Origin of the sequence: Xylanibacter caecicola, assembly GCF_013166515.1 — a bacterium.
Taxonomy (GTDB): Bacteria; Bacteroidota; Bacteroidia; order Bacteroidales; family Bacteroidaceae; genus Prevotella; species Prevotella caecicola.
Genome location: NZ_JABKKJ010000012.1, coordinates 1 through 57,671 on the forward strand (window position 1 = coordinate 1; position 57,671 = coordinate 57,671).

The window sequence follows — 57,671 nt, forward strand, 5'->3', positions numbered from 1 at the left end:
ATAAAACGCCTCTTCGAGACCTCTTTGACAAAACTAAATTTCAAAATGACAAAGAACGATTTGGACCTGATGGACCAAGTTTATTTGATTTTTAACAACGTCCCAATTTTAATGGGACACTAGTGATTATCTGTTGTGTCCCAACTCCACGGACATGTTTATAATAAAAGAAGTAATAAATGAGTTGGCACAGGCATACAAAAAAGGCGTGGAGTTGACTATCTATTATTCTTTATTCAAAGGTTCTGGACTACCCAATCAACAGAATACAGTCAAGCCCACACCTGAGGGGTGCGGGCGTTATGACCTCTTGCTCTTTGTTGATTTAGAATTGTCCAGATTCTTGAATAAAAAGAACAAAAGCTAACGCTCTTATTTTAAATATGTCTTTTCGCGCTCGGCGATAAGTTTTATGTCATAGGCATCAATGTTTTAAGTTTGCGGCAAAGTTACAATAAAAAATATTATTTGCAAAATGCCTACTTTATTTATAATTGTTTATCTATAAAAATATCAAGTAATGTTATCTATCCCTAACATTGTAAGCGGTAGAACCTTACATATCAATCAATACTGAAATAGCTTTCCAATTCCTTATTCACCGCTCTATTCCTATTGTCAAGATCTTTTATTATCACGCCATGCTCAAGCAGAGCGATGCGTGTGGAGATGTCCTCGGTGTGTGCAAGGTTGTGGCTACTTATAATGATAGTTGCTCCTGTTTCTTCGTTATATCTCACAAGAAGTTTCTTAAGATAGTTCTGACTTGAGGGGTCTAGGAAGTTGAACGGCTCGTCGAGTATTATCAGTTGGGGGCGGTGCAGCATTGTTGATATGATACCCACTTTCTGCTTGTTGCCGGCAGAAAGGTTGCGGATGAGCTTCTTTTGTCCGAGTATTTCGCCACCCATAAACTGGCTGAATTCTTCAAGACGGCTGTCCGTCTCTTCTTTGCTAATACCGTTAACCTTACCAATAAAGTGGAAATATTCTTCGGGCGTGAGGAAGTCTATAAGAAAACCGTCGTCTATGTATGCACCGGTAAACTTCTTCCATTCTTCGGACTGTGCCGGATTTATTGCAGGTTCATTACCTTCGTGTTCGTTCTCTGTTTGAGGACACATGGCGATTTCTCCGCTGTCGCATTTAATAAGGTCAAGTAAGGAACGGAACAATGTGGTTTTTCCTGCACCGTTGTTGCCGACAAGTCCTACAATCTCGCCGTTGCCTATATTAAAACTATGTATATCAAGTACGGTTTTGTCACCGAAGACTTTTGTAAGGTTGCTTATTTCAAGGAGCATGAGTTTTGAATTACGAGTTTTGAGTTATGAATTACGAATTGTTCTCGCTATGCTGCGATTACGAATTATGAATTAGGAGTTATGAATTGTTCTCGCTGCGCTGCGATTAAGAGTTTTTGAATCACGAATGCACCGGGGTATAGATTACGAATGCCGGGGTACGAAAAAATGTTGAGTTACAAATTTACAAATTGTTAATTCATCATCGCAGCGAAGCAAGAACAATTCGTAACTCATAACTCAACATTCGTAATTCGTAAACTATTTATTAAACAATTCCTTTGCCGTGGCAGTTCTTGAATTTCTTGCCACTGCCACACGGACACAGGTCGTTACGTCCCGGCATTTTGTCCTTGCGTATCGGCATCTGGCGCTGTGGAGCGGCGCTTTCGCGCGTGTCATGACTTGCCGCTGCTTTCTGTCCCGGGTCGGTAAGGTCGTCTTTCTGTTCGTTGTAACGCTGTGTGCGCTGTTCTGGAGCAGCCTCCTGAACCTCATTCTGCTGTATCTCCGGTATCTGACCGCGCATAAGTATGCCAACGATGCGGTTGTTCATCTGGTCTACCATGTCGTCGAACAGCTTGACACTTTCCAGTTTGAATATTACAAGCGGGTCTTTCTGCTCGTATGATGCGTTCTGAACACTGTGCTTAAGCTCGTCGAGCGAACGGAGGTTCTCTTTCCAACAATCGTCGATGATATGCAGCAGTATTGTTTTCTCGAACTGCTTCACAACGCTCTTGCCCTCAGTCTCATAAGCCTCTTTAAGGTCGCATGGTATGTTGTATACGCGCTTACCGTCCGTGATAGGAACCATAATACGCTCGTACATGCTGCCTTGGTTTTCATAAACCTGCTTTATTACGGGATATCCAACAGACTGTATGCGGTCGGTCTTGCGCTTGAAATCTGCCATTGCCATCTGGAAAGACTTCTCTGCAATGGTGTCCTTGCTCTCGTTTACAAACTCCTCGTTGCTGAACGGACATTCCATTGCGAGTACTTTCATGAACTCGTCCTGGCACCCTTCGTAGTCGTTCTTTTCTATAATGCTTACAACACGGTCCCAAATGATGTTGGTAATGTCCATGCCGATACGCTCGCCCATAAGTGCGTGTTTGCGTTTCTCGTACACAACGGTACGTTGCTTGTTCATCACATCGTCATATTCGAGAAGACGCTTACGTATACCGAAGTTGTTTTCCTCGACCTTCTTCTGTGCATGCTCTATGCTTCGCGAAATCATCGGGCTTTCAATACGGTCGCCTTCCTTAAATCCGAGTTTGTCCATTACGCGTGCTATGCGTTCGCTTGCAAACAGACGCATGAGCTTGTCTTCAAGGGAAACATAGAAAACAGAGCTTCCCGGGTCGCCCTGACGACCGGCACGACCGCGCAACTGTCTGTCCACACGACGGCTCTCGTGACGCTCGGTACCGATAATGGCAAGACCACCGGCAGCCTTGACTTCCTGAGAGAGCTTGATGTCGGTACCACGACCCGCCATGTTGGTGGCAATGGTTACCGCTCCGAGCAGTCTTTCCTCTTCATGTGTATTTCCATTTTCGTCCTTTATTGTCACCATTCCCGGACGGCTCTGACCGGCAAGTGCAACGATGTCTGCCTCCTTCTGGTGGAGCTTGGCGTTCAGCACTTGGTGAGGAATCTTGCGCATGTTGAGCATTTTCGACAACAGTTCGGATATTTCAACCGATGTTGTACCTACAAGTGTCGGTCTTCCGGAGTTGCGCATCTCGATGATTTCATCTATCACGGCATTGTACTTCTCACGTGAAGTCTTATAGATGCGGTCGTCCATGTCATTACGGGCAATGGGCTTGTTGGTCGGAATCTCCACAACATCCAACTTGTATATATCCCAGAACTCGCCTGCCTCTGTACTTGCAGTACCTGTCATACCCGACAGTTTGTGGTACATACGGAAGTAGTTCTGCAATGTAATCGTTGCGAATGTCTGTGTTGCTTCCTTAACCTTTACATGTTCCTTTGCCTCTATTGCCTGATGCAATCCGTCGCTCCACTGACGTCCTTCCATGATACGACCGGTCTGCTCGTCAACAATCTTGACTTCACCGTCCATAACAACGTATTCATCGTCCTTGTTGAACATCGTGTATGCTTTGAGAAGCTGCTGTATGGTGTGTACACGCTCGCTCTGTACGGCATAGTGGTTGAGCAGTTCATCCTTCTTGTCGAGACGCTGCTGCGCATCGAGTTCTTTTTCGTTTTCAAGATTTGACAGTTCAGTTGTGATGTCGGGCAGTACAAACAACTCTTTATCATTTACCTGTTTTGCCAGCCATTCTGTTCCCTTATCGGTAAGGTCTGCGGAATTAAGTTTCTCATCAACCACAAAATATAACGGTTCAACAGCCTCCGGCATGCGGCGGTTGTTGTTTTCCATGTATATCTCTTCGGTCTTCAACATTCCCGCTTTTATTCCTTCCTCAGAAAGATACTTGATAAGAGGCTTGTTCTTCGGGAGCGACTTGTGAGAACGGTATAAGCTTAGGAAACCTTCATCCATAAGTTTCTGATCGTTCTTTTCTCTTCCCTCCGCAATCTTCTGCTTTGCATCGGCAAGATACTGTGTGGCAAGTTTGCGCTGAACATCAACAAGACGCTCGACAAGCGGCTGATATTCTTCGAACATCTGGTCGTCACCGTTGGGAACCGGACCGGAAATAATAAGCGGTGTACGTGCATCATCGATAAGAACAGAGTCTACCTCATCGACAATCGCATAGTTATGAGCGCGCTGTACGAGGTCGGCAGGCGAAATTGCCATGTTGTCGCGCAGATAGTCAAAACCGAATTCATTGTTTGTACCGAATGTGATGTCTGCCTGATAAGCCTTGCGGCGTTCTGGAGAGTTGGGGCGGTGCTTGTCAATGCAGTCTACGGACAGACCGTTGAACTCGTAAAGCGGTCCCATCCACTCTGAGTCACGCTTGGCAAGATAGTCGTTAACTGTAACGACATGCACACCGTTGCCTGTAAGCGCATTGAGAAATACCGGCAATGTGGCAACAAGAGTCTTTCCTTCACCTGTTGCCATTTCTGCGATTTTACCTTGATGAAGCACGGCACCGCCGAACAGCTGCACATCATAGTGCACCATGTCCCACTTCATGTCGTTGCCGCCGGCAATCCAATGATTGCTGTATATGGCGTTCTCGCCCTCAATGCGTACAAAATCTTTTGTTATTGCCAACTCCCGGTCGAAGTCGTTTGCAGTAACGACAATCTCTTCGTTTTCCGCAAACCTACGTGCCGTTTCTTTTACAATGCTGAAAGCAAAGGGCATAACCTCGTTAAGAGCCTTTTCGTATTCTTCAAGAACCTCTTTCTCAAGTTTGTCTATTTGATTGAATATTTCTTCACGCTCGTCAATTGGAGTATCTTCTATCTTTGCTTTAAGTTCGTTTATCTGAGCCTTCTGTTCCTTTGCCGAGTCCTGTACGTACATCTTTATCTCTTCTGTACGTGCTCGGAGGGCGTTGTTGTCGAGTGCTTTTATTTCAGGATATGCTACTTTAACTTTTTCAACTAAAGGCTGAATAAGTTTCATGTCACGTGTCGATTTGTCACCGAACAATGATTTTAAAAAACTATTAAAACCCATTTTTTATGTTTATTATTATTTATACAACTTATAAAACCGTGCAAATTTACAAATTTTATTTGTTAAAGAGCACGAACAATATGATTATTTGACGTTCTATAGACCTTATTATAAGGCATTTTCATTAAAACAGCGGTAAAGATGAGCATGCGTTAGGCGCCCTTATTTGAATTGCTCTGGCAACAGAAGGTGCAATTCGGTCTATTGTCACCGGCTCATCTATATGTTGCGGAACTTTTCCCGAACCGTAGAATATTATGGGAAAAGGTGTGTAACTCATATTTGATACAGTTTCCTGCTTATTGTCTTCATTAATCAGTTTCCACCCCGGAGCCGTCTCTATGATGATGTCTCCGCAGTTGAAAATATTGTATCCGTTACGTATCTTCTCGCTCCCCGATTTTTCTTCCGTCAGAAGGTTCTCGTTGGTGTATACATTCTGTACACCCGAGTTCTGCATAAGAAATATCTGAGAACGGTTCAGTATCTCGCTTATATTAAGACGTTTCTGGTCTATCAGCTTTACATTAAGATAAATCTGGTTGTAAAAACATCCGTCAATATATTGGTCGCGTCCGTATATAGCACTCAGATACATGTTTAACAGGTTTGAAGTCCTGTTTATATAGAATGTTCCTGAAGGGACTTTATATTTGGAATAATCCGTACACGGTTCTTCGTTGTATCCTGTTCCGGATATGACAAACAAAACGTTTTCCGTGCCTATCGATTTTTCGATATTGGATATCAGCCTGCCTAAGGTGTAGTCAAGCTGTGTGTATGTTTTCTGTATATTCAGTTCTTTCGTTTCTTTATTGTCGATACCTGTGGCATCGTAAGAAACAAACAGCATGTCCGTTATATCATCCCTGCCCATGGAATTGAAATTCATGCACTTTAATGCCATTTCCGTGACACGGTCGTTTGTGCTGTTTATTGCAGAATTGTATGTTTTATTATATGTATCCAGCCATTGCGGCAGTTTCTTGTTATAATATTTCGACGAGCACCAAAGATTGTCGTTATCAATCCAGTATGCACCGTCTGCCGCATGTCCGGCAGATAATATCGCTGCATCTGGTTTCCGGGCAATGCCGTACACAATGGCATTACCATTGGTCGCTATTTTCAGTTCGTCGCCAATTGTAGACGTCGCAATGTTTGCCGGAGAATAACAGTCGTATTGCTCGTTGCTTATACAATATGTAGGCTTAAGCGTGTTACGGTTCAACCACTCGATGCCAACAATACTATTATAATAAGGTGATGTTCCCGTAGATATGGATGCAATGGCAGATGCCCGGTCTACAGGATGAAAAGGAATCTGTGCAGATGTATAGACCGTACCTTTTTCCAACAGTTGTTTAAAGCCATATTCTCCGTATAAATGTGCAAATTTCTCCAGATAATCCGTACGCAACTGCTCTATTGCAATACTTACCACAAGTTTGGGAGGCTGTTTTACAGCAAGTGCCTGCATGTTTATTACCTGCATGGCAACCAGTAGTGTTATTCCTATATACTTGTGTTTCATACAATTTGCTTATTATATATATGACTTAAACATCTTGCCAGTAATGCAAGTGCCAACACACACATACCCTCTGCATAACATTGTATGAAACTTCCCAAAAGAAAGACAATAATACAGACCAATGCATACATCCAGTATTTATCCTTTATTTTCCTTCTTGAATGTTTGGTGGTTCTATATACAAAGAATAAAGTTATGGGATTTAACAAGAGTATCTGCAAGTTTAATGTTGTAGTAGGATGCTGCGAGAACAACATAACGAAGATTATAATACCAGCCAGACCTGTTGTCAACATAAAGAACAAGTCAAGTCCCCACATCGTTTTTCTTGTTTTTATCTCAATGATTACAGACATTACAGATATTATAAGTATAGCTAAAGCACAATGTATGGGTCGTATCATAAAGCTGTCGCCTACGTTTTTTTCAAACGGACCGATTATCCACCCTGATGTTTTGACAAGTGGAATTCCACTCTTTTTGTCATCACCGACAACTGTTGCCTTTTGAAAATCATCTTTCAGATTTTCCGGAAGAAACTGTTTCTGCCGGTTGTCAATAGGTCTGTCTGCTTTTAATCCAAGCAGCAGATCATTGCCCAATCGTGCCCAAGGGTGATTTTCATTATACAAATGTATAAAGTCACGATACGACATACTTTTCTGTTCAGACGTTTCTTTAACGAATGTTATTTGCCTGCTACCGCCTACAGATTGTTCTATAATGTCTCTTGCACGTGTCGTACAGTTGTCATAAAAGTAATTGTATCTGTATGTTCTGTTTTCGGGAAGATAATTCTTTTCTACGGCTGCTATAAATCTTTCTTTGTCTTCCGGAGAAAGGTTCAGTTCCTGTTCAAAGACACCTCTTCTGGTAAAGCCGTATTCCTGCATAAACCTGTCAAAAGGAATAATCCCCATTTCATAGTCGGTCAGCCCCAATATGAACCTTATTATGAAATAAGGCTTGTCAAAAGAAAACATTCCATAGTTTATCGCAATGTCTATGTCATTCTCGGAATCCTGATATCTTATGGCCGTATGACCGTATAGAGAATACACTTCATCCCCCGGCTGACATGTCAGCAGACTTATGCGTTTTGTGGAGTCGTTATTCTCATTAAGAACAACATTATCGTTGTTTGCAAAAGCCAATCCACGACATAATGTCAATAAAGTCAGTACTATATATATTCTCTTGATTTTTTCCACGATGCAAAAATAACTTATATTTTCCACTTACCGTGCTGTCGTTTCTTTTTTTTTTAATAATTTTGCACCCCGTAAGCTAATTTAGTTACGTGAATATAATAATAGATATAGGCAATACTTGTGTAAAGATGGTATGCTTCGACGGCGACAACGTTGTTGAGGAGGTACGTGCAGATAAAAATGAAAGCACATGTTTGCTTGATTTCTGTAGCAAGTATAGGTTTGAAAAGGGCATCTATTCCAATGTTTCGGATTTGGATACAGAGTTTTGCGATGCAATTAATTCATTGCCTTTTCCCATGTTACATTTTGTCAGCGATGAAACTCCTATACCTATTATTAATAGATATGCCACTCCAAAAACTTTAGGTACAGACCGACTTGCCGCTGCCGTAGGTGCCAATTACCTGCGACCGGATAATGATGTGCTCATCATTGACATTGGAACATGTGTTACTTTTGACATGGTTTCATCTAAAAGAGAGTATCTTGGCGGAAACATTTCCCCCGGACTTTCAATGCGTCTGAAAGCGTTGAATGCCTATACAGACCGTCTGCCCTTGGTAGACAGGAAAGGAAACATGAGCCTTATCGGCGATACAACAGAAACAGCAATACGTAATGGAGTTGTTAATGGCGTTAAATATGAAATAGAGGGTTATATCAATCATTTTATGAAAGAATATCCAGAACTTTTCGTTTATTTAACGGGAGGCGTGCATCTAAATTTGCATTTTTCAGAAAAAATGCCCATATTTGCAGATAATTTTATAGTCCCCAAGGGGCTTAACCGTATATTGGAGTATAATAATGGTTTGTTATAGAAAATTTTTAAGCTTGTTGTCAGTTGCATTTGCAGCTATGTCCGTTTTTGCCCAAAGTGGCACAAATTCACCTTATAGTCAATATGGATTAGGAGTATTAAGTGACCAGACGAGTGGTTTCAACAGAGGTATGAACGGATTGGGATTAGGTTTCCGCGAAAGCAATCAAGTGAACTTCATTAATCCTGCATCATATTCCTCTATGGATTCATTGATGTTTCTTTTCGATGCAGGACTATCCGGACAAATAACAAGCTTCACTGAAAACGAAAAGACACTAAATGCAAACAATGCTGATTTTGAATATGTGGTCGCCGGTTTCAGGGCTTTTAAGCATGTAGGTGTGAGTTTCGGTATCTTACCATATACAAATATAGGATATAACTATTCTGTGAGCGACTATCTTGACGGAGATCGCAACATGGTTTATACAAACTCTTATTCCGGTAGTGGCGGTATTCATCAGGTTTATTTCGGATTGGGCTGGGAATTTCTAAAAGGAATGTCCGTAGGTGCCAACGTTTCCTATTTATGGGGTGACTATGAGCGTGCCGTTATCAACAGCTATAGCGACAGTTGGGCTAAGACTCTGTCAAAGTATTATACGGCAACAGTGAACAGTTATAAGATAGATTTGGGTGCTCAATATGTACATGCATTCGACAAGAACAATGAATTAACTTTAGGCGTGACTTACGGTCTCGGTCATAAGTTGAATGCAACACCACGATGCGATGTAGTATCCACGGATCCTTCTACGTCTACTCCCGACACAACATCATATTCTGTCAAGAAAGGATTAGCCATACCTACAACGTTAGGCGTGGGCTTGATGTGGAAACACAAAAATCAATGGAAATTAGGTATAGACTATAATTATCAGAAATGGGGCAGCATTGAATATCCTGTTTATACAACTGTCGGAAATACTCCCGTTTATCAGTTGTCCGATGATTATTATGACGACCGTCATAAAATCACAGTCGGCGGTGAATTCTGCAAGAACGCTTACAGCCGCAACTTCTTTAACAGAGTCCGTTTCCGTGCCGGTGCTTCTTACGCCACACCTTATTATAAGGTAAACGGACAGGATGGTCCGAAAGAGATAAGTGTAAGTGCCGGTTTCGGTATACCTATAATGAACGGGTATAACAACCGGTCTATATTGAACATATCCGGTCAATGGGTTCGTTCAGAAGCAACGGGACTTATTAAAGAAAACACTTTCCGTATCAACATCGGACTGACATTCAATGAACGCTGGTTTATGAAATGGAAAGTCGAATGACATGCGCTCCGATTTGTAAAACCTCATTTTGCGAAAATCGTTGAAATATTTACTGTATATATTGTTATTATGTTTGTGTTCCTTTGCTTGTACAGAGGAAAAGGAACACATAGCCCCTGCCATATATCCACGTGATTCAGTGGCAATGATGACATCCTACGGAGTAAATACGCTTATATCAGACTCGGGAGTTATAAAATACCGTATCGTAACAGAACGTTGGGAGGTAAATCAGGCGCGTAACCCGTCGCGTTGGATTTTCGACAAAGGGCTTTTTATGGAACAGTTTGATGAGAAATTCCATGTAGAAGCATATATACAATGTGATACCGCTTACTATTTCGACCAGAAGAAATTGTGGGAACTGCGTGGAAGAGTACGTGTACGTACGACCGACGGTCTGCGGTTTTCCAGCGAAGAACTGTATTGGGATCAAAGTTCACACGAGTTGTACAGTAATAAGTTTTCACGTCTCGTGACTCCTGAGCGCGAGATGCAAGGCAGTTATTTTGTCAGCGATGAGCGTATGACACGTTATTCTATAAGTAATTCCAAAGGTTCTTTTGTTAAAGGCGGTATGGGAAACAGCGAAAAGGACAGTATTTTAACTGCCCCTGATACGACAAAGGCAAAGAAACGCTTACCGGTTTCTCCGTCTGCAAGAACTTCACCATTATAATTTTATGGAACAAGTCAGTCTATCCCTTATATCGGGTATAATTATAACAATGTGCTTTTCTGCATTCTTTTCAGGAATGGAGATAGCATTTGTTTCAAGTAACCGCATGCTGGCAGAAATGGATCGCGACAAGACGGGAGTGTCCAGCAGTTTGTTGGCAAAGTTCTACCGTCATCCTAATAATTTCGTCAGCACAATGCTCGTCGGAAATAATATAGCACTTGTTGTATACGGCATACTTATAGCATCGTTCTTCGACAATACTATATTTGCCGGTTTGGATGCAGGCTTTACGGTTCCGGCTGATACAATCCTATCAACAATCATCGTTTTATTTACCGGAGAATTTCTTCCCAAGACATTGTTCAAAAGCAATCCCAACCGCCTGCTCACAATTTTTGCCATACCGGCATATCTATGTTACATTATCTTATGGCCCATTTCGCGGTTCACGACGATGGTGTCGCGTATGTTGCTGCGCATGTTGGGCATGAACATAGAACAGGACGGCAATGACGAAGGTTTCTCCCGCGTTGACCTTGATTACCTGGTTCAGACAAGCATAGACAATGCCCGTGACAACAAGATCGATGATGAGGTGCGTATATTTCAGAACGCCCTTGATTTTTCTGATACAAAAGTGCGCGACTGCATGGTACCTCGTACGGAGATGTGTGCAGTGGAATGCGGCAGTTCCATAAACGACCTTCGGAATATGTTCATCGAAAGCGGCAAGTCTAAGATTATCGTATATAAAGAGGATATAGACCATATTGTGGGATATATACATTCGCTTGAACTGTTCCGCAATCCGGATGACTGGCAGGAGCATATACATTCAATGCTGTTTGTGCCGGAGACTATGACTGCCCATAAACTGATGCAGATGTTCTTACAGCAGAAAAAGAGCATCGGGGTTGTAGTGGATGAATTCGGCGGTACGAGCGGACTTGTTTCTTTGGAAGACATTGTAGAAGAGATATTCGGTGAGATAGAAGACGAACATGACAATTCTAATTATACTGCCGTAAAGACTTCGGACGGCGATTATCTGCTGTCCGCTCGTCTTGAAATAGATAATGTGAACGAACAGTTCGGACTCGACTTGCCCGAAAGTGAAGACTATAAGACATTGGGAGGACTTATCCTGCACGAATATCAAAGTTTCCCGAAATTAAACGAAATAATAAAGATAGGTAACTTTGAATTTAAAATATTGCGGAAAACAATGACAAAAATAGAGTTGGTCAAGCTAAAAGTCATGGAATAGCATAACTTTTTATTTGAAACATACCGTTTTGTATTATCTTTTTTGTAATTTTGTGCGCTAAATATACATATTATAACACGAATAATAATTAAAAACAAACAAATAATAAATGGCAGCTTTAGGAAAAATCAGAAGTAGGGGCGTAATTCTTATCACTGTGATAGGTTTTGCCCTTTTTGCTTTTATTGCAGAAGAGATGTTCCGCTCTTGCGATTCCATGCGCAATGAAAGCAGACAGCAGGTAGGTGAAGTCTTTGGAGAGAAAGTCAATGTACAGGATTTCCAAAAATTAGTAGACGAGTACACTAATGTCATGAAAGTTACACAAGGACGTGAAAATCTTACAGACAGAGAACTGAACCAGATAAAGGACGTTGTGTGGAACACTTACGTACAGAACAAACTTATAGAGAAAGAAGCCAAAGAGCTTGGTCTCACTGTAACAGCCAAGGAGTTGCAGAACGTTCTTACAGAAGGTACAAACCCCATGCTGATGCAGACACCCTTTGTCAACCAGCAGACCGGACGCTTTGATGTAAACGCATTGCAGAAGTTCCTTGCCGAATACAAACAGGCACAGACTGTAAACCCGCAGATGGCAGAACAGTATCGCAGCATTTACAATTTCTGGATTTTCGTAGAAAAGTCTCTCCGTCAGCAGATACTTGCACAGAAATATCAGACTTTGTTTGCCGGATGCATTCTGTCAAACCCGGTTTCTGCAAAGATTGCATATAATGATGAAAATCAGGAAAGCAACATACAGTTGGCAGCATATCCTTATACTTCTGTAAAAGACGACGACGTTAAGGTTTCAGACAGCGACCTTAAGGCAAAATACGATGAGTTGAAACCACGTTTCAAGCAATATGAAGAGAGCCGTGACGTCAAGTATGTCGAGTTGCAGGTTCTTCCGTCACAGGCAGACCGCGCAGCTTTGGACAAGACATTCAAGTCTTATGCACAGGACTTGCAGAGTGCCGAAGACCCTTCAGAGGTTGTACGTAAGAGCGCTTCATACGTGGCTTATTTAGGAATACCGCAGACAAAGAATGCGTTCCCGTCTGACATCGCAGCACGTCTTGATTCAATAGCAGTTGGTTCTATGGTAGGACCGTTTGAGAATAAGGCAGATAATACGCTTAATATTGTACGCCTCATGTCAAAGACTCAATTGCCCGACTCTGTACAGTTCCGCGCAATACAGGTTGGCGGTGCCACACCTGAGGCTGCACGCAAGACAGCAGACAGCATATACACGGCTCTTCAGGGCGGTGCCGACTTTGAAGCACTTGCAAAGAAATACGGTCAGACAGGCGAAAAGACTTGGATAACATCTGCCCAGTATCAGAATGCTCCTTCAATGGATAAGGATACCAAGGCTTATATCTCGGCATTGAACACATCGGCTGTCAATGAAACAAAGAACTTGCAGATGGCACAGTTCAACCTTATTCTTCAGGTTACAGACCGTAAGGCAATGACAGACAAGTATACGGTAGCTGTAGTAAAGAAGCCTATAGAGTTTTCTAAAGACACTTACTCTGCTGCATATAACAAGTTCAGCCAGTTCGTAAGTGAAAACCAGTCGTTGGAAGCAATGGAGAAAAATGCAGCCAAGTACGGTCTGAAAGTTCAGGAGCGCAACGACATACGCAACTCTGAGCACTATGTCGTAGGCATAAACGGCACACGCGATGCCATGAAGTGGATATTCGAGGCAGAGGAAGGTGAGATTTCTCCTTTGTATGAGTGCGGTGAAAACGACCATTTGCTTGTTCTTGCCATGACAAAGGTTCACAAGACAGGATATCGTCCGCTCGATGACACTAATGTAAAAGACTATATCAAGCAGGAAGTGATGAACGACAAGAAAGCAGAGTTGCTCATCGGCAAGCTGAACGGTGTCAAGAACATGGCAGAGGCAAAGGCAAAGGGTGGAAAGATTGCAACTGTAGAACAGGTTACTTTTGCTGCTCCCGTATTTGTTCAGGCAACCGGAGCAAGCGAACCCGCTCTTAGCGGTGCCGTTGCAGCAACAGCACAGGGCAAGTTCTCTTCACATGCCGTTAAGGGAAATGCCGGTGTATACCTCTTCCAAGTTAACAGCAAGAAGATGCGTCCCGTTAAATTTGATGCAAAAGAATACGAGCAGCGTCTGAAACAGAAAGCCCTGCAGTATGCAGGCAACTTCATGTCAGAGTTGTATGCAAAGGCAAATGTAAAGGACAACCGCTATCTGTTCTTCTAATCTTCTAAGGAAATATTTGAACTTTATAAAAAAATGCAGCCCGGCTTGATTGTCGGGCTGCATTTTTTTATAAGGTTAGAGGTGGAAGGTTATAAGGTGATATGTTTAAGGTATCAGGTCTTGAGGTTAAGAATGTTGGATTGCTAATTTAGCGTGAGCTTGTCGAATTCATATACCTTATTATATAACACCTATTATGAATGTATCAAAATTCAATATTTGTTGCGTGCAACAAATATCTATAGTCATTCAAACTAACATTATAAATCAGCCGGCATAAAAGGGAGTGATGTCAGACCGAAAGAAAAAGGAAAAATAGAGGGAGACAGGAGAAGCAAGGAAGATAAAAGACGTTGCATCGGTGCTCGGTACAAACCCATTGTCTTTTATCGTTCGTGGCATCAGCCACACAGCTTCTACTGTCTCCCCTCTATAAATCGTAGCGGAAATTACTTGTTAACAACAAACTTCCATGTCTTGCCGTCCTGTCTTATAATAACGATGCCACGGCTTGTGATACTGCTTATACGGCATCCGGCAGTTGTATACATCTCATAAGGACGTGTAAAGTCGGGCTTTGACGGAGACGATACCGACGGCAGTGCAACATCAGTAGGTATCTTCTTTCCTCTTACACTCATGGTCTTTATCTCCCATGTAGAAGCCTCAGCCGCTGTACTTGTATAATGGAATGCAATCTTTATCTTCTTTCCGACAAAGTCATCAAGCGGAATATCACCCGAATCATTAAATGTCCAAGATGTTCCCTTAGGCCACTTTATACCCTGAAGCACCGTTGTCCGGTCGTCACAAACAACTTCTACAGCCAAAACATCTGACGGTTGGGCGGTCGTACAGAAGTTCACGGCATGACTGAACGACAATATTGCCGTACTGTATCCGTTCAAGTCAATCTCAGGTGTGTACAACGTCGCATCTGCCTTATTAGCACCGCCTTTAAATGCCGTACCCTTCCAGCCATACAAAGGGTCGCTCTGCCATACGATGAAGCCTGAATTGGGTACATCCGTATTAACCACCGTACAGTTTCCTTCATTGTTTCCCGTAAAATCTTCCTTGTATATATCCTCTTCATCACCAGGATAAGTACCTCCGCCTCCGACATAGTCCGACGATTTCTCGGTCTTATCCGGATCGAAAGCTATATCCGTACTGTCGCCCCATACATATTCCATGAGGTTTGGAAAGTCTACATACGGGTTACGGTTGCCCTGTATCTTGCAAACCGCATCGTTACGTCTCACCTCCATCTCATCCACTTTATCAACCCTTGCCCACTCTATATAGAGCGTATATGCCCATGGTTTCAACGTGGGATAATCGCCCTGCTGCAATATCTGCAACGCCTGCGTACCGCTCCACGTGAAGTTCTGATAAGCCGTTGCCATATACATGTATCCGCGTGCAAAGTCACCCTTCCACTTGTCCGCCGGTTCCCACAGCTGATATCCGTTTATACCTGTTCCAATCTTGGTGCATCCGTTGTCTGTTCTAACGTCTGTCACCTTACCCATAGGATAATTGGATTTAGAAGAGTTTATCTTCTGCTCGCTCGGCATAAGGTTATACAAGTCCTTGTATGCCTGATTTTGCGAGCCTCCCCACCAGCTTTTCGGAAAAGAATGCTCTATGTTCATACCGCCCACCGACGAACCCTTACTGCCAAAATAGCGTTCATCGTTGCTGTAACGGTCTATCACCATATTGTCGTCCGTACGGTCGGTGGAATAAAAGCCCTCCCATGTACTTCCACGTCCCGAGCCATAGTCCAGCACTGTTGCATCCTTTATGATGTTATGCACGGCTGTTTTCAGTTCCGCACCTTTCTTTCCTTTAAGCGACGTATAATACCCGTCGGGTATCTGCGCCACAGCCGCCTGTGCCATCAAGAGCATCAGCAGCATGATGTCTGTTCTTAAGAATATCTTTTTCATAGTTTTAATAAGTTTTACCAACAAATATAGTATTTATAAATAATATTGCAAAATCAATTCATATTATTTGAAATCATATCGATCCGCGCCCCATAGGAAAGATCCGCCGGAACATCACAAACCGGAAAACTTCCTTATACCTTTTATATAATACTTCCGGAGAATTGAATAGTCAAAGCGTTCCGGAATATCCCACAACAAACGGGACGACTGTATTGCCGCCCTATCCGCTGCAAAATCATTGCGCCACCGCCTGAAGTCGCGCCTTGCACGGAACACGGCCTTGAAATCGCCTATGCTGCGGTTGGCAACAAGCATCTGAAATGCCGCCACATAATCAAGAAACCACCGCACCGTCATCACACGACGAAGCTCTTTGCCGTCAAGGTTCTTATAAAGCATGGTGAGATTGTTGCGGAAGTTAAGGTATGTCTTCATCGGATTGCCTTTAGGCAGTGTGCCGCCACCGACATGGTACACCACGCTGTCCGGTATGCAATATATCTTGCGCGCCATGATACGCAGGCGCCAGCAAAGGTCTATCTCCTCATTATGTGCAAAGAAGCGGGCGTCAAAACCGCCTGCCCTGCGGTAGTCTTCCGAACGTATCATGAGACAGGCGCCTGTCGCCCACAGTATTTCGGCATTATAATCATACTGTCCGTTATCCTCCTCCACCGTGCCGAATATGCGTCCGCGGCAGAAAGGATAGCCGTAACGGTCGATATATCCGCCACAAGCACCGGCATATTCAAAGAAATCACGGTCTGACACCGACAGCAGTTTAGGCTGACATGCCGCCGCTTCCGGATGATAATCCATAAATTCCGTCAGCGGATCGAGCCAATGATGCGTCACTTCCACATCCGAATTCAAAATGACATAATACTCCGCCTCCACAGATGCCAACGCTCTGTTGTAGCCTTCGGCAAAGCCATAGTTGCGGTCGAGCCTTATTATGCGCACCTCGGGGAAATGCACGGCAAGCATCTGCAACGAGTCATCTTCGGAAGCGTTGTCAGCAACATAAACAACTGCATCGCCACGCGAATATTCAAGAACGGAGGGAAGATAGGTCTTCAGCATCTTACTGCCGTTCCAGTTCAGTATTACAATCGCTATCTTGTCCATCACAACGTTATTTTAAGTGCCGACCTGTCACTGTTGAAGTCTCCGAGACGCACGGTTACAATCTGATTGTCGAGTGCCTCATCAGCCTGCGACGACGGCAGTTCCACACGTATATAATTCCTTGTAAAGCCGTGCATCGCCTTTCCGCGAGCAGCTTTCTCCAGCAGAACCTCTGCCGTGGTGCCAATATGCCTTGCATAAAAAGCCTCGGTCTTTTCTTCCGAAAGGCTCAAAAGCCGCTTGCTGCGCAGCTTCTTCTCCCGGTCTGAAACAATATACGGTATCTTCAGGGCTGCCGTACCGGGACGTTCAGAATAAGGGAACACATGCAGATGTGCAACGTCCAGCGACTCAAGGAAACGGTATGTCTCCTCAAAATATTCAGGCAGCTCGCCGCGAGTACCCACCATCACGTCCACACCAATGAAGGCATCGGGCATTTTCTCTTTTATCAGTCTTATCTTATGCGCAAACAATGCCGTGTCATAACGGCGGTGCATGAGCTTAAGTACCGCATCCGACCCGCTCTGCAACGGTATGTGGAAGTGAGGCATGAAAGCACGGCTCGACGCACAGTAGTCTATCAGCTCATCGGTAAGCAGGTTCGGTTCGATGCTGCTTATCCTGTAACGCTTCACACCGCCCACCTTATCAAGCTCTTTCACAAGCTCCACGAATGTCTCACCGGTGGAAACGCCGAAGTCTCCGATGTTTACTCCCGTCAGTACAATCTCCTTTCCGCCCTCGGCAACAGCCTGTTCCGCCTGCCTTACCAGCGAGTCTATCGTCGGGTTGCGGCTGAAACCGCGTGCATACGGTATGGTACAGTATGTACAGAAATAGTTGCAGCCGTCCTGAACCTTCAGGAAATAGCGCGTGCGGTTGCCGCGCGAGCACGACGGCGCAAAGTCCTTTATATCTTTTGTCGCCACAGAAAAATGCCTGTGCAGCCCGTTCTCTTCGTCCGTCTTATCCGTCCATGCCTCTGAAAGATATTGTATAAGACGTGCCTTCTCATTGGCACCGAGAACCAGATCCACACCTTCCATCCTGCTTATCGTTTCCGGTTCGAGCTGGGCATAACATCCCGTAACGACAACAAATGCCCCCTTGTTCTCACGTACCATACGGTGAATCGCCTGCCTGCACTTGTGGTCCGCCATGTCTGTCACCGAACATGTGTTTATTATACATATATCTGCCGGCTCGCCCTTGGCAGCCGTAACAACTCCCATTTCGCCCAGCAAGCGCCCTATAGTGGATGTTTCCGAAAAGTTGAGTTTACATCCGAGAGTAAAATATGCTGCTTTCTTGCCCTGAAACGCCGATGAGTTTATCATTATATCTTATCATTTTAAGTGCGGAACATCCGCACACATTATTATATATAGTACAAAGATAATGCAAGCCGAACGCAATCAAGCTCGCTTGAAATTGCTGAGGCGAAGCTTATCTTATGCAAAGATAATGCAAGCCGAACGCAATCAAGCCCGCTTGAAATTGCTGAGGCGAAGCTTATCTTATGCAAAGATAATGCAAGCCGAACGCAATCAAGCCCGCTTGAAATTGCTGAGGCGAAGCTTATCTTATGCAAAGGTAAGAAAAAAACAAATAAGAACGATAAAGTGATACCCTGATTATATCCCCACCCACCCTATCGCATAAGTCTTACTTAATATTTATTTACACGCCCGAAAACTTTAACAGTTATTAAGCCATTGTAATATATTGCAGTTCAAGTACTTACAAAAAAGTTACAAAAATACACTAAAAAAAACTCTAAAAAGAGAACAACGTATCGAAAAAATACTTACCTTTGCAACGTTTTAATAAACGAAATGATTGTTTTACAGAAAATTTAAAAAGCAAAGAAAATGAAAAAATTGGTTTTAATGTTCGTAGCTATGGCAGCTATCTCTTTCGCATCTTGTGGTGACAAAACAGCTAAGACAGAGGCTGCTGACACAACAACAGTTGACACAACTGTAGTTGACACAACTGTAGTTGACACTACAGCTGCTGACACAGCTAAATAATTTAGCTCGAACAGTAAAAAGAGAACAGGACCGTCGGACTTTAAAAGTCCGACGGTCTTTGCTTTATATATCCTCCAACCGGCACCATTGCCCGTAACAACCATTATGTTACGTTTTACGCCATATCCCTGTCAACTTGCTTTTCCATAACCCTTAAATACGCAGGGGTTTACAAAAATAAATCTCAACGGACGCAAATACGACAAGGAAACGTGTGCAGGCGTAACACTCAATATATCAACACGATATGACATCAGCGCCATATCTGTGCAACAAAATCAAGTTTTTTTTACCCAATAAAACAGTGTTTTGCAATGCAAAACACGCCATTTCAGGCTCTGAAAGCAATGCCTTTGGGAGCCAAAATGCCGCATATCAGACTCTAAAAGGCGGCATTTCACAGTGCAAAGTGCGGCACTTTACATCTTTTATGCACACATTTGATGTCCGAGAAAAGTAAGATAAGAAATTTTAACACGTAGTTGCACCGGAAATACTGACATTTTCCGATTGACACATTGCCGGTTTTATTCGGAATTACATTACAAAAAGAACATTACGACCGGACGTAATAAAACCTGTATTTGCCATACGGTGGAGAACATGACAGCCCCACTTTCTATCTATATGAGTGTGGGCAAAATGCGAAATTAAAAGAAGTTATGGGAAGTTATGTGGCTAAAGCCACGGAAGATAAAGGACATTTGTCGTATATGAAGCAACAAGACATACGTCTTTTATCTCCATTTATCGCGCCATACCTTCCTTTATCTCCTTTTGGTTCCCCTCACCTTCTATATATATACACAAATACGGGAAATCCAAATGGATTTCCCGTATTTGTGTATATGAATATTATAAACGTTATTTATACTCTTCCCACGACTTTATGTCGATGTCTTCAAGCTTCACCTTGCAGAAAGCGTGTATGAAAGAACTTGCAAGACGACTGTTTGTTATCAACGGTACATTGAGGTCTATCGCCGCACGACGTATCTTATAGCCGTTGTCAAGCTCGCTCGCCGTAAGGTTCTTGGGGATGTTCACCACCATGTCTATCTCGTGGTTGTGAAGCATGTCAAGCGCCTGCGGCTGTTTGCCTTCGTCAGAGGGCCAATATACCTGCGTGTTCTCTATGCCATTCTCGGCAAGGAACTTGGATGTGCCGCCCGTTGCGTACAGGTTATAACCGTTTTCCACAAGACAACGCGCAGCATCAAGCATGGCTGCCTTCTGCTTTGCACCGCCTGTAGAGAGCAGTATGTTCTTCTCCGGTATGCGGTGACCTACCGAAAGCATGCTCTTAAGAAGTGCGGTATTGGTGTCATCACCGAGACATCCCACCTCTCCCGTAGACGCCATGTCCACGCCAAGCACAGGGTCTGCCTTCTGAAGACGGCTGAAAGAGAACTGACTTGCCTTTATTCCGACATAGTCGAGGTCGAAAAGATTCTTGCCGGGCTTCTCTACCGGCAGACCGAGCATCACCTTTGTTGCCAGTTCGATAAGGTTTATCTTCAACACCTTGCTGACAAACGGGAACGAACGCGAAGCACGGAGGTTACACTCTATTACCTTTATGTCGTTCTCACGCGCAAGGAACTGTATGTTGAACGGTCCGCTGATGTGCAATTCCTGCGCAATCATCTTGCTCACACGCTTTATACGGCGTATGGTCTCGCAATAAAGCTTCTGCGGAGGGAACTGTATTGTGGCGTCGCCAGAGTGGACTCCGGCAAACTCTATGTGCTCGCTTATGGCGTATGCTATGATTTCTCCGTCTTTTGCAACGGCATCCATTTCCACTTCCTTGGCATGTTCGATGAACTGACTCACAACAACGGGATGATCTTCAGACACATTCGCCGCCAGTTTGAGGAAACGTTCAAGCTCTTCCCTGTTTGAACAAACGTTCATCGCCGCACCTGAAAGCACGTACGACGGGCGCACAAGAACGGGGAAGCCCACACGGTCGATGAAGTTGTTGATATCGTCCATAGACGTAAGAGCGCTCCACTCCGGCTGGTCGATGCCGTTGCGGCTCAGCATGGAAGAGAACTTCGCACGGTCTTCGGCATTGTCTATATCCTTGGCAGAGGTTCCGAGTATGGGCACGTTCTGTGCATCAAGACGCATGGCAAGGTTGTTCGGTATCTGTCCGCCGGTGGATATCACCACTCCATACGGGCTTTCCATTTCGATGATATCCATGACACGCTCGAAAGTAAGCTCGTCAAAATAAAGACGGTCGCACATGTCATAGTCGGTAGACACTGTCTCCGGATTGTAGTTTATCATTATGCTGCGGTATCCCTGCTTGCGTATTGTGTTAAGCGCCTGCACGCCACACCAGTCAAACTCAACAGAACTTCCGATACGGTATGCCCCAGAGCCGAGAACTATCACCGAGCGTTTGTTGTCGCCGAAGCTGATGTCGCTGGCAACACCGTCGTAGGTAACATACAGATAGTTGGTCTGCGCCGGGTATTCGGCAGCCAGTGTGTCTATCTGCTTCACAACCGGGAGTATGCCATAGCCCTTACGAAGCTGACGCACCACAAGTCCTGCCTTGGACATATTGCCGAGTTCCTGTTCAAGTCCCACGGCACGGGCAATCTGGAAGTCGGTAAAGCCGTATATCTTTGCCGTGCGCAACAGTTCTTTGTCAAGCACGTTGACACTTGTGCACTTCTTCAAAGCCTCATCTATGTCTATGATATGCTTCAGTTTTTGGAGGAACCACTTGTCTATCTTCGTAAGCTCGTGTATCTGGTCTATGGTATAGTCTTTGTGCATAGCCTTTGAGATTATGAAGATACGCTTGTCCGTAGGTTCGCGCAGCGCGGTGTCTATGTCGTCAATCTCAAGTTCCTTGTTCTCTACAAAGCCATGCATGCCCTGCCCTATCATGCGCAGTCCCTTCTGTATAGCCTCTTCGAAGTTGCGTCCGATAGCCATCACTTCGCCGACTGACTTCATCGACGAGCCAAGTTCACGGTCAACTCCGCGGAACTTGCTCAGATCCCAGCGCGGTATCTTGCATACCACATAGTCGAGGGCAGGCTCAAAGAAAGCGCTTGTAGTCTTTGTCACCGAGTTCTTAAGTTCAAAAAGTCCGTAGCCCATACCAAGCTTTGCTGCAACGAAAGCCAGAGGATAACCGGTTGCCTTTGATGCAAGAGCCGAACTACGGCTGAGGCGTGCGTTCACCTCAATCACCCTGTAGTCTTCGCTCTTGGGGTCGAAAGCATACTGAACGTTACACTCTCCCACAATGCCGATGTGACGGATAATCTTTATGGCAAGGGCACGAAGCTTGTGATACTCAGAGTTTGTGAGTGTCTGCGACGGTGCAATGACTATACTTTCGCCCGTATGTATGCCCAGAGGGTCGAAATTCTCCATATTACATACGGTGATGCAGTTGTCGTAACGGTCGCGCACAACTTCGTATTCTATCTCTTTCCAGCCTTTAAGGCTCTTTTCTACAAGCACCTGCGGAGAGAACGAGAATGCTTTCTCGGCAAGTTTGTCAAGTTCTTCCTCGTTGTCACAAAAGCCGCTGCCAAGTCCTCCAAGGGCGTATGCGGCACGTATAATGACGGGATATCCCAGTTCTGCGGCTGCCTTGCGTGTCTGTTCGATGGTCTCGCATGCCTCGCTCTTGATTGTCTTTACATCTATTTCGTTCAGTTTTTCAACGAAGAGTTCGCGGTCTTCGGTGTCCATTATCGCCTGAACGGGAGTGCCAAGCACCTTTACATTATACTTCTCCAGCACGCCGCTCTGATACAAAGCCACGCCACAGTTGAGGGCTGTCTGTCCGCCAAAAGAGAGAAGAATGCCGTCGGGACGCTCCTTTTCGATGACACGCTCAACGAAATACGGCTGAACCGGAAGGAAATAAATGCGGTCGGCAACGCCTTCGGATGTCTGGACCGTGGCGATATTGGGGTTGATAAGGATGGTCTCGACACCTTCCTCACGCAATGCCTTCAACGCCTGTGAGCCTGAATAGTCAAACTCTCCGGCCTCTCCTATCTTCAATGCTCCTGAACCCAAGAGCAGGACTTTCTTTATATTTTCGTCTTTCATCTCTCTTTTTACTTCAATGTTTCCACAAACTTATCAAACATAAACTCTGTATCTACCGGACCTGAACATGCTTCGGGGTGGAACTGGCTCGAAAACCAAGGGTTTACCTTATGACGTATACCCTCGTTGCTGCCGTCGTTCATATTCACAAACAGCTCTTCCCAGTCGGCACCCAACGTCTTGGCATCAACGGCATAGCCATGGTTCTGACTTGTAACATAACAGCTGTTGGTGCCAACCATGCGTACAGGCTGGTTGTGTGAGCGGTGACCGTACTTAAGTTTGTATATCTGCGCGCCGCCTGCCTTTGCCAACAACTGGTTACCCATACATATACCGCATATAGGTTTGGCGGACATGCTCATCTGACGACGCACTATATTCACGGCATCCTCACACATATCCGGGTCGCCGGGACCGTTGGCGAGGAAAAGACCGTCGAAGTTCATGGATGTATAGTCGTAGTTCCAAGGAACACGGATAACCTCAACGCCTCTGTTTACAAGGCAACGGATGATGTTGTTCTTCACGCCGCAGTCTACAAGGACAACCTTCTTGCCGGCTCCTTCGTTGTAACGTATAATCTCCTTGCAACTCACCTTGTCTACAAAGTTTACGCCTTCATAGTCTGCCTCGGGTATGTTGTCCGGCTCATCGTCAAAGATAATCTTGCCCATCATCACACCGTGCTCGCGCAGAACTTTTGTAAGCTCTCGCGTATCAATGCCCGTTATGCCGGGAACATGCTCACGCTTCAGCCATTCGGCAAGGGTCTCCACACCGTTCCAATGACTGTATTGCTCGCTGTAGTCGGCAACAATGATTGCGGAAGCATAAATTCTGTCACTCTCCATGAACGTAGCAAGCCCGTCGGCACCTACGGTAAAGGGCGGAACCCCGTAATTTCCCACCAACGGATAGGTGAGTGTCATCAACTGTCCGGCATACGAAGGGTCCGTAAGGCTCTCCGGATAGCCCATCATCGCCGTATTAAAAACAACTTCGCCTGCCACCGGTCGGTCATATCCGAATGACTTGCCATGAAATTTTGTTCCGTCTTCCAAGACTAAAGTTACTTTTCTCATCTTCTTATTTTATTAAGTCCCCCAAGCAATCGATACGTCTACATCGCAAAGGAAACCTCATGTTCAAAACTTTTGCTCGTATTGATAAACCTTTTCTATGAAATTTACAAATGCCTGATTTACAAGACGCACACCGCCCGGCGTGGGATAGTTGCCGGTAAAGTACCAGTCTCCCTTATGATCAGGTATCGCCGTGTGCAGTCCTTCTATCGACTGATAAACTATTTCCACCGGTGTCGTCACGCCGTCGGGGCGCAACATCTCCACAATCTTGGTGTTTATCTCGTCCACCGTGAACTCTTTGTATATGTCGCGCACACAGTTGCGCATCTCGGTCTTGGGTTTCTGGAGTTCTTCCTTGCAATTGTTGTACGTGTCTTCTATCAGTTTGTACATTCCACGGTCTTTCAAAAGCTCCATGGTTGCCCTGAACGCACAGAACTCTTCAAGACGCGGCATGTCTATTCCATAGTAGTCGGGATAGCGTATCTGCGGCGAACTGCTCACAATCACAATCTTCTTGGGATGCAGACGGTCCAGTATTTTCAGGATACTCTCCTTCAGAGTGGTACCGCGCACAATACTGTCGTCTATTATGACAAGATTGTCTACGTATGGTTCAAGCGATTCGTAGGTGATATCGTACACATGCGAAGCCAGATCGTTACGCGAGTTGCCCTCGGTTATAAAGGTACGGAGCTTTATATCTTTCCATGCTATCTTCTCACTGCGCACATACTGATGGAGTATCTTCTCAAGTTCGTCGTTTGTCGGTATATGGTCCATCTCGGATATGCGCTTTATCTTCTGCCGGTTCACATATCTCTTGAATCCCCCCAGCATACCATAGAAAGCCACCTCTGCCGTATTGGGAATGAAAGAGAAAACCGTATGCTCGATATCATAGTCTACAGTCTTCAATATTGTGTCCGTAAGCTGCTCTCCAAGCTTTTTACGTTCCTTGTAGATGTCACGGTCCGAACCGCGGCTGAAGTATATACGCTCGAAAGAGCACTTGCTGTCACCACGCCTGTCGAGTATCTTCTCGATAGAACTGTCACCGTTTTTATTTACAATCAGTGCATGTCCAGGCTCAAGTTCATGTATGTCGTCACACTCTATGTCGAATGTGGTCTGAAGAACGGGGCGCTCGCTCGCAAGTACTATCACCTCTTCGTCCTTGTACCAGAAAGCCGGACGTATGCCCCATGGGTCTCTTACGGAGAACATCTCGCCGCTTCCGGTAAGTCCGCACATCACATATCCGCCGTCAAAGTCGGACATGGTTGTCTTAAGTACGTTGGATATCTTTATGTTGTTTTCTATATAGTCCGTTATTGCAACGTCTTGCAGTCCGCGTTCTTTTGCTTCAACAAAGTTACGCTCCACTTCCCTGTCCAGACGATGCCCCATCAGCTCCAGTGTAATATAGCTGTCGCTGTATATACGGGGATATTGTCCCTGCTTTACCAACTGTGCAAAAATCTCATCTATATTGGTCATATTGAAATTTCCGCACAGACAGAGGTTCTTGGCACGCCAGTTGTTGCGTCTCAGAAACGGATGTACATAAGAAAGACCACTCTTTCCGGTAGTTGAATACCGAAGGTGGCCCATATAAAGTTCGCCGGCAAAAGGAAGATGTTGCTTGGCATAATCGACGTCTGCCAACTGCTGCGCTGACAGATTCTTATAATTGCCATGCACCTTGCCGAATATCTCTGTTATGGCATTGGAGCCTTCCGCACGTTCGCGGAACATATATTCCGAACCCGGAACGGCATCAAGATTGACACATGCCATACCTGCGCCTTCCTGTCCGCGGTTGTGCTGCTTCTCCATCATAAGATAGAGTTTGTTCAAGCCGTACATCCATGTTCCGTATTTCTGCTGATAATATTCCAATGGCTTAAGCAACCTCACCATCGCAACCCCACACTCATGCTTCAAAGGTTCCATCATAATCCCCAATCTATTATTCTATGAATAAAAAAACAATCTTTAAACTTACCTGTACCATCATACACGCGCAACCGGGAACGGTCATGCCGCGCACATACTGTCATATTCTAAAAATATACAGGATAATGCTTTTTGAACCATAATCCTGTATATTCCGCCTTACCATAAAGTATCTTATGTATTTATTTTACAATATTCACAACCAAAGAAGCCACGGAGGTGACTATTCCTATCGCCGAGAACCACAATGTAGTGCTGCTGCCTATTGCCGAGTTTTTGGTCTTGACGCTGTTCGGCTCCACATATATTATATCGTTCTGTTGCAGATAATAGAACGGCGAGTTTACAACATTTGCATCGTTCAGATTAAGACGGTGGAAACATTTCTCTCCATTAGCATCTTCGCGTATCAGAAGTATGTTGTCGCGCTTGCCGTATATCGTAAGGTCGCCGGCATGTGCCAAGGCTTCGAGTATATTCATCTTCTCCTGATCTACCGCATACACGCCCGGACTGTTGACCTCACCTGTCACCGAGACCTTGAAACTTGCCATTTTCACAGTGACAATAGGATTTTCCGTTTGAGACATATAAGGCTTTATCTTGTTTCTGATAAACTCTTCGCATTGGCGCTTCGTCATGCCGTCCACCTTTATCATACCAAGAACGGGGAAATTTATGTATCCTTCGTTGTCTACAAGATATGTCTGAAGCGACGACTGGCTACCACCGAGCTGTCCCGTGCTGTTCAAAACTCCGGAAACGGCAAGGTTAAAAGGTGTCGCAGCCTTCGGATCAGTGGTACTCACGGTTACCGTAAGCAGGTCTTTCGGCATGATTTTCGCATCAAAAAGACCGGAAGATACAGCACAACGCAAAGAATCGGCATTCTGGAAATATGCTATCTTCTTTGAACTTCCGCAACTACCAAGAACAAGTACCATTGTTAAAATAAATAATGGTAAAATGATTTTCTTCATAATTAATTATCAGGTATATCGTTAAAACGTTGCAAAAATAACCCTATTTTTTGATATCTACAAATATTTTCAATATTAAATGGTTAGACATCTGCAAGTAACGGAATAAAAAAGCGGAGGGTAAATAATACGGAAAGCCGCATGTTCATTTCCAGACATCGGTATATGGCATAAACAGACATGAAACTTACAAATCGTAACCGTATGCTTTCGGGACGTAAAAGGATAGCTTTAGACATGCTAAATGATAGCTTTAGCAGTCCTAAAGCTATCACTTTTGAATGCGAAAGATGTCGATTGAAAACTGTAAGTAAATATACCGGATATATAACGGATTGTAAGTTTCAAATACAAAACCATCAATCATGAACAATAAAAAATCCCCTTACAACGGAAAAGGAATGCCATAACCGTCATAAGGGGAAATATGTCTCATCGTTTCTTTATATGCTTCAGAACTTGAAATAGTTCTTTGCATTGTTATAGCTGATATCCTCAACCATGCGATACAAACTCTCCATATCGTTAGGAATCAAGCCTTTCTCTACGTCATTGCCAAGAAGATTGCACAACAGACGACGGAAATACTCGTGGCGGGGATATGAAAGGAACGAGCGGCTGTCTGTAAGCATACCTACAAAACGACTCAACAGACCGAGAACAGACAGTGCATTCATCTGACGTGTCATGCCATCGAGCTGATCGTTGAACCACCAACCGCTGCCGAACTGTATCTTGCCGGGGCATGAACCGTCCTGGAAGTTGCCGAGCATAGTGGCGATAACTTCGTTTGCACAAGGGTTGAGCGTATATAATATGGTACGTGTGAGCTTGCCTTCCGCATTAAGATGATCGAGGAAATGGCTCATCGCCTTTGCCGTGTTGAACTCGCCGATAGAGTCGAAACCGGTATCAGGACCGAGTTTTGCAAACATACGGCTGTTGTTGTCACGTATGGCACCATAGTGGAACTGCTGTGTCCAGTCGCTGTCATAGTCCATTTCGGCAAACTTTGTAAGCATACAGTGCTTGAACTGGCGTATCTCCTGCTGCGAAAGCTGCTGCTCGCGCATTGCCTTTTCAAAGATTGTCTCTATCTGGCTGTCTGTGTAAGGCTCGTCATAGAACTCTTCTATACCGTGGTCTGACAAGCGACAACCGTTCTCATGGAAGAAGTCATGACGCTTCTGCAATGCTGTAATAAGATCGTTGAACGTTGTTATCGAAACGTCTGCCACCTCTCCAAGCTTGTTTACATATGCTGCAAAGTTGCTTGTATTATCCACCGCCATAGCCTTATCGGGGCGCCATGCCGGTATCATTCTTATCTCAAAGCCACTCTCCTTTGTCTGCTTGTGATAGCGGAGGTCGTCTATAGGATCGTCGGTTGTACATACACACTCTACATTATATTTACGCATAAAGCCGCGTGCCGTATATCCGGGCTGCTGCAACTTTTCGTTACACTCATCGAATATCTCGCGTGCAGTCTTCGGACTGAGCAGTTTGTCTATTCCGAAAGCGGTCTTCAGTTCAAGGTGGGTCCAGTGATAAAGCGGGTTACGGAATGTATAGGGAACGGTCTCCGCCCACTTCTCGAACTTTTCCCAGTCGCTTGTTTCCGTGCCGGTGCAATATTTCTCGTCCACACCGTTCGTACGCATGGCACGCCACTTGTAGTGGTCACCGCCGAGCCACAGCTCTGTAATGCTCTTAAACTTATGGTCGCTTGCCACCATCTCAGGTATCAAATGGCAATGATAGTCGATGATAGGCATCTTTGCTGCATGATTGTGATAAAGATCCTGCGCCGTAGCGGTGTCAAGCAGGAAATTCTCATCCATAAATTGTTTCATGTTTTCCTTGTTTTAATAAGTGTTTATTATAGTTTGTAATTTATGCATATCAGTTATGCAAATATACACGTTTTTTTTTGATTTCAGCATATTTTAAATTATATTTGCACAAAATAAAAATATACGACGATGCCACTCAATAAGAAGGAAGTTACGGGAGATATCTGTATGAAACGCACAAACAAGGTACTGATGATTTATACAGGAGGAACCATCGGTATGGGAAAGAACCAGCAAACGGGAGCATTGGAACCGCTCGATTTCAATCATCTGATAAGCTACATACCGGAGTTCGCGTCATTGCCTACAGCTGTGGACTGCTATCAGTTCACCCCTCCGATAGACTCAAGCGACATGTCGCCGCGCCTATGGGCACATCTCGTGCGCATCATTGCCGACAGATATGTACATTATGACGGGTTTGTGATACTACACGGCACAGACACCATGGCATATACCGCATCGGCTTTGTCGTTCATGCTCGAGAACCTTACCAAACCTGTAATACTTACCGGAAGCCAGTTGCCTATAGGACAGTTGCGTACCGACGGCAAAGAGAACCTTATAACAAGCATCGAGATTGCGGCGGCACATCATAAGGACGGAACGGCGATAGTGCCCGAGGTGTGCATATATTTCAGTGGGCACCTGCTGAGAGGCAACCGCGCTACAAAAACCAACGCCGACGGCTTTAACGCTTTCGAGTCTTTCAACTATCCGCATCTCGGCGATGCCGGCGTAAACATTATATATCATGAAGAGTATATACTGCGTCCCGATTTCGACAAGCCCATGGTTCCACACTTCGCGACAGACCCCAACGTTATTGTCTTCTCGCTTTTTCCCGGCATACAGGAACACCTTGTCAGACACTTCACAGAGGCTCCGGAACTGCGTTCGATAGTCATGCGCACGTTCGGAAGCGGCAACGCTCCGCAACACAAGTGGCTTATGCGCCTGCTTAAAGAGTGTGCGTCTCGCGGAGTTACCATTGTGAACATAAGCCAGTGTCTTGCGGGATGTGTTGAAATGGCACGCTACGACACCGGATACCAGCTGAAAGACACGGGGGTTATAAGTGGTTTCGACAGCACGGTGGAAAGCGCAATAACCAAACTGATGTTCTTACAGGCTCATCACTCCGACTATAATATAATAAGGAAGATGATGAACAGATCGCTTGCAGGCGAGATAACCATATCGTAAATACATCAAAACAAATCTTTTATTTTGCAAAATCTCAATACGCCATTTTGGTACTTAAACCGGAATGGCGTATATTTGCATCATCAGCGTTTAACTATCAATACTGTCAATAATTTATTAAATAATATTCATTAACCAAGTAAAGGAGAAATTTATGAAAGACCTTAAAGGAACAAAGACCGAGAAAAACCTGCTGGAAGCATTCGCAGGTGAGTCGATGGCACGTAACAAATACACTTACTTCGCATCAAAGGCAAAGAAAGACGGATACGTACAGATAGCAGCTATATTCGAAGAAACCGCTGCCAACGAGAAAGAGCACGCAAAACTGTGGTACAAATTCCTGCACGGCGGTAAGGTTGCCGGAACAATGGAAAATCTTGCAGATGCCGCAGCGGGAGAGAATTATGAGTGGACAGACATGTATGCACGCATGGCACAAGAGGCACGCGAGGAAGGTTTCGACGAGATTGCAGAGAAATTCGAAGGTGTTCTTGAAGTAGAGAAGCAGCATGAGGCACGCTATCGCAAACTGTTGAAGAACGTCGAGGACAAGAAAGTGTTCTCAAAAGACGGCGAGTGCATCTGGCAGTGCATCAACTGCGGACACATTGTCATCGGCAAACAGGCTCCCGAGAAGTGCCCGGTATGCGACCACGCACAGAGCTATTTCCAGATAAAGCCTGAGAACTACTAAAAATATCTACTGTTACAGTATAAACATAAAAAGCAAAACCGCATGTGCCTGTTGTTAAACGGCACATGCGGTTTTTGCTTTTCGCATAGACCACTAAACTTTATTTGCCAGCTGTTCGGGACGGTATTCAAAGTGCATCGTATCATAATGATACCAGCGTCCGCCCCATACAAAACCGTGCTTTTCAAAAACACGGACAAGTTCAAGCGGTATACGGTTCTTGTATAAAATCTTTGCCGTCTCGCCCTTTCCTTTATTTGCCCACAACCAATAATCCGACATCTTCACATTTATGTCTATCGCTATTCCATAGCTGTGAGCACTCATGCGCTTTGCACCGCGTACATTGCGCCAATAGAACGTCGAGGCAGGCTTAAGATATTTTGCAAGATGCGGCTTTGTCTTCAATTCAGCAACCACCTTACCGAGTTGGCTTGATGCTCCGTTAACTTTTGTAAACTTTATCTTCTGTCCGAACCAGTCAACCGTCTCCATTCGTGATGCAACCTCCGAAGCACTCTTTCCATACATCTTCTTGAACAACGCTTCACATCTGCTCCTGCCAGCATCAGACAGATAACCGGGTTTAGAGGACGCAGTGTCATAGCGCATGCCGAACATGTCTTCCACGTCCGAATTGTCAAGCATCACGGTAAAGCTCTTTTTCTTTCCGTCATCATACAGTATGCGCTCACCGTCGGGAAAGACAATATAACCGTCTTTGTATTTCATTCCCGCATCCGGATAAACATCAATAAGGATACGGGCACCGGCAGGAATAGCGGCTACATTGCCGCCGTTCCTGCCGGAAGAGTCTTGCTTCAATGATGTTTCTACGCCTGTCGCAGCATCATCCGCCTTTACACGCGGATTGGAAACACAACCGACACAGGCAATAAAATACAATATAAGAAAGGCATTCATCTTATTCATACTTCTTTATAAACGCCGCATTGTATTTTTCTATTCCTGACATTCTGGAAGTAACATCGCTGTAAAGAGGCTTATACCATGAGTATTTGCTGAAATATGCCTTAAGGTCGGCACTCTTGAATATATATCCGTGGCGTGCATAAATCTCATTGCGGAGTATACGTAGCTGCGACTTGTCAAGCGACTTTATGTCATTGTAGGTCAGCTTGCGCGTACTTAAAATACTGCTCAATGCACCACTGCCACTACTCGACACCGTATTTCCGGTCTGACTGTTATCCGGCTGGAACGCTTCGTCTTCCTCTATCGGCTCCTTCGTACTGCCTTCCGGCACAGGAAGGGCGTCGGTCCTACTCTTTTCGCCCATAATAAATACAATGGAACCTCCATTGTTCAACACTATTATCTGCTTTCCGTTGCCAATGTCGTATGTGACACTGTTATCCTCGTCACTTACAATCTTGCCGATTTTTGCTATATATGCTTTTGCCGAATTATACGTTTCGTCTGATTTATCTGCAAGTTTGCCATATGCAGGAATAATGGCGCTCACCACCTTTGGTGTGTTTCCGGAAAAGCTGCAAATCCCGTTACTGTCGTAAGCAGCCATCTTTTCCGTAAACACAGCACCGTATGTCACACTGCATTTAAGGATTGTTTCGCTATAATTATCAGAATAGGCACCGGTATATCTTTCAGGTTTTGCGTCTGCTTTGCCAGCCCCGGCTATTTCGGCTGCCGTCATGCCATATCCGTACTTTCCGAAACCGTCTTTCGTTATTCCCATTTCAGCAAACAGAGCTTCGTATGAGAAATAGTCCGAGCTTACTTTTACTCCGCCCATGCCCAATCCTACGTTGTATATATCGGTCTTGTTGGAAAGCGTCTTGCCTTCTTTGTCTATAAATGCCCAGTTGTTCGCTGATTCCTTTACAAGCAGATACTTGTCGGCAAACACTCCGTACATCTTATTATATGTGTCCTCAAAAAGCTTGTTTCCCTGCAAATCGAGCAGTCCGCATTCGCCTTTCTCATTCTCGTATATCAGCATATCGTCCGAGGCAAACGACAGGTTCTTGTATTTTGCACGTATTACGGTCTCGCCTTCTATGTTCTTCAGTCCGCATCCGTCACTGCCATTGAAGACGAAATGACCGTTATATACATAGCTTACACCTCTCATCTTCGACGAAGGCTTTACCACCCACTCGCCGTCTTCATCGATCAGACCTGCCTTGATTTCAGAATTGTCGTCCTCAATCTCAATCGGCAGAAGACCTTCCTTAAACACCGGGGCAATGTCTTCCACATTCTTTACCGAAATTTCCGACTTCACATTGCCGCTCTTGTCAAGCACACAGTACTTGCGTTCCGACTTGTCGGCATCCTTATACTTCTTGTCCACCGCGACAATACAACCTTCGCTGCACGGCTTCATATCGGCATAAACAGGCTTTATAACGACCTCTCCGCTTGTGTTTATACATCCATATCCCGCAGATGTACGAAACACGGCAATCCCCTCGCTGAAACCATATACCTCCAGCACGCGGTTGCCGTCCACCTTGTCAAGAGTGCAGACGGTCTTTCCGTCAAGATTAATAAGTTCTATGTTCTGATTTTTGCGCACCACCGGCGTTATATCTTCATAAAACGATACAACCTCAAGATATTCGTCTCCCAACTTTCTCGGCTTTTTCTCAGCCGTGTACATCTCCCACAGCCCGTCACCGTTTTTCACAAAGAAGCGTCCGTTCATCACAACGGTAGGCTCTTCCTTAAACTCTCCGGAGAACAGTACTTCGCCATCCGGCGCAATCATGCCCCAAAAGCCGCCTTTCTCCTCTTGGAACGGCAGGTATTCTACCGGAGGTTTGAAATGAACGGAAGACTTGGAACATGCGTTCAACAGTATCATCCCGCAAAGGACAAGAAAATAAGACAGTTGTTTCATAGGTATTGTTATTGGTTAATAATCACATTCTCAACTACACAGGCAATAACGGTGCCTGCAAGTATACGACGCTACATCCTAAACTTAAGGCATTCGCTTATGCGCTGCATCGTAGTAAGGCGCGTAGGTACAAGCGGAAGACGCAAAACATTCTCTATCATGCCCATTTCATGAAGCATGGCTTTTACGCCGGCAGGATTTCCGTCGACAAAAAGCAGATTAAAAAGGTCCGTAAACTTATGATGTATCTTGCGTGCACTTTCAAACTCACCTTTCATCTCAAGGCGCAGCATGCGCGAAAATTCCTTGGGCAAAGCATTGCCTATAACCGATATTACGCCCACGGCACCGCATGCCACCATTGGGAAAGTGAGGGCATCATCACCGCTTATTACGTCAAAGGCTGCAGGCTTGTTCTTTATAATCTCGTCCACCTGCTCCAAACTGCCGGCAGCCTCCTTTATGGCAACGATGTTCGGACAGTCGTTTGCAAGCCTTACGGTTGTCTGTGCCATCATGTTTACGCCCGTACGCCCGGGAACATTATATAATACCACGGGCAGTTTCGTTGCAGCTGCTATAGCCTTGAAGTGCTGGTAAAGCCCCTCCTGCGACGGTTTGTTATAGAAAGGACATACGCTGAGCACACCGTCTATACCCGAGAAGTCGCCGGTTTTCAGTTCTTCCACCACGGCAGCCGTGTTGTTTCCACCGCATCCCATCAATATAGGCAGCTTACCCCCTGCCCTCTCTATCACCAACTCTTTTATCTTTTTCTTCTCATCTGCCGTCAAAGTCGGGGTCTCACCCGTTGTTGCCAATATGCAAAGAAAGTCTGCTCCGTTCTTTATCTGATAGTCAAGCAGCCTCTTCAGCGCTTCATAATCAACATTACCATCTTCCTTAAACGGAGTAACAAGGGCAATACCTAAACCCTTGAATATATTTCGTGCCATAAAAAATAAATATTTCTGATTATAATCAGTTGCAAAAATACTATATTTCGGGCTAAAAACAAAATAAACGTATTGGTTTTCTTATAGTTTGCTTATAAAGCAAATAAGATACGGTATCCCTACTTTAAACCGGATGACAACAAGACTAAAGCTATTATTTCTTATCGCGGAATATCTTTATATCATACAAAAGTCAAAGAGCGGCAAACAAAATACGGAAAGTATCATTCTCCTTATATATGCTTGCCGGGACCGAATATATCGGATGAAACGGACCGTATGCCGGGCTTATGTTCTCTTGCCTGTTTCAACAAATAGTTCGAACAAAGTTTCTCACCCATCGAACTGTAAGTAAAGTTTACGTACTTGCCGCTTTTAAAGTCCAAGTGCTCGGGAAGGTTCAGCACGTTATACGTAATACGGGTTATATCCTTGTTCTTGTCCTCTATAAGATTGCCGTCGGAATCGTAGTCATATTCCGTATCTTCATCCGAACCGTCGGCGAAGTGCATCGCACCCTTATAGCAGGGACTTTCCACGGCATTGCTAACCTTGCACAGACGGTTACCGTCGTATTCATAGTAAAGGTTTGTGGTGAAATAATTATTTAATTCTTTTATCATGATTAATATTCCTTCACCTTAAATAAAACTTTTACCAAACCTTTTTTCACTATTTTTCTTTCACGATACATATTATTTACAACTCCCTCAACTTTAATATCCGCTACATTGTCATAAATATATTTATAATTTTTAGGAATACCAAATTTCTCAATATAATAATCATATTCTAAATCATCTTTTGGGATATAATTGTAATATCCAGATCTGCATTTTATCTGATAAAAAATATGCAAAATATCTAAGCCTATATCTTCATTATCGAAACCACATATCAAGTCGGCAGATAGACTACCTAAACACATTTCCAATGTATCTGTATTAATATACAGTCTTGCGTCACAATCCGCTTTTTTATTTTGATAAAGTCTTATTGCCCTTTGTATTTTATCAAATTCCTCACTGGTTATATTAATGACAGTATCTACTTTATGATTACATGATTTTTCTTTTATATTATTGCAAGTTATCCGTATATTTGTTTCCCTGATACCTGTATAATATGTAACGGTGACTTTTTCCTCATTTGTCACCGTTTTACATGAATATAAGGATATAAGCAAACATAAAGCAATTATATTCTGTTTCATCTTCTTATTGAAATGGGACTGATTGTATTATAAGTTTCTCCTTTATGGTCGTTTCTTATGGTTTCTCCATTAGCTCTTGCAGTTTTTGCCTCACTACCTTCTATAACCCTTTTCTCTTCTTTATTTTCATATTGAGCATCATATATTTCGCTCCTTTCTCTATGGCTCTTATGATTCCTTGCATTATCAACAGCATGATCAAACTCATGTTCCAATCTTGTCGCAGCAGATTGCAATCCTCCGTCTGTAGTTTTTAATCCTTTCCTTGATTCCCAATAAACTGTTGGTTTATCCAAAGAATCAAACTCTGTACCACGGTCTTCATATAAAGTCGCATCATCAACATATATATTATATTTAGGATTTATAACAGCAGCCTTTAAGTTATCCCCACCTCCGTTTCTTAAATTATATTTATATGCCATTATAAAATCCTTAACAAATTGATTATTGGGTATAGTGATAGTCTTTTTTCCATTAAACCCAGTAAAACAAAAACTACGGTCATTCCCATGTTTGTCTTTATACCAAATTATAACTTTTCTTCCGTCAGGATCTACCGCATTCACAGCATTATTATTACAATAAACATACGGACTTACATCCGGATACTTATCCGCCAACGGGTCAACGGCATGCCAACGGGCAAGTACAGGGTCGTACCATCTCGCACCGTAATCGTACCAGTCCAACGAGAGAAGACGGTCAAGCTCCTTGCCGTTGTACTTGTAACGTTGCTTGTTATTCTCGGCGCATTCACCGAACAAGGCACCAAAGGGATAGTAATGGTTGGTCTCCTCCACAGTGCCGTTCTCATCAGCTACAACGCGTACATTACCCTGATGGTCCCTCAAGTAGAAATGATATACGGGCTGTTTGTTATTGGTAAACGTAACATAACCGCCGTCAAAAAGTATACGGTTTGGTGTCGGCTTTACATCCTCATATAGAATATCACCGCAATAATCTATACGATGCGCGCCGTAAATCAAAAAATATCCATAGTCAGTAATAAGGCTGTCACGTAAGTTTAAAGAATCCTTCAGACTGGGACCAACAGGATCTGACCATTCGGGAGGAAACTTACCAGGAGCAAATATATCTGAAGACAGGCTATTTAAAGCAGGAGCGTGCAACGTGGGGAAATCCAAAAGATAGCTTGAATAAAGTTTATCACCTGTCGCGCTGTAAATAAAGTCTATATTCTTGCCACTTTTGAAATCTACATGTTTGGGAAGGTTAAGCACATTATACTCTATACAAGTAATATCCTTGTTCTTGTCCTCAATTAGGTTGCCGTCGGAATCATAACTGTATTCCGTATCCTCATCGGCACCGTCGCTAAAGTGCATCGAACCTTTATAACATGGACTTTCCGCGGCATTGCGGACCTTACACAAACGGTTGCCGTCGTACTCATAATAAAGGTCGTCCACTATGCCGTATGCACCGCCGTCCTGCATGCCGTTACGGCGGAGAGACTGAAGGTTGCCGTGTTTGTCATAGCTGTAAGAAGTGTTGTATCTGCCGGTATTTTCAGCAACCGTATCAGTATATCTCGCCTCGGAAAGGCGGGACAGGTCGTCATAATAGAAACTGTAACGTCTCATTGGTAATGATTGCCGTTTTTTACTTGATATTCTCAAAATTAATAACATTATCAATCTTGGGCAAAATTAAAGTGTCTGGTCTAAAAGAATAAATCAATGTATCTCTTTTTATTTCCCAAAGTAAGCATCATAAAACTCATTTTAATTTTTTGGACATCACATATATAATATTTTTATATTCTAATTCCATAAAAATTTTATCATTGTGGACAAACATATCTTTTAGATGCAAAGAAATATCCTTTTTCTTGAAAATACTTTTATCTATATTTCTCATTGTAAATCTATTCTTATTATAAAACCATCTGAATGTGTTATTAAGTTCGTCTGTTTTCATCCTACCATTTGTCTCATTAGGAAAACTAAGCAAAGACTCGCCCTGCCGATTTGACTTAATTAAAGAATTATTATATATCATTCCTTTTCCTTGTTGACAAAATATAAGTCTGGGCATATCTCCACATGTCTTTTGTGAAACGCTTTTTCCTGCCATTGTCTTCTTTATATGTATTTCAGTCTGGAAATACCATTCCCCATATAACAATTCTGCTGAGGCGTTTATTTTTTCATATTTTCTTTTATTATTAGAATCTGTGATATATTCTGATAATTTAGAGAATATAGCAGTCTTCATAACTTTATTTGAACAGGAGTCAAGAATAATATTTATGTAGTTAGGAACAGCATCTATGAAAACTATGTTGTCTGTTCCATTATTTGGATAAAAGTATTTTAGAATATCAACAGAGAAGTCAATAATATCTTTGTCCTTTATATGAATGCTATTGATATAAAAATTCCACTCTTTTAAGAATTCATAAATACATTCTGCATCTGCTTTAAAATAATATATATGCCCATCATAGTATAAGAAAAATTTAGGAAGAAAATGTGATCCCATCCCTTTATACGAGTATATACCGTTATTAAATTCAAAATCGTCATATACATTTAGTTTATAAACATTTTTACCTGCACCTACTTTTTCATCTCCATACATAACATCCAGTTCTTTGGAAATACTGTCAGGAACATTAACCCACTGAAAGGGATAACGTTGAGCATTTATCGGCACTTCAAAAAGCATTATAAATATTGTCGTATATAGAATTTTAGTTATTTCCATTTTAGTTCCTCCATTATTTGCTCTTCTATTTTATTAGTTTCTTTTTCCCGATTTGGTCTTGCTTTTCCTTTATTTTTAATTTCATATTTTATGTCTGCATCAATTTCATTTACATCTGTACTATGCACTGCTTCGTGTGACATAACACTTCCTAACGCCTCATCTTCTGTCAGTCCTTCATATTTTAATCCAGAACCTTCTTTTATTGCTTCCCGAATACTTCCTATATAAATTGTTATTTTTGCAGTTTTTAATTTGTATTTCCCTCTCTCAAAATATCTTCCATAATTATCTTTTACATTATAATTTCCTTGTATTGTTTCTCCATATATTATGCTTTTACCTTCTAACTTATTTGCTTCAGATAATTTGATTTGTATTTTTGTACTCGAATTTATCAATTTATACAATTGAGTAAAACCTGTCTTCGTAATAGACATATTATTAACAATACGCTTAATATCATCATTAGCAAACTCTGAAAATTGTATTTTACCATTTAAAATCGAAACAACAACATTCCCATTCACATTAACAATTTTCCTTCCGTCAGGATCTACCGCATTCACAGCATTATTATTACAATAAACATACGGACTTACATCCGGATACTTATCCGCCAACGGGTCAACGGCATGCCAACGGGCAAGTACTGGGGCGTACCATCTCGCGCCGTAATCGTACCAGTCCAACGAGAGAAGACGGTCAAGCTCCTTGCCATTGTACTTGTAACGCTGCTTGTTCTTATCCACGCTCTCACCGAACAAGGCACCGAAGGGATAATAATGGTTGGTCTCCTCCACCGTGCCGTTCTCATCAACTACGACACGCACATTGCCCTGGTGGTCTGTGAGGTAGAAATGATATACGGGCTGTTTGTTATTGGTAAACGTGACATAACCGCCGTCGATAAGGATTCGGTTCGGCGTCGGCTTCAGGTTCTCATAGATGATGTCACTGCATATATTCATTACAAAACAACTATTTTAAAAATTTTTATAATTAAATAATGTGCGACAAATGCTCATTTTTTATATTTCCATATGCATCTGTCCTTAGTACTAACATATATGATCTTGCATCTCCAAAAGAAACATTGGTTATACGGTACTCTTCATTAGGTACTAAAGTCAACATCTTATTTCTATCTATTTTTAACTATCCTGATTTATTATATTTTATATCTTTTATTTCATAATTATTTTCAAGCATATCAATGTGTAGTTTCTTTAATCCCGTTTTATTGTTCTTAATTTGAACACTATATGATATGTCATTTTTTACCATGTATATATACATATAACTTATAATATTATTATCTTTTGAATATAAACAGTTGTCATCAATATTAAAAATAATAATATTATTACAACATGAAGTAAATAAAATTGTTATAAGTAATAACAAAATAGAAGTCTTATTTTTTATTCCTTTCATAATTCCTCCACCAATCATCTATTTGTTTTATCTCTTACCTTTTTGCCTTTAATAGAATATAAATTGCCTACACTGTCTGAATATATATAAACGATGCCTATTGCAGCTCCACCAAATGAATGATTTATTATTTCATATTCGCAATTTGGCAAGATTGTGAACCTCCTTTTTACAAATGGATTAAGTTGTTGTTCATTCGTTATATTATAATCATTGGGTATATTTTTTAAAGATATTGAAATATACTTTTTATCTGTTCTATTTTCTACTTTAAATATCTCACTATAACCCTCTTTATTATAAATAATAGTTAAACGGGAAATTGGGGAACCGTATTCTGATTTTATACATGAAGTTTCTTCATCAAAATATATCTGATTGTTTTCAGTACAAGATGATAAAAGAAAGATAATTATTGTGTTAATAAAGTATATCAGACATGTGTGTTTCATTTTCATATTCATTCCACCATTGATTTATTATTTGTATTTTTTGCTTATCTGATTTATCTGATTTAAAAAGTTTATCAAGAGAATTTCTCCCGTAAAAGTCATTTGTATATTTATAAAATTCCAAGAATTTATTATAACCTTTATCTGCTTCTTTTTCTCTTGGTGTTTCATCATGCCCATATTTCATATAATCATACAAAAAGCCTCCTAAATAAGTAACCTCATTGCTACTTTCTTCTATATGTTTTATATGCCCTACTTCATGACTAAGAAGTATCATCCAACGATAAAAATCCTGTCCGTAACCATGTCCATTATATTTATCTTTATCATCCTCAAAATAGTTTGGAGTAAAATTTATAGACACATTATTAGGAGAATTACCTAAAGTTATCGCCCCTCCACCTTTATTTGAAGAGTATGTAGGATAATAATGTCCAAATCCACGTTCCATTATTTGAGCATTTTTGATATATGTCTCAGATATTCCTGAAACTAATGATAACAAACGACATGTAACTGGATTTAATGTATAATAATCTGCCCGATAAAAAGGTGTACTTTTATGGGAAATTAAGAAATGAGGAAACAATCCTTTAATATCCACCGCATTCACAGCATTATTATTACAATAAACATACGGACTTACATCCGGATACTTATCCGCCAAAGGGTCAACGGCATGCCAGCGGGCAAGTACAGGATCGTACCATCTCGCACCGTAGTCGTACCAGTCCAACGAGAGAAGGCGGTCAAGCTCCTTGCCGTTGTACTTATAACGCTGCTTGTTCTTATCCACACTCTCACCGAACAAGACACCGAAGGGATAATAATGGTTGGTCTCCTCTATCATGCCGTTCTCATCTGCTACAACGCGAACATTGCCCTGGTGGTCTGTGAGGTAGAAATGATATACGGGCTGTTTGTTATTGGTAAATGTTACATAACCGCCGTCGAAGAGTATGCGGTTAGGCGTCGGCTTCAGGTTTTCATAGATTATGTCACCGCAAAAGTCTATGCGGTGAGCACCATAAATCATCATATACTCCTCTTCTGTAATCAGCGAAGCCTGATGGAAAATCAGCGAGTCTCTGAGACCAGTATTTATTGACTTGTCTTTTATAATTGAAAGTTTGTCTGAACCTGTCATTGGGGCAAATCCCTTTCATTACGCTTTAAATAAAGCTTTAATATTGTCTTTTTCAATGCTATGCATAACAGTATTAATAAAATTATAAGCCATAGAAATATGAATTTTTCATTAACGTTTTCTTAAGCTCGTATTATCATGATTGCACCATACTTTACATATAATATAAATAGAATAAAATAATAACACATAGGCAGGAACGTAGAATATATCATATAAAAAAAGTCTTAATAATTGAAATAATATAACAATAAGAGCTATTACTATAACTAATATATTTATCATTTTTAACCTCAATAATAAATTATGTCCATTATAAACCACTGTAAATATGATTATAATAAAGAAAGAACATATACTTGCAATAAGAATGTATTCACTATAAAAGAAATTCATTAAATCTGTTTCTTTTCTTTGGTTTAGTATTCCAAATATTAACTGAATAAACTCAGAGAAACAAACAAAACATGCCAAAAGATTTACAATTACCTTTCTCATTTTTTTATTTTATTAATTATTTCATTCCAATTATATTCTGTCCATATATTTTTCTCACCATCTATCAAGTCCCTATGAATATATTGAATGCTCTCTTTACTGGACACCCTAATTTTCACATCTGAGTTCGGTATATCTGATTTTTGCAATACCGGAACACTTAAGATTTGAACAGGATCATTGGTACAAGTAGCGTCTATTCGATTCTTTTCTACTTTATTTGTTATTTTTGTAGGCTCCCAAGCATTTAGATATAAAGCATTTTCTATTCTCCAACCCTGTTCTGACAGGTATCTCATCATACCTTCCGAAAAAGCTCCTCCCATACTATGAGAAACAAAGTTAAAGACATCTTTCCCTTTCTCCATTCCTTTAATTAGAACATCGTAATACTTTTTTGCATAATTGTAGCCAGACTTATCTCGTAAAAAATTTGAACTTTTCAAATATTCAAAATCATAATTTGTGAAAAAAGGAGATACATTATCATTAAACACATTTTTTGCATGTGTAACAAAAGCCGAATATTCACCATTCCAATACTTACTTCCACCTTCAGGTGAACCAAAGCCTAAATAACCATTTACAAAAACAATCTTCCTCCCGTCTGGATCAATAGCATTCACAGAATTATTCAGACAATAAACATACGGGCTTACATCCGGATATTTCTCCGCCAGCGGGTCAACAGCATGCCAGCGTGCAAGCACTGGGTCGTACCACCGCGCGCCATAGTCATACCAGTCCAAGGCAAGAAGACGCTCCAACTCCTTGCCGTTGTACTTGTATCTCTGAACATCATCGCCCGTGCCGTCGCCGAACAAAGCACCGAAAGGATAGTAATTGTTTGTCTGCTCTATGTTGCCCTGCGCATCGGCTACCACGCGAACATTGCCCTGATGGTCCATGAGATAGAAATGGTACACTGGCTGCTTGTTGCTGAATTTTACATAGCCGCCGTCGAAGAGTATGCGGTTCGGAACGGGTTTAATATTCTCATAGATGATGTCACCGCAATAGTTTATGCAATGCGACTCATATATCAAACCATTTTGCCTATATATAAACATAGAAAAACTGTGATCTATTTGCAATATAAAAGTTCTTTTCTGTACCCAGATAATTTATTATACAAGTTAATCAAACCAGTCTTTAACTCTATCCCATAAAGTTTTTTTATATGGCTGTGTTTCTATATATGATGGATCGTCATCTATATAAGAAAAACTTATATTCGTATTATAATGCTCGTCTTTCAACTCTACGGGGGACATGGCCATGATTGTATTAAGGAACTTTTTAAGCTCTGGGTTAGGAATATGAACAAAAACATATTTCTTCTCACCGACAATAATAACGGCAGCCCAGGTGTCATGCCAGTTTGACTGGATAAAAGGATTAACTAAATTATCTATATCTTCTATATCTGAAATACATTCTTTTAATTTATTAAACTCCTCTGGTCGCAGTTTTTTTTCTTTTTGCATCCTAACTTCTTCAAAGAAATTGAAGTCAGATAGATTCCCTTTTAACTCATGGTCTTCGTAAAGGATTTCACCATAAAAATGAGGTCCCAGCTTTCCTGATGAAACTCTTATTATACCATCATTAGTAATTTCTATTAAATAGTTGTCAACAGGAGTTCCCAAGCGTGTTAATAAACATTTACATAAAATGTCATTTTCCTTTCTCATTCGTCTGTCACAAGATGCAATACATACTATAGACAGCAATACAATATAAATTAAATATTTCTTCATGTCTTGTCTGCTTTTAATATTCAATTCTTTTATTTAAATCCTGTTCTTTTCTCAGTTTATTCTCTGTGTGGGTATAATTTCCTCTTATACCAACGGTTTCAAGCTCTTCGGTTTCAGCTTCTGTTTTCATAATATTTCCATTTTCTGTTTTATATGTATAGTCTGACCTATTTTCCCAATACACCGCCTTTCCGTTCATCGAGCGGTGTCCGTGTATCAACTCATGTCCAAGAACTATATGTGACGGGATTGCTTCTTCCTTTATTTTTCCTGTCTTCGGATTACGCGTAAAGACTGTAGGGTTTTGTCTCATATTATAGTAAATAGACACGTCTGTACCTTTGCCGTTCAATGCGTCCATCTGGTAACGGTCATGCTCGCGACTATTGTCTGCAGACGGTCTTATGTCCATGCTACGTTCATGGTTTATCAGCTCTGAAACAAGCCTTGTCCCGTTTACGAGTTTCTTATCACGGTTTCTTGTTCCCCGTGACAAGATGATAACCATACCGTCCGAACGCCTTACTCCTAATTTGTCGTTCGTCAGCTTTTGTAATTGTCCTAATACGGATATGCGTTGCTGCCTGTCACCTACAATAACTATTTTTCTTCCGTCCGGATCTATCGCATTAACTGCATTGTTATTACAATAAACATACGGACTAATATCCGGATACTTCTCCGCCAGAGGGTCAACAGCATGCCAGCGTGCCAATACAGGGTCGTACCACCGCGCGCCATAGTCATACCAGTCCAAGGCAAGAAGACGCTCCAGCTCCTTGCCGTTGTACTTGTATCTCTGGACATCATCGCCCGTGCCGTCGCCAAACAAAGCACCGAAAGGATAGTAATTGTTTGTCTGCTCTATGTTGCCCTGCGCATCGGCTACGACGCGAACATTGCCCTGATGGTCCGTGAGATAGAAATGGTATACTGGCTGCTTGTTGCTGAACGTAACATAGCCGCCGTCGAAGAGTATGCGGTTCGGAACGGGTTTAATATTCTCATAGATGATGTCACCGCTATAGTCTATGCGGTGAACGCCATACAGCATTGCATACTCCTCTTCTGTAATTAGCAAGCCTGGACGGAACATCAAAGAGTCTCTGAGACCGGGATCTATTGGTTCACCTAAGTCATCACGGTTATTGACTGAAACATATACATCTGAAGACAAGGGGGATATTAAAGGTTCGTGTATATGAGGAAATTTTAACAGATATTCAGAACACAACTTCTCACCCGTAGAGCTATAGGTAAAGTCTATGTACTTGCCGCTGCTGAAACTGACATGTTCGGGAAGGTTTATTTCGTTGTACGTTATTTTGCTTATCCCCTTGTTCTTGTCCTCTATTAGGTTGCCGTTGGCATCATAGTCGTATTCTGTTTCATCATCAGCACCGTCGGTGAAGTGCATCGCATCCTTATAGCATGGACCTTCTGCGGCATCGGTAACCCTACGGAGACGATTTCCGTCGTACTCATAGAAAAGGTCGTCTATGGTGCCGCATACGTCTCCAAAATATTTGCCGTTACGGCGGAGAGACAGGATATTGCCGTTACGGTCGTAATCATAGAATGTGTCATAGTTGGCATGATGAAGGTCTGAGTCGTCCGTATAGAGGGCTGACACAAGACGCGACAGACCGTCGTAGGAATAGTTGTAACGGCGGGATATTCCTTCTCCTGAAGAATTGATGCGCCACTGAAAAGAGGACTGATTACCGGAATAGCATGAGAGACTGCCGCCTTCTGAATTCTCATATCCCATGGACATCGATATCAGAGGACCTCCAAGACCGGTGAGCCACGAACGTACATTATATGAATATTCCATGCCTAATTTATCATTGCCGTTACGACTGTATGATTTCAAACGGCAAAGCCCGTCATACTCAAGATCTTTTATCGTTACAGGAGTGTTGCCATTAACGCTATGCGTCTGCTTCATAAGCCGTCCGGCATGGTCATAAGTACTGGATATCTCGAGGGTTACAGTGGAGAGACGCGGTTGAATATGAGAGGTATGGACATGTCTGTGCAAAATCTCATTGCCGGAAAAGTCGTAAGTATAATAATGACTGTCGGTACCTTTCAGATAATTGGTGGACTTCTTTTGTATTACACGCTGACGGAAATCGTAATATATAGCCTCATACAGATAGGAAACGTCGTTACTTATTTTTGACAGACATGCCGTGGCACGTCCTGTAAGAAGTCCATTAGCCTTGGAACCTTTTTCCGAAGCCTTCCTCACTGCTGTACAACAGTTCATCATGCCCGTCCGCAAATCCGTAATCATCGTAATAGTTTGCAGTAAGAACATGCACATTCGAAGGGTCAAGACCATGAAGTTCATACCCCATATAGACACCGTCTGCGCCGGTATACGTGCAGTAAGGTATAGAAGTCATGTAAAGGGAGTGTTCAGGAGAAGGGATATTATATGAACAGGTACCTGTCAGACATTCACGACCAAACAAATCATATATATGGAATGTGCTCTCGTCATACTTGCGCTGCTCGCCCGTCTGGACGAATAGCGGACGGTCTGCACCGTCATACTCCGTACGTACGACATCTGCGCCGGGCATTTTCGAAGTGCAACGGCGGTTTCGGCTGTCATAAGAATACACATAGGCAAATTCATATATATATCCGAAAGGAACCGAGCCGGAAAAATGCTCACCGGACAAAGCTGGAGGAACAATCATAACAAGATTACCATGGGCATCATATATATAATATGTGTCATACAATATCTTCGCTGTACCGTTATGCTCTATCATGCGCGACAGGACTGTGCGACCGTGACGGTCCTTGAAGGTCATGGATGTAACACCGTCCTCATTCTCCACACGTGTAATCATCAGGGAACCGGAAGCATAACTGCCTGATGCCTTGAGGGTCGGCATGTCACCTGATACATTGCCGGCTACATATCGTACACAGTCAAGAGTATCGTTACCAATGACATTTGCAAGATATTCGTATCTTACACTTTTATTCATATTATGCCACATGATGCCGGGACCCGTGGCGCGGACAAGTTCACCTGAAGGCACATTGTCATATATATATTCTGTATACGGCTTACTGTCGTTCCAGACTTCTATAGAACCTGCAGTACAATTACTGTATAATACATACTGACCTGCAACAGATGATGACACCACGGCAGGCTGCCACTGCCGCTTTTTACGGTTAAAGGCATCATACTCATGAAACGTGACCATGTCGTAACGGCCGGGAGTAAATCCTACTTTTATTTCCTCCTTCATTCTCCCCAAACCGTCATAATATCCTATTGTCGTATTTCCGTCCGTGGATGAACCTGTCATGCTCGTGAACGACACGATGCTGTTTCCGTCGTTATCTGCGGCAAGATGTACGGGATCCTCATCATATTCGTAAGGAAGGAACACGTAACTGTCTTCGGCAACGCCGATTATGATATCGTCATCCTGCCCGTAGATACTGTGTGGGGCAAACAGTAACAACAACAGCAATATTATTTCCCAACCTGATATATTCATGGCAAAATTCTATTTATAATGATAATCGTACTGATTTAATATATATTTCTCGTTTGTATAAGGATCGACATAATATTTCTCACGCAGACGACCAAGCATATCATACTTATATTGTACGGCAGAGCCATCTGTCAAAACTTCTGCATACATATTCATATCCTGATTATACATATAAATATGGAAAATAGAGGATCTCATTAAGTATCTATCCTCAATATTGCCATAATCAGGCGTATATCTCATGTTCAATTCGGATACGTTCTTTTCCTTGCCAAGACATGACTCTGCCTCAGCCAGGGTTGCGTTTTCAATCTCCATAAACAGCTTTTGTCCATTAAAGCCCCAATAATAGACATTCGTCCGCCCGTTCGTTTCCACTTCAGTAGGTTTGCCATAGGCATTTACGGCATTCACCTTAAAGTCGGTTCTGCTTGCCATATTATTTCCCCACGATGTTGTTTTCTTGCAGATATATGGTATCTGGTTATTAGTTGCCCGATAGTCAAAAGTCTCGGTACACACGGATGCATCTTCCTCTGTGCGCTTTTCTATTACCGGCGACAATATATTGAGCTGTTGCATCCAATTGTATGCCGAATAATCTGACGGATATTTATATTTTACTGTTTTTACCGTATTATTACTTGTCAGTGTACTTTCAGATGTAACAAGCTTGTTCGTATTATATAAATATGTAATGCCAGAACTGTATGCCCCGCTTTTTGTATACACGGTATCACGCACACTCTTTGGGAAATAACTGAATGTAAAGGTTTCTGCAAGCCAGCCTAAAGATGAATTCATAAACTGGTATGGATTATAGTTCAATATAATCTCCTGCTGATATGCCGTCTTAAAAGCAGGATGCCCTGTTCTTCCATATTCAACAACTTTCTTGCGCTTCAGTACGCCGTCACTGTCATAAAACTCCTCTGACAGAAGTTTGCCCCTTTCTAAGGCATAGCTCGTATATGGAGCTATTGCATCTCCTCCGGATGCTGTAGAATAAGAATATTTCTTATCAAGATGGGAAAGGCCGAATATGTCTGTGTCATAATTGGAGTATCTGTATTTTATATATCCCATGGACTTTCCTGAAGCGTCGAAAGTCTCTTCTATCACACAAGAATAGCCTACATCCGGAGAATTCTGATTTGTAACGGGAGTTTGGAAGCCTGCAGCCGACTTAAGTTCAAGAGTTACATTTCCAGCTGTATATGAAACACTATGCACGGGCATGCTTTTGGATATACCGCTACTCTTCCCGTTTTTAGTTTCCGAATAATAATACTTCTTAGTGCTTACAAGTGAATTGTCATCATTATAGTTCTTTATCTCAGCCACCCTTAACCCGCCGGCAAATCCAGTGCTGTTTGTAACTGCAGTGTGGTCGTTTGATACGATTTTTGAATAACTGTGCTGTTCGTATGCAAACGTTGTCCTGCCTCCTGTAGGATATCTTATTTCCGACAAGGTCTCGGCCTTTGTTGCTGACAGCGACGGATATATTGTCGTAAACGAAGGAGTGGCAGATATACTCACTTCACCGCCGTTGTAATATCCCCACGAGTCAGTCTTCGTCATTGAATACCTGTATGGCATGGTCTGGCTCCTGTCGTAGCTGAAACTATATGCAGGCATGTCATCGCCTGATATTTCGGCTGGTATTTCATAACCATATTGCCCTCTTATAATATCGGGGACACCTGTTCTTGTGATTACCGACGTGAGTTTCATCCTTTCATTGCTGCTGTCTACATATCCGAAATAAAGAGAATGACCGTTCCCCGTGAATTTATTCTTTATGGCAATGCGATGCAAAACATTGTGTGTAAGTTTGTCTGCTATTGCATTACGCGTGGTATTCTCATTTTCACGTCTGGCGGTATTCATGAATACAAGAAATTGCTGTGACGGATCTTCTATATTTAATGAATATGTCTGAAGTCTTGTCATACCGGTATTCTCCCAGTATAATGCCTTGCTGTTTCTATTGAGCCGGTCTCCATAACGGCTCTCCTTAAAGTATGTAAAGTCTATTGTCTCATTGGGAGTGGTTATGGATGTAAGGCATGCCGGAAAAAGAAGGAAGCCGGTAAAACCGCGCCAGCCGATTTCATACGGACTGGTCTGTTCTTGTATAGTACCGTATTGCATGCGGTATTGTGGAACATAGCGTATGTCACACATTATGGCAGAGGTGTCATACTTGAATTCTATGACGCGCTTGTCTGTTGTCGTTATTTTTGAGAGTCGCCATGTGGTAGGTATCAAAGAGTTCTTCTTGCGTGCATAATAAGGAACACTGAACTCTGTGGCATAAAGCCCGCCGAACTCATAGCGACAGCCATCCGGCGTGACAAGGGTAAACTTGTTGAAGAACCTGTTGTTATGTGATCTGTCATCCCAGCCTGTTGTCCTAAAACGTTCTTCCAATTGTTTCCTGTTTATAAAGCCGTCTCCATTTGCCGGATTGAACTCGACCTTTATATCATCATCGGAAACAACTGTCCAACCTCCATTCTCATTATAATAGAAATTTCCAGAATATCCGCAGAAACTGAAAGAGAATTCGTCCGGCACAAGTTCAAAAAAATCATCTCCTCGCAGCTTATCTTTTGTCATCTGTGCAAACGACTGGTTTGTAATATTCTTCATCTTAAATGAATTGGAATAGAAACCATGACCGATATTATCGTCTCCGCACAACTCGTCATAAACGCAGTGGACTGTACGGGTTATATATCCGCCTGCCATAAGGCTCCACCCCATACCAAGTATACCCGACTGCAAATCGGGCTTCACGGAAGCAAGGTGGTATCGTGCAGACAGAGGAAGGACATAATCTCCGACTGTTATATCATACAACGGCACCGTTATATCCGGAATACCCGTATAATGACTCACCGGTATCGTACCAAACATTCCAAGATTTGCAATCTCGGGGGTCTGAATATTATTAACCGGAACAATCTGAGATTTAACATCCAATGCCACCAACAATATCAGCAGCAATGCCCGTATCTTCACCTTATACAAAAAACTATATGTTCTCATCGTTTCAGTATTATCTTTTCGGTATAGCTATCTCTATCTGCATCTATGCGAAATATATAGACACCATCCCTACATAAAGAAAGGTCGATATCTGCATTATGAATGCCAGCATTCATCCTCTTACGTTCATTATTATATACGGTCTTTCCGTCTGCCGTATATACTCCATACGAGATTTCCGACGGAACCGAGAGACTGTATTCAATATTTACCAAATCCTGTTCAATCCTATTTATCTTATATGTAAGTTTACAAGGTTTTATACTTTGTTCCGGGTTTCTTGACTGTATATAATATGACTTGGACTTTTCATTGTTTACATATTCATCATCAAACAGTTCTTGTTCTGAAGGAGGATAATAAAAAGCCGTTACATACGGTTCGTCCTTATATCCCTGAAAAGAAGTAATATACGTTTCCAAAACAGGATACCTGTATCCTACGGCATACCAGCGGTAGATATCGGTCTTCATCATGAACATTCCATTGTCAATATATCCGTCTATACTGTCCGCACTCAACGGCATGGATGATATTGTTTTCAGACTGTCTGCCGGATAACGTATTCCGGAAATGAAGCGTACCGTATGTATACGTGTGACATTATGAACAGTGTCGCCCTCAGGAAATACAATGCTGCCATAAGCATCCGACTCTGTTTTGTAACGTCCGAAACTACGGACAGCTATCTTGTCACAATAAGTTCCGGTTCCATGGAATACCCCCGAATAAGAATCGCCATATTTCATGGGGAAACGCAGAAATATCTCTTTAGTATCGTAGTCTATTTTTGTGGTATTGTTCTCAAATCCACCTATAAACAAAGTATCGTGCTGCAAATCGTAGTAATACATCGTTGCCCGCTCTGTGCACGCCACACGTTTTTCGCTGCCGACAACATCTGAAAATCTGACTTTGTACGATTTATTTATTACATCCGCGCCACTAACATCCCATAAAACGTTTTCACCGTCCTGACTAAGATTTATATAGGATATTTGCTTTTTTACAAGCATATCGCCGCCGCGAAACATATTGAATGGCATCTGTATGCCGTCCTGCCCCTTGCAGACAAGAAACGGCAAGCACATCAGCAGAAGAAAAAACACTCTCATAAGCTATAGTTGTTTGTCTGCCGTAAATATACAAAAAAATATTAAATGCCATTGATTTTATCATAGAAAATATTAAAAACTACTTCGAGCCGAAGTAAAGGAATATCATTCCGAGCAGCACAAGGGCAAGGTCGACAACCTTACTCTTAAGATTTTTCTCATGCAGTAGCGCGGCACCAAAAAGGAAAGACACTATCACGCTGCCGCGGCGCACCATAGAGACTATACTTATCATGGCACAGGGAAGGCTGAGGGCATAGAAATAGACAAAGTCGGCAACGCTGAGAAAGATGCTTACGAGAATTATTCCCCAGTCCCAATGGAACGGTGTGGTGTCTTTGCGCTTGGGATACCACAGGAGCATGAGCATGGCACCCATCATGAAACACTGGTAAATGTTATACCAGCTCTGCACAATCATACGGTCAAGCCCTACCCCACCATTATCCGCAGGTGCCATGAGATACTTGTCGTACAGACCGCTTACAGCACCGAGCATTGCCGCCGCAACGATAAAATAAATCCATCGGTCGTGCTTGAAGTCGATGCCTTCTTTCTTTCCGCTGCGGCTAAGCATGAAGAACGAGGCAACAGCAAGCGCCACTCCTATCCACTGGTAAAGGTTCAGGCGTTCGCCGAAAACGATGAACGCGCCGAGAAGTACCATGACGGGACGTGTGGCGTTGATGGGACCGACAATTGTGAGCGGCAGGTTTTTCATGCCGAAATACCCGAACACCCACGACGAGAGCACAATGCAGCTTTTCAACACTATATATTTGTGTACCTCCCAACCACCGGAAGCTACATGGAAGATAGAGCCGTCAAGCACACCTGAGCCTGCCGAGAGGATGATGAACGGAAGAAATATCAACGATGAGAACAGCGTATTCAGGAAAAGAATGGGAATGACGGCATTATCCTTCAATGCCTTTTTCTTAAACGAATCATAAAAACCTAACAGCGTTGCCGAAAGGAATGCCAATACCAACCACATTATTAATTAAGAATTATGAATTAAGAGTTAAGAATTAAGAGTTATGAGTTATGAATTAAGAGTTATATGAGCCACAAATTATTAATTATAAATTATGAATTATAAATTAAAAATCAGAACTTCACTTCCTCAAGAAACAAGGCGTTGCCGGGCATGCTCTCGCCCGCGCCCGTGCGTTTGCGTCCCTCTACAATGCCACGGAAGTCGTCTATGCTTATCCGTCCACGCCCCACATCTATCAGCGTTCCAACAACGGCACGCACCATATTGCGGAGAAAGCGGTTGGCTGTTATAACGAAATGCCAGCTGTTGGATGTATCCTGCACCCAACGGGCTTCCATTACATTGCACAGCGTTGTCTTCACATCGGTGTTGCTCTTGCAGAATGCGGCAAAATCTTCGTACTCGAGCAATATCGCCGCAGCACGGTTCATAGCGTCAAAGTCAAGAGCGTAATGCAGTTCACATGAGTATGCACGTCTGAAAGGGTCTTTTGACAGATGTATATAATAATGGTACGTGCGCGATGTTGCCGAAAAGCGCGCGTGCATATCATCGCCCACGGGTGTAACACTGCTTACCGATATATCGCGCGGAAGCATTCTGTTCAGTTTATAGACAAGATTGGCGGTATCGAATATCTTTGCCGTATCCATGTGTGCAACCATCATGCGTGCATGCACGCCGGCATCGGTGCGCCCCGCTCCTACCACCTGCACATCTTCACGCAACAGGACGGACAGAGCCTTCTGAAGTTCTGCCTGAACAGAATTGCCGTTGGGCTGTATCTGCCAGCCGTGGTAACATGTACCGTCGTAACTGAATGTTATAAAAAAACGTTGCATCGCCTTAATGTTGATAAAACAGATGCAAAGGTAGTATAATAAAGCGAGACTTTGACAATTCCGGTCTGAATTATCCAGACATCTGCTATAAATAAAATACAAATTGTGTGTAGCTTCAATGTTTATACCAACACAAGTTCAAGAGCAGAACTTCCATTATATATGCAAATACCGAGTAAAGAAAATGTGTGCCGAAGCAATATCACTCCGGCACACAAATAAAATCAGGAATAAAATGAAAATGTTATTATTTAGTTTCTGTCAATTCATCGTAAGATTGTGTATAGACGTTGTCTGGTCATCGTCATCAAACCCAAAATCACTGCCACCGATAACGATGCCGGTGCTGTCGGACGAAGCTGGAAGTACGATATCATTGTTCTCATATTCACCCAATCCGTCGTAGCCATCATTCGTACATGACATCAATACTGTCATTGATAAGAAATATACGAAAGATACAGTGCAAAACCGTAAAGTGTTGCACAATACGCTTCTTTATATTAAACGATATCATATTGAGACAACCCCACTCTTATTTCTTTATAACAGGACGTATAGCACAACCATAAGCAAACTCCCAATCTATAAGATCCGTTGGATATTCATCTTCAGACGCCGTAAATAATGCGCCAACATTATCTTCCCCGTTGTATCTTGCTTTAAACTCAGAAGACCAGTAAGCACATACTTCATTCACAGCATAATATCCATCAACATATCTGTCACCATTTGCCGGTAAGAAGATGCTTCTGCCGTTATGCCCTGTTATAAACAATCCATTTACTCCACCAATATTTTTCCATTCAAGCGTTTTGCAGTATTCTATCAATTCAAGAAAATCATTTTGATTAGGCGTAACCCAATCACCTCCCCATAATGCCTTCGCTATATCATATCTAGTATTTCCTTGATAATCTATATACTTACCGATATTGGTATATATCCAAAAGCCGCTATAATCATTATATTTATTAGATGTAATGATTTTAGAATCGCCCCAACTATGGTAATTTCCATAGTCAGTTTCTTTCTCTGCTCCTACATTCTTTCTTGCCCACAATGTTCCGCTCGGCAGTCCCAGGTCTACCCATTCATCACTTTCATCGTTCTTAACATTGATGATATATGCCTTTCCCTTGACAAAGTTCTTTTCCGGTCTGACCGTATATACAACATCCTCCTTGCCTGTTGCCGACTTAACGGTGACAGTCATGTCTCTTGTCGTAAAGTCTGCAGGAGAAATCATTATCCATGCTTCGAGCTGCATTTTGTCAGCTGTCGTCGATACAGAGTTGGCAGCAAAATCAAGAGTGACGCTTTTCGATTTTGTCTTAGGCTGTATAACCTCGGTTGTATTGAACAAGTCCATAACAGCCTTTGTGGTAAAGACGGCATCCGCAGACGACAATGTCACGGATGAATATGTGTCGGTCTCGGGCATATCTATCATCAAACGCAGAATTGCCCCCTGATGATTGAAATAGAAATCGGCTGTGTTTGTCTTTTCAACTGTCACTGCATCGGATACAAGATAATCGTACTTTGCCAAATGCGAATATGAGCCGTTGGTGCTCTGAACCTGTCCTTCATAATCTATGTCTATAAAAGGCTCCTGCATCAACCTGTCCACAACCGGATAATAACCTACATAGCGCACTCCCGACTTAAGTTCGTAATCTTCGCGTTCAAAATATGCTTTGTTGCCGGTTCCCTGACCGTCAATCATCTTCATGGGCATCTGCTGTCCCGAGTTTTCGGCAAACACACCTGTCACGTCACCTTGTGTCCAACTGAACGCCAATCCCGATGAACCAAGTTGCAATGCTGTCTTCTTCTTTCCGGATACACGTGCAGACCTGGACGCGCCGTCGCTCACAAAGTCGTCGGCATTCACAGTGATATCAGTCTGCTTTGCATTATGCTCCTCATAGGTGCTGTCGTCTTGTGCACAAGATGCGAACAACAAACCGGCGAGTCCTGCAAATAAAAGTTTCTTTGTTTTCATATATAGTTCATATTTTAATAAGTTCAACAAATACAATCATCATGTATAACCGTTTCAAACGCAACAAACTAAAAATCGTCTCCCCAAAGGTCTATATCTCCTTTGTGCCCTTCCTGCCGGTAGACACCGTCTTCGGTCATGTCCGAGTCGTATTCTTTTGCTGCCCACTCGAAGTCTCCCCCTTCACCGGTTATCGAACCTGCCAAAATAGTCCCGCACTCGCTTCGCACAATGGTTATGTGCGGAGCAAGATAATCTGATTTTCTTTTCTCACTGATTTTCATTTCTACTCTTTTTTATACACGAAACCCTGCAATCGCCAATTATTTATATGTTAAGAATGTGACAGGATTGTGAACGTAAGTCCGCTCTACATTCTTTGTTTGTCTTCTGTCTCCCAAAAGGACACCGCAGCCTCACGGCTCCGGTATCCGAAAAAATAGTATAATCAAGTAATTATTTCCAACAGCCACCCTCACGGGCGGCACACTGAGAATTACTGTAATGTATCACAACTCCGTGACTACGCGCCATAACGACACGGCATGCCGAGCCAGACCACAAGCCACAGGCGGGAACCACGGCAGGCACCTCTGTGCAAGAGGTGACAGAAAACAGTATAAAAACATGATTGTCAGTGTTTTACAGGTGTCAAGTCTTTGTGTTTTTGATGTGTTTTATATTGTCGGAAACCACAGGACAAGCCCGGACGACATGAAAAAATCCCGTTTAATATTTGCCGGTTTCAGTTATAATAAGTACTTTTGCAGCGATATTTTATTTTTGTGTTGCAGCTATTGCACAGAGGTGGCTGACGTAAATCCCCTTATTATTTTTTTGTTCGCACGTCTGACGGTATTCCCGTCGAGTTCTCTTATATATGTCATCGTCACCCTTGGCGACGAATGACCCAGCGCCTGCGCTATGACATGCAGCGGAACGTTGCGGCGGTAGGCAAGGCTTGCCCACGTGTGCCGCGCGACGTATGACGTGAGCGGCAGGCACAGTCCCACATCGCGCGACAGCACTTTCAGAGCGGCATTATAACACTTCAGCAGCCGGGCGTAGCCTTTGCCGCCCGGGAACCGGTCGCCCGTTGGAACGGGAAATACATAGTCCGCGTCGCAGCCGGCATATTTTCTCATTATCCTCTCCATGCACGGCTCTATGCCCACCGTCACCTCGCGACCCGTCTTGCGCCGTAAGTAGGTTATCGTCCCGTCACTAACCCGGCTCTTGCGCAGCAGCATGGCATCGGCAAAGGGCATGCCCATGGCATAGAAACAGAACATGAAGACATCGCGTGCCCACGACCGGACGGTGTCTTCCTCCACGTCGGCAATGCCGATGCGACGCATATCCGTCTCGCCGAGGGCGCGCTTGCGGGTCGGAACATTGCCCGTGAAGACGGCGGAGAAGGGGCTGCAGCGTCTTATGCGGTGCTTTACGGCGGCGGCGTTGTACATGGCACGCAGCGAACGCATGTAGCACGATGACGTGTTGAGGCTCACGCCGCGGTCGGAAAGCCACTGCGAGTAGCGCGAGACAAGCTGCGGCGTCACCTCGCGAAGCGGGATGTCCGCACCGCCGAGAAACGCGGCGAACGAGCGGCGCGCCGTCATATAGTTGTCGCAGGTGCTCCGGCGGCAACGGCGGCGCACTCGTTTCATCTCACGGTCAATGAACTCGAGGAAGAGAGGTGCGCGCGGAGCGTCTCTCATCCCTTCCTTTCTCTTCCTTCGCGACGACGCCTTACGCCCGCCGATGGAAATCTTTAAACTGAATGTAAATCCTAATAACATATCTATATATATTTATGACACATTGTCACGGTTCCGCCTTTTACGCTTACACCGTGACTTTTTAAAACCTCCGGATACTGCCGTATTTTGAAACGTTGCCGCTCATCGGCGTAAAAACGGCAAGCATTGGTGTGCTGGTGCAACGCTCTGCATATCACGCGGTTATGCTTTATCATACGAAAATGTGCACAGTTCCGGATGCTAAACATGCC

43 protein-coding genes are annotated in these 57,671 nt (G+C 42.9%); 8 read left to right on the forward strand and 35 right to left on the reverse strand.

Features of this window, described 5'->3' with window-relative positions; translation table 11 throughout:
* Window positions 1-563 precede the first annotated feature (563 nt).
* The 4 genes from HPS54_RS07935 to HPS54_RS07950 all read right to left on the reverse strand — a co-directional run bounded on the left by HPS54_RS07935 (window position 564) and on the right by HPS54_RS07950 (window position 7,695).
* Window positions 564-1,304 carry an ABC transporter ATP-binding protein gene (locus tag HPS54_RS07935; protein ID WP_172344908.1) on the reverse strand — a complete coding sequence of 247 codons (741 nt, stop codon included), beginning with the start codon at window positions 1,302-1,304 and terminating at the stop codon, window positions 564-566.
* Window positions 1,305-1,572: 268 nt separating this feature from the next.
* Window positions 1,573-4,950, reverse strand: coding sequence for a preprotein translocase subunit SecA (gene secA, locus HPS54_RS07940; RefSeq protein WP_172344909.1), 3,378 nt, complete (start codon window positions 4,948-4,950; stop codon window positions 1,573-1,575).
* A 124-nt stretch (window positions 4,951-5,074) separates the two neighbouring features.
* Window positions 5,075-6,484, reverse strand: a complete 1,410-nt coding sequence (locus HPS54_RS07945) for an alkaline phosphatase family protein (protein ID WP_253951968.1) — start codon at window positions 6,482-6,484, stop codon at window positions 5,075-5,077.
* Window positions 6,481-7,695 (reverse strand): Lnb N-terminal periplasmic domain-containing protein, encoded by a 1,215-nt coding sequence (locus HPS54_RS07950; RefSeq protein WP_172344910.1) that lies wholly within the window; start codon window positions 7,693-7,695, stop codon window positions 6,481-6,483. The genes HPS54_RS07945 and HPS54_RS07950 overlap by 4 nt, the downstream gene beginning before the upstream one ends.
* A gap of 89 nt (window positions 7,696-7,784) precedes the next feature.
* On the opposite strand from HPS54_RS07950, the gene HPS54_RS07955 reads away from it, so the two are divergent.
* The 5 genes from HPS54_RS07955 to HPS54_RS07975 all read left to right on the forward strand — a co-directional run bounded on the left by HPS54_RS07955 (window position 7,785) and on the right by HPS54_RS07975 (window position 14,007).
* Window positions 7,785-8,519: a type III pantothenate kinase gene (locus tag HPS54_RS07955; protein ID WP_172344911.1), complete on the forward strand. Its 735-nt coding sequence runs from the start codon at window positions 7,785-7,787 to the stop codon at window positions 8,517-8,519.
* A complete protein-coding gene (bamG, locus tag HPS54_RS07960; protein WP_420907317.1) occupies window positions 8,506-9,807 on the forward strand; it encodes a BamG family beta-barrel-assembly machinery protein in 1,302 nt (433 codons plus the stop codon). The genes HPS54_RS07955 and bamG overlap by 14 nt, the downstream gene beginning before the upstream one ends.
* A gap of 28 nt (window positions 9,808-9,835) precedes the next feature.
* Entirely contained in the window at window positions 9,836-10,486 is a 651-nt protein-coding gene (gene lptC, locus HPS54_RS07965) for an LPS export ABC transporter periplasmic protein LptC (RefSeq protein WP_420907318.1), read from the forward strand.
* Between the two features lie 4 nt (window positions 10,487-10,490).
* Entirely contained in the window at window positions 10,491-11,756 is a 1,266-nt protein-coding gene (locus HPS54_RS07970) for a hemolysin family protein (protein ID WP_253951969.1), read from the forward strand.
* 109 nt (window positions 11,757-11,865) lie between these two features.
* A complete protein-coding gene (locus tag HPS54_RS07975; RefSeq protein ID WP_172344912.1) occupies window positions 11,866-14,007 on the forward strand; it encodes a peptidylprolyl isomerase in 2,142 nt (713 codons plus the stop codon).
* Between the two features lie 449 nt (window positions 14,008-14,456).
* Here HPS54_RS07975 and HPS54_RS07980 read toward each other — a convergent pair whose 3' ends face one another.
* The 3 genes from HPS54_RS07980 to mtaB all read right to left on the reverse strand — a co-directional run bounded on the left by HPS54_RS07980 (window position 14,457) and on the right by mtaB (window position 18,433).
* Window positions 14,457-15,962, reverse strand: coding sequence for an endonuclease (locus HPS54_RS07980; RefSeq protein ID WP_216653055.1), 1,506 nt, complete (start codon window positions 15,960-15,962; stop codon window positions 14,457-14,459).
* Window positions 15,963-16,076: 114 nt separating this feature from the next.
* Window positions 16,077-17,093, reverse strand: coding sequence for a glycosyltransferase family 2 protein (locus HPS54_RS07985; RefSeq protein ID WP_172344913.1), 1,017 nt, complete (start codon window positions 17,091-17,093; stop codon window positions 16,077-16,079).
* Entirely contained in the window at window positions 17,093-18,433 is a 1,341-nt protein-coding gene (gene mtaB / locus HPS54_RS07990) for a tRNA (N(6)-L-threonylcarbamoyladenosine(37)-C(2))-methylthiotransferase MtaB (protein ID WP_172344914.1), read from the reverse strand. Before mtaB ends, HPS54_RS07985 begins: the two co-directional genes overlap by 1 nt.
* A 534-nt stretch (window positions 18,434-18,967) precedes the next feature.
* Here mtaB and HPS54_RS07995 point away from each other — a divergent pair.
* Window positions 18,968-19,129, forward strand: a complete 162-nt coding sequence (locus HPS54_RS07995; protein ID WP_172344915.1) for a PG1828 family lipoprotein — start codon at window positions 18,968-18,970, stop codon at window positions 19,127-19,129.
* An 864-nt stretch (window positions 19,130-19,993) separates the two neighbouring features.
* Here HPS54_RS07995 and carB read toward each other — a convergent pair.
* The 5 genes from carB to uxaC form a co-directional block, all read right to left on the reverse strand.
* Window positions 19,994-23,224, reverse strand: a complete 3,231-nt coding sequence (carB, locus tag HPS54_RS08000) for a carbamoyl-phosphate synthase (glutamine-hydrolyzing) large subunit (RefSeq protein ID WP_172344916.1) — start codon at window positions 23,222-23,224, stop codon at window positions 19,994-19,996.
* Window positions 23,225-23,232: 8 nt separating this feature from the next.
* A complete protein-coding gene (gene carA, locus HPS54_RS08005; protein ID WP_172344917.1) occupies window positions 23,233-24,309 on the reverse strand; it encodes a glutamine-hydrolyzing carbamoyl-phosphate synthase small subunit in 1,077 nt (358 codons plus the stop codon).
* A 63-nt stretch (window positions 24,310-24,372) separates the two neighbouring features.
* A complete protein-coding gene (locus HPS54_RS08010; protein ID WP_172344972.1) occupies window positions 24,373-26,268 on the reverse strand; it encodes an amidophosphoribosyltransferase in 1,896 nt (631 codons plus the stop codon).
* Window positions 26,269-26,453: 185 nt separating this feature from the next.
* Window positions 26,454-27,251 (reverse strand): polysaccharide biosynthesis/export family protein, encoded by a 798-nt coding sequence (locus HPS54_RS08015; RefSeq protein WP_172344918.1) that lies wholly within the window; start codon window positions 27,249-27,251, stop codon window positions 26,454-26,456.
* 452 nt (window positions 27,252-27,703) lie between these two features.
* A complete protein-coding gene (gene uxaC / locus HPS54_RS08020; RefSeq protein WP_172344919.1) occupies window positions 27,704-29,107 on the reverse strand; it encodes a glucuronate isomerase in 1,404 nt (467 codons plus the stop codon).
* 168 nt (window positions 29,108-29,275) lie between these two features.
* Here uxaC and HPS54_RS08025 point away from each other — a divergent pair, with 168 nt between their 5' ends.
* Window positions 29,276-30,313 (forward strand): asparaginase, encoded by a 1,038-nt coding sequence (locus tag HPS54_RS08025; RefSeq protein ID WP_172344973.1) that lies wholly within the window; start codon window positions 29,276-29,278, stop codon window positions 30,311-30,313.
* Between the two features lie 154 nt (window positions 30,314-30,467).
* Window positions 30,468-31,010 carry a rubrerythrin gene (rbr, locus tag HPS54_RS08030; RefSeq protein ID WP_172344920.1) on the forward strand — a complete coding sequence of 181 codons (543 nt, stop codon included), beginning with the start codon at window positions 30,468-30,470 and terminating at the stop codon, window positions 31,008-31,010.
* 93 nt (window positions 31,011-31,103) lie between these two features.
* Here rbr and HPS54_RS08035 read toward each other — a convergent pair whose 3' ends face one another.
* From HPS54_RS08035 to HPS54_RS08145, 23 genes are all read right to left on the reverse strand, one after another.
* Window positions 31,104-31,943, reverse strand: coding sequence for a M15 family metallopeptidase (locus tag HPS54_RS08035; RefSeq protein ID WP_172344921.1), 840 nt, complete (start codon window positions 31,941-31,943; stop codon window positions 31,104-31,106).
* Window positions 31,936-33,897, reverse strand: coding sequence for a YARHG domain-containing protein (locus tag HPS54_RS08040; RefSeq protein WP_172344922.1), 1,962 nt, complete (start codon window positions 33,895-33,897; stop codon window positions 31,936-31,938). The genes HPS54_RS08035 and HPS54_RS08040 overlap by 8 nt, the downstream gene beginning before the upstream one ends.
* A gap of 71 nt (window positions 33,898-33,968) precedes the next feature.
* Entirely contained in the window at window positions 33,969-34,853 is an 885-nt protein-coding gene (dapA, locus tag HPS54_RS08045; RefSeq protein ID WP_172344923.1) for a 4-hydroxy-tetrahydrodipicolinate synthase, read from the reverse strand.
* 233 nt (window positions 34,854-35,086) lie between these two features.
* Window positions 35,087-35,476 carry a hypothetical protein gene (locus HPS54_RS08050; protein ID WP_172344924.1) on the reverse strand — a complete coding sequence of 130 codons (390 nt, stop codon included), beginning with the start codon at window positions 35,474-35,476 and terminating at the stop codon, window positions 35,087-35,089.
* 2 nt (window positions 35,477-35,478) lie between these two features.
* Window positions 35,479-36,066: a hypothetical protein gene (locus tag HPS54_RS08055; protein ID WP_172344925.1), complete on the reverse strand. Its 588-nt coding sequence runs from the start codon at window positions 36,064-36,066 to the stop codon at window positions 35,479-35,481.
* Window positions 36,063-37,676, reverse strand: a complete 1,614-nt coding sequence (locus HPS54_RS08060) for an RHS repeat domain-containing protein (RefSeq protein ID WP_253951970.1) — start codon at window positions 37,674-37,676, stop codon at window positions 36,063-36,065. The genes HPS54_RS08055 and HPS54_RS08060 overlap by 4 nt, the downstream gene beginning before the upstream one ends.
* A 136-nt stretch (window positions 37,677-37,812) precedes the next feature.
* Complete coding sequence (locus HPS54_RS08065; protein WP_172344927.1) at window positions 37,813-38,802, reverse strand: hypothetical protein; 990 nt, start codon at window positions 38,800-38,802, stop codon at window positions 37,813-37,815.
* Complete coding sequence (locus tag HPS54_RS08070) at window positions 38,793-39,773, reverse strand: RHS repeat domain-containing protein (RefSeq protein WP_172344928.1); 981 nt, start codon at window positions 39,771-39,773, stop codon at window positions 38,793-38,795. The genes HPS54_RS08065 and HPS54_RS08070 overlap by 10 nt, the downstream gene beginning before the upstream one ends.
* A gap of 187 nt (window positions 39,774-39,960) precedes the next feature.
* Window positions 39,961-40,257, reverse strand: coding sequence for a hypothetical protein (locus HPS54_RS08075; protein WP_172344929.1), 297 nt, complete (start codon window positions 40,255-40,257; stop codon window positions 39,961-39,963).
* Window positions 40,254-40,697 (reverse strand): hypothetical protein, encoded by a 444-nt coding sequence (locus tag HPS54_RS08080; RefSeq protein ID WP_216653056.1) that lies wholly within the window; start codon window positions 40,695-40,697, stop codon window positions 40,254-40,256. The genes HPS54_RS08075 and HPS54_RS08080 overlap by 4 nt, the downstream gene beginning before the upstream one ends.
* Window positions 40,660-41,841 (reverse strand): RHS repeat domain-containing protein, encoded by a 1,182-nt coding sequence (locus HPS54_RS08085; RefSeq protein ID WP_172344931.1) that lies wholly within the window; start codon window positions 41,839-41,841, stop codon window positions 40,660-40,662. Before HPS54_RS08085 ends, HPS54_RS08080 begins: the two co-directional genes overlap by 38 nt.
* 494 nt (window positions 41,842-42,335) lie before the next feature.
* Window positions 42,336-43,247, reverse strand: coding sequence for an RHS repeat domain-containing protein (locus HPS54_RS08090; protein ID WP_253951971.1), 912 nt, complete (start codon window positions 43,245-43,247; stop codon window positions 42,336-42,338).
* 228 nt (window positions 43,248-43,475) lie between these two features.
* Window positions 43,476-44,099 carry a hypothetical protein gene (locus HPS54_RS08095; RefSeq protein WP_172344933.1) on the reverse strand — a complete coding sequence of 208 codons (624 nt, stop codon included), beginning with the start codon at window positions 44,097-44,099 and terminating at the stop codon, window positions 43,476-43,478.
* Window positions 44,100-44,112: 13 nt separating this feature from the next.
* Entirely contained in the window at window positions 44,113-46,401 is a 2,289-nt protein-coding gene (locus HPS54_RS08100; RefSeq protein ID WP_172344934.1) for an RHS repeat-associated core domain-containing protein, read from the reverse strand.
* Window positions 46,322-47,635: a DUF6443 domain-containing protein gene (locus HPS54_RS08105; RefSeq protein WP_172344935.1), complete on the reverse strand. Its 1,314-nt coding sequence runs from the start codon at window positions 47,633-47,635 to the stop codon at window positions 46,322-46,324. Before HPS54_RS08105 ends, HPS54_RS08100 begins: the two co-directional genes overlap by 80 nt.
* 9 nt (window positions 47,636-47,644) lie before the next feature.
* The gene (locus tag HPS54_RS08110; RefSeq protein ID WP_172344936.1) at window positions 47,645-50,692 is read right to left on the reverse strand and encodes a hypothetical protein; all 3,048 of its coding nucleotides are present in this window, start codon (window positions 50,690-50,692) and stop codon (window positions 47,645-47,647) included.
* The gene (locus tag HPS54_RS08115) at window positions 50,689-51,807 is read right to left on the reverse strand and encodes a T9SS type A sorting domain-containing protein (RefSeq protein ID WP_172344937.1); all 1,119 of its coding nucleotides are present in this window, start codon (window positions 51,805-51,807) and stop codon (window positions 50,689-50,691) included. Before HPS54_RS08115 ends, HPS54_RS08110 begins: the two co-directional genes overlap by 4 nt.
* Window positions 51,808-51,886: 79 nt before the next feature.
* A complete protein-coding gene (locus HPS54_RS08120) occupies window positions 51,887-52,804 on the reverse strand; it encodes a DMT family transporter (protein ID WP_172344938.1) in 918 nt (305 codons plus the stop codon).
* 113 nt (window positions 52,805-52,917) lie between these two features.
* Entirely contained in the window at window positions 52,918-53,649 is a 732-nt protein-coding gene (gene truA, locus HPS54_RS08125) for a tRNA pseudouridine(38-40) synthase TruA (RefSeq protein WP_172344939.1), read from the reverse strand.
* 261 nt (window positions 53,650-53,910) lie between these two features.
* On the reverse strand, window positions 53,911-54,087 hold the full coding sequence (locus tag HPS54_RS08130) for a hypothetical protein (RefSeq protein ID WP_172344940.1): 177 nt from the start codon (window positions 54,085-54,087) through the stop codon (window positions 53,911-53,913).
* Between the two features lie 97 nt (window positions 54,088-54,184).
* A complete protein-coding gene (locus HPS54_RS08135; protein ID WP_172344941.1) occupies window positions 54,185-55,657 on the reverse strand; it encodes a fimbrillin family protein in 1,473 nt (490 codons plus the stop codon).
* Window positions 55,658-55,725: 68 nt separating this feature from the next.
* The gene (locus HPS54_RS08140) at window positions 55,726-55,941 is read right to left on the reverse strand and encodes a hypothetical protein (RefSeq protein WP_172344942.1); all 216 of its coding nucleotides are present in this window, start codon (window positions 55,939-55,941) and stop codon (window positions 55,726-55,728) included.
* Window positions 55,942-56,451: 510 nt separating this feature from the next.
* Window positions 56,452-57,459 (reverse strand): tyrosine-type recombinase/integrase, encoded by a 1,008-nt coding sequence (locus HPS54_RS08145; RefSeq protein ID WP_172344943.1) that lies wholly within the window; start codon window positions 57,457-57,459, stop codon window positions 56,452-56,454.
* Window positions 57,460-57,671 lie beyond the last annotated feature (212 nt).

Coding starts and splice junctions, on each gene's coding strand:
- HPS54_RS07935 (WP_172344908.1), bottom strand. CDS start 1,304: ATGCTCCTTGAAATAAGCAACCTTACAAAAGTCTTCGGTGACAAAACC.
- secA (WP_172344909.1), bottom strand. CDS start 4,950: ATGGGTTTTAATAGTTTTTTAAAATCATTGTTCGGTGACAAATCGACA.
- HPS54_RS07945 (WP_253951968.1), bottom strand. CDS start 6,484: ATGAAACACAAGTATATAGGAATAACACTACTGGTTGCCATGCAGGTA.
- bamG (WP_420907317.1), top strand. CDS start 8,506: ATGGTTTGTTATAGAAAATTTTTAAGCTTGTTGTCAGTTGCATTTGCA.
- HPS54_RS07970 (WP_253951969.1), top strand. CDS start 10,491: ATGGAACAAGTCAGTCTATCCCTTATATCGGGTATAATTATAACAATG.
- HPS54_RS07975 (WP_172344912.1), top strand. CDS start 11,866: ATGGCAGCTTTAGGAAAAATCAGAAGTAGGGGCGTAATTCTTATCACT.
- HPS54_RS07980 (WP_216653055.1), bottom strand. CDS start 15,962: ATGAAAAAGATATTCTTAAGAACAGACATCATGCTGCTGATGCTCTTG.
- HPS54_RS07985 (WP_172344913.1), bottom strand. CDS start 17,093: ATGGACAAGATAGCGATTGTAATACTGAACTGGAACGGCAGTAAGATG.
- mtaB (WP_172344914.1), bottom strand. CDS start 18,433: ATGATAAACTCATCGGCGTTTCAGGGCAAGAAAGCAGCATATTTTACT.
- HPS54_RS07995 (WP_172344915.1), top strand. CDS start 18,968: ATGAAAAAATTGGTTTTAATGTTCGTAGCTATGGCAGCTATCTCTTTC.
- carB (WP_172344916.1), bottom strand. CDS start 23,224: ATGAAAGACGAAAATATAAAGAAAGTCCTGCTCTTGGGTTCAGGAGCA.
- carA (WP_172344917.1), bottom strand. CDS start 24,309: ATGAGAAAAGTAACTTTAGTCTTGGAAGACGGAACAAAATTTCATGGC.
- HPS54_RS08010 (WP_172344972.1), bottom strand. CDS start 26,268: ATGGAACCTTTGAAGCATGAGTGTGGGGTTGCGATGGTGAGGTTGCTT.
- HPS54_RS08015 (WP_172344918.1), bottom strand. CDS start 27,251: ATGAAGAAAATCATTTTACCATTATTTATTTTAACAATGGTACTTGTT.
- uxaC (WP_172344919.1), bottom strand. CDS start 29,107: ATGAAACAATTTATGGATGAGAATTTCCTGCTTGACACCGCTACGGCG.
- HPS54_RS08025 (WP_172344973.1), top strand. CDS start 29,276: ATGAAACGCACAAACAAGGTACTGATGATTTATACAGGAGGAACCATC.
- rbr (WP_172344920.1), top strand. CDS start 30,468: ATGAAAGACCTTAAAGGAACAAAGACCGAGAAAAACCTGCTGGAAGCA.
- HPS54_RS08035 (WP_172344921.1), bottom strand. CDS start 31,943: ATGAATAAGATGAATGCCTTTCTTATATTGTATTTTATTGCCTGTGTC.
- HPS54_RS08040 (WP_172344922.1), bottom strand. CDS start 33,897: ATGAAACAACTGTCTTATTTTCTTGTCCTTTGCGGGATGATACTGTTG.
- dapA (WP_172344923.1), bottom strand. CDS start 34,853: ATGGCACGAAATATATTCAAGGGTTTAGGTATTGCCCTTGTTACTCCG.
- HPS54_RS08050 (WP_172344924.1), bottom strand. CDS start 35,476: ATGATAAAAGAATTAAATAATTATTTCACCACAAACCTTTACTATGAA.
- HPS54_RS08055 (WP_172344925.1), bottom strand. CDS start 36,066: ATGAAACAGAATATAATTGCTTTATGTTTGCTTATATCCTTATATTCA.
- HPS54_RS08060 (WP_253951970.1), bottom strand. CDS start 37,676: ATGAGACGTTACAGTTTCTATTATGACGACCTGTCCCGCCTTTCCGAG.
- HPS54_RS08065 (WP_172344927.1), bottom strand. CDS start 38,802: ATGGAAATAACTAAAATTCTATATACGACAATATTTATAATGCTTTTT.
- HPS54_RS08070 (WP_172344928.1), bottom strand. CDS start 39,773: ATGAATATATGCAGTGACATCATCTATGAGAACCTGAAGCCGACGCCG.
- HPS54_RS08075 (WP_172344929.1), bottom strand. CDS start 40,257: ATGATTGGTGGAGGAATTATGAAAGGAATAAAAAATAAGACTTCTATT.
- HPS54_RS08080 (WP_216653056.1), bottom strand. CDS start 40,697: ATGAAAATGAAACACACATGTCTGATATACTTTATTAACACAATAATT.
- HPS54_RS08085 (WP_172344931.1), bottom strand. CDS start 41,841: ATGACAGGTTCAGACAAACTTTCAATTATAAAAGACAAGTCAATAAAT.
- HPS54_RS08090 (WP_253951971.1), bottom strand. CDS start 43,247: ATGGACCATCAGGGCAATGTTCGCGTGGTAGCCGATGCGCAGGGCAAC.
- HPS54_RS08095 (WP_172344933.1), bottom strand. CDS start 44,099: ATGAAGAAATATTTAATTTATATTGTATTGCTGTCTATAGTATGTATT.
- HPS54_RS08100 (WP_172344934.1), bottom strand. CDS start 46,401: ATGATTACGGATTTGCGGACGGGCATGATGAACTGTTGTACAGCAGTG.
- HPS54_RS08105 (WP_172344935.1), bottom strand. CDS start 47,635: ATGAATATATCAGGTTGGGAAATAATATTGCTGTTGTTGTTACTGTTT.
- HPS54_RS08110 (WP_172344936.1), bottom strand. CDS start 50,692: ATGAGAACATATAGTTTTTTGTATAAGGTGAAGATACGGGCATTGCTG.
- HPS54_RS08115 (WP_172344937.1), bottom strand. CDS start 51,807: ATGAGAGTGTTTTTTCTTCTGCTGATGTGCTTGCCGTTTCTTGTCTGC.
- HPS54_RS08120 (WP_172344938.1), bottom strand. CDS start 52,804: ATGTGGTTGGTATTGGCATTCCTTTCGGCAACGCTGTTAGGTTTTTAT.
- truA (WP_172344939.1), bottom strand. CDS start 53,649: ATGCAACGTTTTTTTATAACATTCAGTTACGACGGTACATGTTACCAC.
- HPS54_RS08130 (WP_172344940.1), bottom strand. CDS start 54,087: ATGACAGTATTGATGTCATGTACGAATGATGGCTACGACGGATTGGGT.
- HPS54_RS08135 (WP_172344941.1), bottom strand. CDS start 55,657: ATGAAAACAAAGAAACTTTTATTTGCAGGACTCGCCGGTTTGTTGTTC.
- HPS54_RS08140 (WP_172344942.1), bottom strand. CDS start 55,941: ATGAAAATCAGTGAGAAAAGAAAATCAGATTATCTTGCTCCGCACATA.
- HPS54_RS08145 (WP_172344943.1), bottom strand. CDS start 57,459: ATGTTATTAGGATTTACATTCAGTTTAAAGATTTCCATCGGCGGGCGT.